Genomic DNA, 57,671 nt, shown 5'->3' with positions numbered 1-57,671 from the left:
GAACACGGAAAAAGAGACCCTGGACCATTTTGTGGAAATGTCCGGAACCCAGACAGAGGAACATGTGGAGGACTATCCCTTTACCGTGGTGACCCCTGCTTTCATGACCAGCGAACTGAAGCGCGGGTTTGTGGCTGGATTCCTTATCTATCTCCCCTTCCTGCTGATTGATATCGTGGTAGCCACCACCCTGATGTCCATGGGTATGGTGATGCTTCCGCCCACCATGGTTTCCCTTCCCTTCAAGCTGCTGCTGTTTGTGACTGTTAATGGCTGGGAACTGCTGTTTTCCAGCATTGTCAGGAGTTTCCGTTAGGAATCCTGAGTCAGGAGGTAATTATGAGTAATTTACAGGTGCTTGACATCATGTACCAGGCATTCCAGCTGGCCCTGAGACTTTCCATGCCTTTCCTGCTGGTGAGCATGGCCGTGGGCGTCCTGATTGCCATATTCCAGGCCGCCACCCAGATTAATGAGCAGACCATGACCTTTGTCCCGAAGCTTCTGGCCATCCTGGCCATGATGGGAATTCTGGGCAGTTCCATGCTTGTGATGCTTCAGGACTTTACCCGACAGGTGTGCGCCATGATAGCGGGAGGTTAACAGGGAATGCTCATCTTATTCTCCCTGATTGTCATGCGCATGAGCGGGGCCATTGCCTTAAATCCCATGTTCGGAAGGACCAATCTGCCCTCCTCTGCAAAGGCAGGCTTTGTGTTTCTTTTGTCCCTGTTACTCTATACCACCGGAGGAGCCGGCCTGTACCGTGAACCTGCCAACCTGCCGGAGTACGGCGTCATGCTGCTGCTGGAGCTGTTTGTTGGCTTCACCCTTGGGTTTGCAATGGAGCTGTCGGTCATGGTGGTGCGTTTCGCGTCGTCCGCAATGGATTATGTGATGGGCCTTAACATGGCTCAGATATATGACCCCCAGTACAATACCCAGATGACAATCACGTCGGGAATGTACTATGCCTTTCTGATGCTGCTGTTTTTTGCAATGGACGGCCATCTCAGGCTTCTTGAGATATTCTACGGCTCAGCCCGTCTCATACCCTTTGGGGCGGTGCGCATAAGCCCGGGGCTGGCAATGGCTGTCCTGGACATGTTCCGGCAGAGCATTGTCATGGGACTTCAGTTCGCCCTGCCCGTGGTGGGCATGGAACTGGTTGCGGAGACCGCGGTGGGCATCCTTATGCGGATCATACCACAGATAAATGTGTTTGTGGTCAACTTCCAGGTAAAGATTATCGTGGGCATGCTGATGCTCCTGTTCCTGTTTTCGCCCATGTCGGACAAATTATATGATGTCCTGGATTACATGTTCCAGTGGCTGGACCATATGGTCAGGCTCATGGCCTGAGGCAGGCGCAGGGAACAACCTTTCCCAGAAGGCCCGTGAAGGGGCGGATGAAGGGAACGGGGGCCGGAGAGGAACGGGGCCCGGAAAGGAACGGAACGCAGGAAGGGAGTGAGGGACAGTGGCCGGGAGCAGCGGACAGGAAAAGACAGAAAAACCAACCAGTAAGCGCCGCAATGACGCCAGGAAGGAAGGCAATGTATTCCAGAGCAAGGACATAACCACGGTCATCCTCCTCTTAGGCGTATTCTGGATGATTCGGTTCATGATGCCCTACATCTATAAGAATGTAAGGTCGTACATGGAATGGATGCTGGAAGGCGTGGGAAGGAATCCGCAGGAGCTTCTGTCTTCCCAGCTGTTTTCAGTGACCGTGGTCACCTTCCTGAAATGTGCGCTGCCCCTGCTTCTGGCCGCCCTGGTTCTGGGCATCCTGGCCCATGGGGCGCAGACCCGTTTCAACGTGTCCTTTCAGGTGGTAAAACCAAAATTCAGCAAGCTGAATCCATTTACAGGCATAAAAAAACTGTTTGCCCTGAAAAATGTCATAGAGCTTGTGAAGAACCTGTTTAAGACCACCCTGCTGTTAATCCTGCTCTATAACCTGATAAAGGGCGACCTTGTGCCGGTGGCCAGGATGATTGACATGCAGCCCCAGGTCTCGGCTGCCTATATGTTAAACATGGCCTTTGACCTGGTGGTCAAGGTCAGCATGGCGTTCGGCGTAGTGGCTTTCTTTGATTTCCTTTACCAGCGCTGGGAGTATGAGCGGGACCTTAAGATGACCAAGCAGGAAGTGAAGGATGAATTCAAGCAGACAGAGGGCAATCCGGAGATTAAGGGACGGATACGTAGGATCCAGCGCCAGATGGCCCTCAGCAGGATGATGCAGAAGGTTCCCCAGGCAGACGTGATTGTCAGGAACCCCACCCATTACGCGGTAGCCCTTAAATACGACCCCAGCCATCATGGCGCGCCGGTGGTGCTGGCCAAGGGCCAGGATGAACTGGCCCTCAGGATTGTCAGGGTGGGGGAGGAAAACGGGGTTTATATCACGGAGAACAAACCTCTTGCAAGGGCATTATACGCCTCCTGTGAGTTGGACCGGGAGATACCTGCCGAGTTCTACGGGGCAGTGGCGGAAATCCTCCTCTATCTCTACCGGACCGGGCGCAGGGAAGATATGTTCAGATAAACGAATCGGATGGAGTTACGGATGAAGAAGATACTGAGTTATTCGGTGGTACTTTTTGTACTGATTATCATACTGCTGTTAATCATACCGCTGCCGGCCGGTCTGGTGGATGTGGCGATTATATTGAATATGTCCCTTTCCATGATGATCCTGGTAACGACCATGACCATACGGGAACCCCTGGAGTTTTCCATTTTCCCGTCCCTGCTGCTGGTGACCACCCTGTTCAGACTGGGAATCAATGTTTCCACAACCAGGAACATCCTGACCAATATGGGCTCATCGGGCCAGGTCATCAGGGCTTTCGGGGACTTTGTGCTCAGGGGAAATGTGGTGGTGGGTTTCATCATCTTCCTCATCATTGTACTGATGCAGTTCATTGTTATCACAAAGGGCGCCGAGCGTGTGGCTGAGGTTGCCGCAAGGTTTAACCTGGATGCCATGCCGGGCAAGCAGATGGCCATTGACGCCGACTTAAGCTCCGGGCTAATAAGCGAGCAGCAGGCCAAGGAGCGCAGGCAGAAAATCCAGCGGGAAGCGGATTTCTACGGCGCCATGGACGGAGCCACCAAAATCGTCAAAGGCGACGCTGTCATGTCCCTGATTACAACGGCTGTAAACCTGATTGGAGGAAGCATCATCGGGATTGTCCAGTCCGGGGAATCCATAGGCGATGTGCTGAACACCTATTCCATCGCAACCGTGGGTGACGGCCTGGTGTCCCAGATACCGGCTCTGCTCATATCCACGGCCACGGGCATGATTGTGACCAGGGCCGTGTCCGAGGGTAGCCTGAATGAGGACATATCAAAGCAGTTCATGGCCCAGCCCTATTCCATCATGATCAGCGGCGTGGCCATGGCTGTCATGACCATGATTCCGGGCATGCCTGTGGTCCAGCTGGGAATGGTTTCCGTGGGGCTTTTAGCCAGCGGATACTACCTTTCCAGGAAAATCCAGGCAGAGCCGGCCCTGTTAGGCGCTGCCGTGTACCAGGAGGCGGAAGGGGAACTGGCGGCCCTGGAGGAAGCGGCTGCCTCCAGGCCCGTGACAGAGGATGAGTATTACAAGGATGTAAACAACGTATATAACCTTTTAAGCGTGGAGCCGGTGGAAATGGAATTCGGATACAGCCTGATTCCCCTGGCGGACGAATCCGTGGGAGGCAGGCTGATTAGCCGCATTGTGATATTCCGCAGGCAGTATGCCCAGGACATGGGATTTGTCATTCCTTCCATCCGTTTAAGGGACAGTTCCGCCTTAAGCACCAACCAGTACTGCATCAGGATAAAAGGCGAGGAGGTGGCCCGCGGGGAAATCCTTATGGATTATTACCTGGCCCTGGAGCCGGAACATCCTGAAAAGGAAGTGGACGGCATAGAGACCGTGGAGCCGGCCTACGGAATCCCCAGCCGGTGGATCCGGCCGGAGGACAGGGAACGGGCCGAGGTATACGGGTACACGGTAATCGACCCTCTGTCGGTCATGGTCACCCACCTGTCGGAGGTCATACGCCAGCATGCATTTGAACTGATTACCAGGCAGGAAGTAATCCATCTGGTGGGGAATGTGAAAAAGACCGCACCGGAGCTGGTGGAGGAGGCATTTCCCGGACTTATCCCATACAGCCTGTTCCAGCGCATACTCACCAGCCTGTTAAAAGAGGGGGTTCCGGTCAAGGACCTGGAAACCATCATTGAAACAATGGTAGAGGTTGTATCTGAGACAGGCCTGCCTGTAAAAGACATTGACACCATCGTGGAGCGCATAAGGACTTCCCTTAAGCGCACCATTACCCGGATGTACTGCGAGGACGGAAGCATGAAGGTGCTTACCCTTGATTCAGAGCTGGAACGCACCATGGTGGGCTCTATCTCAAAAGGAGAGGGAGGGTATTATCTGGCCCTGAACCCGGACATACTTCAGAGCCTCATACGGCAGATGGCGGAACAGCTCAGGAAGTTCAGCGGATTTACCCAGAATCCGGTTATACTGACTTCCCAGATCATGCGGGTGCATTTTTACCGCCTGATTGAGCAGTTTTACCCAAAGGTGCGGGTGCTTTCATTTAATGAAGTGGCAAATAATGTCCAGATACAGTCAATCGGCAGCCTGAAGTTAGAAGGACCGGGGCTGCAGGATGGCTGACAGTGAAGGATGATTTGATATGCAGCAGTTGGATGGATTGAAGGAAAAGACAAATGAAGAGCTGCTGGCCATGTATGACAGGGACAGGCAGCTGGAAGTAAAGCAGGAGCTGACGCTCCGGTATCTCTACATAGCCAAGGCAGTGGCAATCCAGATGCATAACCTGTATGCGGATTTCATGCAGATGGAGGATATCATCAATGAAGGCGCGATTGCCATTATGAAGGGAATTGAGCGGTATGACCCGGAACGGGATAATAAATTCGAGACATTCATCTCCAGGCGCATCAGGGGGATGATTATTGACATTATCCGCAAGAATGACTGGATGCCAAGGAATTACCATAAACAGCACAGGTCCATTGAGGACGCCAGGACAGAACTTTCGGACCGGCTGGGGCGTCCGCCCACGGATGACGAAATCGCAGGCCATCTGAAAATGGACATCAGGAAATGCCAGAGGCTTCAGAGGATGAGCACCATGGTAAACGTGCTTTCGCTGGACATGGTGACAAACAGGGAGGAGGAAGGGCAGTCGGTCCAGATACCCAGCGGCGACATGGACCTGCAGCCTGAAACAGCGTATATGAGGGAGGAAGCGGTCAAGACCCTGACAGAGGCGGTGAACAAACTGAAGGAAAAGGAGCGGATGGTGATTTCACTCTATTATGTGGAGGATTTAAACATGACCCAGATAGCCCAGGTGCTGAATGTCAGTGAACCGCGTATTTCCCAGATCCACAGCAGCGCCATCCGGAAACTCAAGACTTACATGAACACCTATATCTACGAATAGGAACAGGAGGAAATGCCATATGTACCAGGGATTTTACAATCTCACATCCGGAATGCTGACCCAGAGCCGGAATCTGAATGTCATCAGTAATAACATGGTAAATGTCCAGACATCGGGCTATAAGCGGGACACCATGGTCACCAGCACATTCCAGGAAGAAATGCTGTACCGGACCGGGCGGCATAACAAGGGAAACCCCACGCCTCTTTCCGTCACATCCAAGATAAAGACAGCGTCCAGGACCTATGTGGACTATGACCAGGGAAGCTTTGAGCAGACAGACGGAATCTATGATTTCGCCATTGGGGGCAGCGGCTTTTTCTGCATACAGACCCCGGCCGGAGAGCGTTATACCAGGAATGGTTCCTTTGCCGTGGATGAGGAAGGGTACCTTACGCTGCCCGAGGCGGGCCGGGTGCTTTCGGAAGACGGCCAGCCCATACGGATTGACGACGAGAACTTCAGCGTGGACGCCGGCGGCAATATCACGGTGCGTGAAAGACAGACGGATTCAGGAGAGGATTCCCAGGAGGAGCCCCAGCTTAGGCAGTTAGGCACCATAAGGGTAGTTGATTTCGCGGACTATGAGCAGCTGCACAAGGAGGACAACGGACTGTTCTCAACGGCCCAGGCGCCTGCGGCGGCCCAGGAGGAACGGCCCCAGCTTATCTGGAAGAGCGTGGAGAAGTCCAACGTGGATATGGTGGACGAGATGACAGCCATGATGACATCCCAGAGGGCCCTTCAAAGCGCGGCCCAGGTGCTTAAGATGTATGACCAGATTATGAGCAAATCCGTGACAGATATAGGAAGATTGTAGGGAGGATACATATGAACCAGTCATTTTACGTAGGGGCGCTGGGAGCCGGGAACTGCACGGAAAAGCTCAGCGTGATTTCCAATAACCTGGCCAATGCGAACACCAACGGCTTTAAGCCAAAGACAACCGTGTTTTCGCAGTTGCTCAATTATAACCTCAATGACAGTGAGGGCGCGGTGACAGAGCTGCAGGCAGGGGCGGGCATGAAGGTCCAGAGGACCTATACCGGCTTTGACACATCAGGGCTGACCCAGACAGGAGGTTCCATGGATTATGCCATCCTGGAGCCCAATGCCTTCTTCATGGTGCAGGACCCGGCCACAGGGGCTGTCAGTTATACACGGGACGGACAATTCCACAGGGCGGAGCGGGAAGACGGATTCTATCTCATGACAGGCTCGGGCAAGCTGGTGCTGGACCAGAACCGGGAGCCACTTAAGGCGGAGGTCCCGGATGTGGATAAAATCCAGGCGGAAATGGGGGAAGAGGATGAAGACGAGATTGAGGACGAGGAGGATGAGGAAGACGAGGAAGATAAACCCAGGGTCAGCCTCTACACCTTTGCCAATCCAAGCCGTCTGACCAGCGTTGGGAATAACGAATACATTCCCACGGACCAGGGCGCCCAGCCCATCCTTTTAGAGAAGGCCTCCGTCACGTCAGGGGCCCTGGAGGTGTCCGGCACGGACATGGCCAAGGAAATGGTCCGGCTGATTGAGTGCCAGCGCGCATTTACCTATGCCCTGCGCATGGTGACCACCTCGGATGAGATAGAGGGTACCATTAATACCCTGCGCGGCTAACGACAGCGGGGAAACTGAACGGAAGAAAGCGAGGCACACATGAAAATCAGGAATTTTGAGGATCTGAACCTTCAGGAAGTGGACACGATGAGGGAAATCAGCAGCATCGGCACCAGCCATGCGGCCACGGCCCTTTCCAAGTTCCTCCAGAAGGAAATACGTATCACCCTTCCCCAGGTCAGCATCCTGGGATATGAGGACGCGGTGGACCGTATCGGCAACATTGAGGAAGTGGTGGCTGCCACACTGGTAAAGATGGACGGGGATGTGGACGGGTTAATGCTGTTTCTTTTCAACATGGATTTTGCCAATACGGTTTTGGGAAAACTTCTGGAAAAAAACTATACCTCCTTTGAGGAAATGGACGCATTGGCCTATTCGGCGCTGGAGGAAGTGGGAAACATCATCATCTGCTCTTATATCAACGCTTTTTCACAGCTGGTGGACATGAACATCCATCTGTCCGTTCCCAGCTCCACGGTTAACATGCTGGGCGGAATACTGACAGTGCCCATTGCCGAATACGGTTATGAGACCGATAAGCTGATGTATTTCAATGCAGATTTTGTCATGGAAGGAAAACGGCTTTCAGACTGGCTGCTGATGCTTCCTGATATCCGTTCACTGAATGATATTCTGGGGAAGCTGGGTGTTTAGGGATGACAGAAAAGGAACTTAAGGTGGGAATCGGGGACATGAAATTCACCAGGGATGAGGGCAGGATCATCACATATGCCCTGGGCTCCTGCATCGGCATATCATTTTACGACCCGTTTTTGCGGCTGGGCGCCCTGCTCCATATCATGCTGCCGGCCCATAACGGGGTTTCCGACCCCAATATTTATAAATACGCGGATTCCGGTATCCGTGAGACAATCAGGAAGCTTATGGCCTTTGGAATGGTAAAAGCCAGGACAACGGTTAAAATCGCAGGCGGCGCAAAGATGTTTGAAATCAGCGGAAACGCGGATTTCGGCAATATCGGCCAGAGGAACGCCGCCATGGTAAAGAAAATACTGGCAGATGAAAACATGAGGATTGTGGCTGAGGACACAGGCGGTACATATGCCAGGACCATGCTTCTGCAGCTGGAAAGCGGGGATGTCATAATCCGGACATTTGGGAAACCTGAAAAGCATTTATAGAAAGGAGTTTTGGTTATGCAGAAAGAGAAGGAAGGCATCCTGCTGGAATCCGGGACAAATGAAATTGAAATCATGAAATTTACTGTCCTGGGGGAGTTCTATGGAATTAATGTGGCAAAGGTAAGGGAAATCATCATGAGTGAGAAGGTAAAGCCCATGCCTCACGCCCACCCGGCTGTGGAGGGAATCTTCAAACCCAGGGAATCACTGATAACCGTCATCAACCTTGCGTACTATCTGTCCGGGACACGGCCGGAAAACGGGGCCAGGGATTTATTCATCGTGACTAATTTCAACAAAATGACAGTGGCCTTCCGGGTACAGGGAATCGAGGGAATCAGCCGCATCTCCTGGAAGGACATACAGAAGCCGGATAAGACCATTGCCAACGGGGATGAAAGCGTTGCTACCGGCATTGCCCAGTGCGAGGGGCAGCTGGTCACCATCCTGGATTTTGAGAAGATTGTTGCGGAGATAGCGCCTGAGACCAGTATCCAGGTCTCGGAGATTGAGGCCATGGGAGACAGGCCCCTGTGCGAATCCCCCATCCTGATTGCGGAGGACTCCATCCTGCTCAGACGGATGATTGACGATTCCCTGGAGCGGGCAGGATTTACCAACATCATGAATTTCAACAACGGACAGGAGGCATGGGATTACCTTTTATCCATCAGGGATGACAATGACCTGTATGACAAGGTGAACCTGGTCATAACAGACATCGAGATGCCGGAGATGGACGGACACAGGCTGACAAAGCTGATTAAGGATGACCCAAGGCTTAAAAAGCTGCCCGTGGTCATATTCTCATCCCTGATTGACGAGCAGATGCGCAGGAAGGGCAGGGAGCTGGGGGCGGACGAACAGCTGGCAAAGCCGGAAATCGGCCATCTTGTATCCATTCTGGACGAACTGCTTAAGAAGTATGCCCAGGACATGGGAAAATTCCAGGGACAGAAAAACGCGTAGGAGGAAAAGGACATGAGATATGAGATGACAAAAGACCTGGAGACAGGCAACGCCCTGATTGACAGTGAGCACCGGCAGCTTTTCAAGGCAGTGAACGACCTGTTGGACGCCTGTTCCCAGGGAAAAGGACGCAGCCAGGTGGAATCCACCCTGGATTTCCTTGTGTCCTATGTGGCCAAGCATTTTGGGGATGAGGAAAAGCTTCAGGTACAGACCTCCTATCCGGGTTATGCTGCCCACAGGCAGTTCCATGAATGGTATAAAGGCGAACTGGCCGGGGCTGCCCGGGATATCAAGACCCAGGGCGCTTCCATTGCCGCGCTGAACAGTCTGAACCAGATGGTTGGAAAGCTGTTAATGCATATCAGGACAGATGACAGGAAGGTTGCCCAGCATGTAAGGCAGTCCTGACCAGAGGGACGGACAGAGGAACAGCGCATATTGATGGAAAGAAGATGAAAACAGTATGGATATAAGGAAAATCGTGGATTTGAATGAGTTCCAGCGGATACAGGACCTGTTTTCCGATGCAACGGGGCTGGCCGCCATTGCCGTGGATTCCCAGGGGGAGTATATTTCCAGGGGAAGCAATTTTACGGATTTCTGCATGAAATATACAAGGGGAAACGGGGAAGGCCTTAAGCGCTGTGAGAAATGCGACAGGGAGGGAAAGGGTTCCTATTACTGTCATGCAGGACTTATGGATTTTGCCGCGGACCTGGTGATGAACGGGGAGAAGGTGGGGGCTGTGATTGGCGGACAGGTCCTTCCCCAGAAGCCGGACCCTGAAAAATTCCGGAGGATTGCCAGGGAGCTGGGTATTGACGAGGAGGAGTACCTGAAGGCCCTGGGTAAGGTGCCTGTCCGGTCTGAGAAAATGATACGTTCGTCGGCAGAGCTGTTTTCCACGGTCATGAACCAGTGGATTAACCTCAGCTATTACCAGAAGATAAACCAGTCAAAGATGCAGGTGTTTAACCAGGAGTCTCAGAAGGTCCAGGACGCGGTAGGGCAGATTAAGACCAAGACAAGGGAACTGGAACAGACCGCCACCATGGAAAAAATGCTGTCGCTGAACGCGTCCATTGAAGCAGGGCGCGCGGGCCGGGCCGGAGTGGGGTTCAGCGTGGTGGCAGAGGAAATCGGCCGGATGGCCAATGAATCATCTGCTGTGTATGAAGCAATCCATGAGCTGGTGGACAGTGTGGAGGAGTCCATTGAGAAGATGGGAAAAGTTGATTTTGATTAGAGGCAGCGCGGCCCTTATCACGGCGGCCCTTGTCCTTGGGGTTCCTGTCTGCGCGCACGGGGCCCAGGAGGGCACCTGGGACCGGTCGGAGGATGGAAAATACTGGATGTATTTCTATTCCCCCGGCAGTCCGGCAGAGGATGAATGGATTGAGGACCAGGGGAAGGAATACTACGTGGATTCCAAAGGCCGCATGAAGACGGGATGGGTAACGGACAAACGAGATAAAAACAAGTACTACATGGGGGAAGACGGTGCCAAATGCTTTAACATGTTCACACCGGATGACCACTATGTGGGACCGGAGGGTCTTATCCTGGAGTCCTTTGACACCTACCGGAAGGCAGTTAAAAAGCAGCTGGAAAGGCTGATGAAGGATAAGGCATATAAAGAAAGGGACAACGCCCCGCGCCCCGGTTTCATGCTGTGGGACATAAACGGCGACGGATACCGGGATGTGGTGGTGACGGACCAGGTGCAGCCGCCCGGACGGGTGGTCCTGACATCTGTATGGGACCCTGCGGAGGAAGAACTGGTGCCTGCCTCAGAGGCGGACCTGGACGGTCCGGAGAAATCCTTCCTTTCCTATAACCAGGACAGCCAGTCCGTGTGGCTTACCATTGCAAATGGCAGTGGCGAGAGGGACTGCTTCCAGATGGAGGACAATGGTTTCCGGTTTGAAAGCGTATGGCATTTTGAACTGGAGTATGATGATTGGGGAGACCCTGTATATTATGTGAATGGGCTTACGTGTGATTTGGAGGAATGGACCCTCGCCCTTGCCCAGGCTGACCAGGAAGCGGGCTCTCCGGTGACGGAAGGGCTGCTTCCCCTGGACGCGGAAACGGTGAAACAAGCAGTGGACCGCAGTCCCGGGGATGAGCTGCCTTTGTGGCAGCCGTAAAACCAATATCATATATAAAATAAGATTGAATTCGGAGGTAACGCTTTGGCTACTATCATAACAGTTTCCAATCAGAAGGGCGGGGTGGGGAAAACCACCACTTCCGCTGCATTGGCTGCCGGGATTGCGGCAAAAGGACTGAGGGTATTGGGAGTGGACCTGGACCCCCAGGGAAACCTGGGCTTCTGTCTGGGCGTGGAGACGGCCAATGGGCCCACGGTTCTGGACGCGTTAAAGGGCACGCTTCCGGTACAGGAAGCCATCTGCCGGACAGAATACTGCGATATACTGACCGCAGACATCACCCTCAGCAGCGGGATAGAGCGGACATCCTCCGGTCCAGGGGAATGTATACTGAGGGATACGCTGGCACCGGTGATGGAGAAATACGATTACATCATCATCGATACACCGCCGGCCCTTAACCTCCTGACAGTGAACGCCTATGCTGTTTCCGATTACCTGATCATACCACTGGCGTCCGATATCTTAAGCCTTGTGGGGCTAGCCCAGCTTAAGGAGACCATAGAGTCTGTCAGGGAGAGCTTTAACCCAGGCCTTAAGGTCATGGGAATCCTTCTGACCCGCTTTAATAAGCGTACCCTTCTCTCCAGGGATGTGCTGGAGATGGCCCAGCAGCTGGCGTTGCAGATTAACACGGTTGTGTTCCGGACCAAAATCCGCACCGGGGTGGCCATCGCGGAAGCGCCTGCCCACGGCGAAAGTATATTTGACTATAATCCAAGATCGTCAGCCGTAAAGGATTACCAGGATTTAATCCAGGAAGTTGGGGAGGCCATCCACATAAAGGAGGTGATGGAGCGTGCCAAGGAAGACCAATAAGACATCCCATGTACTGAACCTGATTACCAATGGAAGCGCCTCGGAACAAGAGGCTGCTGCAGATGAAAAAAAGGAGGAGGCCCAACAGGAGAAAAAGGATGCGGTGACCGGAGCAGCCCAGGGTGAGTCATCAAAAGAGACGGTCCAGGGTGGGTCGCCCAAAGAGACAGTCCAGGGCGGGTCATCAAAAGAGACGTCCCAGGGCGGGGCGCCCAAAGAGACAGACCAGGGTGAGTCGCCCAAAGAGACGTCCAGGGAAGCGTCGCCAAAAGAGGCGTCACAGGGTGCGGCCAATCCAAAAGAATCCATATCAAGAATCACGGCCAATGGCGATAAGACTGTGATTGTGGTAAATGAGACCAGCCAGAATGACAATATTTCCAATAAAATCCTGGACAGGCTAACGGACCAGCTGGAGGAAGAGATTCAGGGAAAACTGGATCATTACCATATGGTAAATGTGATGGAGCAGATTCTGATGCGGATGAACCTGAAGCAGTACCTGAAACAGTATGACGTATGTATGTGCAGCCGCTGCCAGGCGGATGTGATGGCCCTTATCCTGACCAGGCTGCCTGCAAAGTATGTTGTGGTGGACGAGAGCTCCACGGCTCCCATCATCGGATTCTATGAAAGCAAATTCAAGGTAAGGATCCTCACGGAAATCATCAAGGCATGCATGGATGTAAAAGAAAAACCAAGACACGACCGTTCCGGTCCCTATGACAGGTAAAGAATGAAGGATGAAGCGTTTAAAATAAAAAAGTGCGCGGGTTGATTAAACTTGGGCACTTTTTATTATTTTTCTTTAAAACCCGCCGATAAATAAATTATAGATAGCAGGACTATGCGTTACCGGCAGCAGGATTCCTATACACCGGGCAAACGCAGGAGATGGATAATCATTTAGCAGCGGATGTGAGAGGAGAATACAGATGGCAAGTGTATCAGGAGCAACAAGCAGCCTTGGGAATACCAGTTTAAGAGGGTATGGCGGTCTGGGTTCCGGAATTGACCGGGATTCCATTATCGAGCAGATGACGGCCGGAACCCAGTCTAAGATAACAAACCAAAAAAATAAGATGACAAGCCTTGGCTGGAAGCAGGAGGCATTTCAGGCGGTGAGCGATAAGATGCTGGCTTTGCAGGATAATTATTTTTCCTTTGCGTCAGGCACCAACCTTAAGTATCCCAGCATGTTTGCCAAGAACCAGATTACGGCCATGGGGGATTCGGATATCACCAAGTTCGTGTCGGCCACAGGGTCTTCCAATATGCTGGACTATTTATCAATTTTAGGGGTAAAGCAGCTGGCCAGTTCCTCAACGCTCCAGTCTGCTTCCAAAGGCACTTCCTCCATCCATACAGGCATAACTCAGGACAGCCTTACCAATCCCGTGTATAAAAGCTCCCTGCTGCAGGGAAGACAGCTTAGGTTCGGGACATACAGCGGGGACCAGTACCAGTCGGCAGGTATATTTACCTTTCCTTCTTCCTATAAGGATAAGGATGGGGACGGCAAGGACATAACCGTGCCGATTGACTATACCATAGACCTGGATGCAGCCGTGGAAGTGGACGGGGTGTCCATGACGGGCGGAGAAAAGCTGGCCATGCAGCTGAACAAGGCATTGTCCCAGTCCGGCATCAAATCAGGAGAGGATTCTATCTCAGATGTGATGGAATTCGTATACGCAGATGGCAAGATGAATCTGCAGACCAAGGCAGGAAAGACCACCAATCTGGTGATTAACTCCAGTTCAAGCGCCCTCACCGCCCTGGGATACAATCCCCAGAACGCGGACGGAACAGACAAGACGGTTTCAGACGGAATCAGCCTCAGTGAATTTAATGCAAACCAGAAGCAGTTGAACGACACGTATGTAAACAGGCAGACCATGACGCAGTATCTTACCGGGAAAAAGCTTACAATCAGTTTCGGAGGCCAGACCAAGGAGATAGAATTGGTGAAAAGCGGCGATACGTTTGCGGACCTGGACGATTTAAAGGATATCATACAGGGCAGGCTGAACCAGGCGTTTGGTACGGACAATATTAAAGTGGCCGGAGGCACCCGTTATGGCGCGGATGGCAATCCTGTCATTGGGACTGACGGCAATCCTGTTATTGACCCGCTGTCCTTTGAACTGGGAAGCAATGCCTCGTCCAACCAGACACTTACAGTTACCTCTGACAACGCAGAAATCAGGAATGTCCTGGGAATACAGAAGGGAGCCAGCAATAAGCTGAACCTGGAAGGCAGCATCAGGGATAATATAGAGAAGCTGATACCTGGAGATGGGCCTGGCGCAGAGACGAAGCGGGCGCAGTTCCTTAACTCCCTGGAGACAGACGGCCTGGTGATTAACGGTGTGAAGATTAACGGCGTCACGGCCGATACCAGTATCCAGGGTATGATTGATAAGATTAACGCCAACAAAGATGTGGGGGTCAAGGCTTCCTACCTTAGCAGCACAAACCAGTTTGTACTGATATCATCTGAGACAGGCAGCGGCAGGGAGATTCAGCTGGAAGGGGCCTCCGAGGATATGTTCGGGGCCGTAAAGGATGCAGCCGGCAACTATACAGACGGAAATTTTGAAATGGGAAAAAACGCCCAGGTCCTGGTCAGCTACGGCAACGGAATCAATACAATGATTGAGAGTTCATCCAATACCTTTGACCTTGAGGGACTGAGGGTTACGGTGTCCCAGGAATTCGGCAATGTGACCCAGGATACCGGCGGGGTTTGGAATTCCGACCGGTCCAAGGCCGTCACCTTCAGCGCCAAAGCCGATGTGGACGGCGTGACCGAGACTGTCAAAAAATTCATCGAAGAATACAATGAGATGATTAAGGAAATCAATACCCAGGTCACAACCAGGCCGGATAAATCCTACGGGCCACTGACCGAAGAACAGCAGGAGGAGATGTCGGAAAAATCCATTGAGAACTGGGAGAAGAAGGCCAAACAAGGGCTGCTCTACAATGACGCCACCATGCGTGCCCTGAGCCTGGATATGCAGGGGGTGCTGACAAACCTGATGGCCAGCGGCGCCAACTACAAGGATCTGGAGGAGATGGGGATTACCATTTCCGATGATTACCTGGACGGCGGCACTATCACCTTTGACGAGGCAAAGTTCAAGGCAGCCATGACCAGCGACCCTGAAAAAGTGTCTGACGTATTTACCGGGGGCGGGGACATCAAGAAAGGGCTTGCCAGCATCATAGAGGATACCCTGACGCCTTACGCCACCAAATACGCCAACAGGAACGGAAACTCCTACGGCCGCCTGATTGAGGAGGCTGGTTCTGAAAAGATACCGCTTTCAATCATGAACAACCAGATTTATAAGGATCTGAAGGAAATGCAGAGTGTCCTGGATACGCTGAATGCAAGGCTTGCCAGTGAACAGGACCGTTACATCAGCCAGTTTACCACCATGGAGACATTGATTAACCAGATGAATAGCCAGGCCAGCTATCTGGCCCAGTTCCAGGCGTGATGGAAGGCATGCTGCATCTGTCAGGAAGGGAATGGAATGAACGGTTACCAGAAGTATAAAGAAAACAGCATATACTCCATGAGCGGTCCGGAATTACTGCTGCTGCTGTACGAGGAGGCAATCCGGCGCCTGTCGAAGGCAGAATACGCGCTGGAAGACAAGGAATACGGGATGTTTGAGGATTCCCTTATGCGAACCTCGCGTATTGTCCGGTATCTGATTGATATATTGGACATGCAGCAGCCAATCAGCCGGGACTTAAGGCGTATTTATCAATATTTGATTTACGATATCAGCAGGATTAAGGCCGGCCGGGAGCGGGAGAAGGATGAGATAGGAAGGGTCCGCCGTATCCTTTCCGAACTTAAGGACGCGTTTGACCAGGCCAGCTTAAAGGTCCAGGATACGCATGTGGTCCAGAACAGGGGAATCCTGGGGTAGGAGAGGATATGGCATTGGATTTGGAACAAATCATGCTCCTGTTGCAGAAACGTTTAAACGGGATGCAGGAAATGAAACGTCTTACAGGGGAACTTCTGGAGTCAGCCTCAAGAAATGACCAGGTATCCCTTGGATTGATTCTTCAGATGCGGGCCGACGAGATGGCCAGGGTGGAAGCTGCCGGGGAACAGATATGGCTGATGGCTGAACAGGGGCCGGAGGAAGCCGGGCAGGTCCGCTGGCTGATGTCGCAGGAGTTCTTAAGGACAGGTGAGCCAAAGGGATTTGAGGAGAGAAAGATTTTTGAGATACGGAGTAAGACCGCCTCGCTGTTAAAGGAGGTCCGGGAGGCGGACCAGCGCCTGAACCGGCACATTGGCGGCGGGCGGTCCTACTATGCATCTAATAAATAAGGAAAGGAGGAATTGCCATGACGGTTAACGGCATATCCGGCAGCAGTTACCAGTATCAGAATATGCTCAATCTAATCCGGCTATCAGGTACCGGACGTTCTTCCGGTTATCAGGCCGTAAGTCCCGTTAAGCGGGTGTCCTCAGCCACATCATCATCCAAGGCTGCCTATGAGGATATCCAGAATTTCCTGAAGGACTATCAGTCAAAGCTGACCGGGCTGGAGACAGCGGCTTTAAAGCTTACGGAGAGCAGCAGTAAAAATGTATGGAATGATTATCAGGTAACCACCACGGACAGCTCTGTGGCCGTGGCTTCTGCATCCTACCGGCTGAAAGGGGATACGGATATCACCCTGAATGTCCAGTCCCTTGCCCAGGCCCAGCAGAACGCCAGCGCGTCGCACCATGCCCAGGAACAGGCGGACGTGGGCGCGGATATGGACTTTGAGATTACCGGCCCCGAGGGCGGTAAGATATCTGTGTCCGTGGGAAGTGTCAATGAAAACGGCACGGCCAAGACTTATCAACAGATGTACCAGGAAGCGGCGGGGGCCATCAACGCCCAGTCCGGCGCAGGCGTCAGGGCATCTGTGTCCAATGTGGACGGAAGGATATCCCTGGTGCTTTCATCAGCCAGGGAAGGGGAAGCCGGCGGCTTTACGGTCAGCGGGAACGCCGGAGCTGCGTCCGGTATTGAGGATGCCTCTGCCCGGGCCCAGGACGCTGTGTACACGGTGACCGGGAACGGGATAACCCAGACCCTGCGTTCGGATACCAACAAAATCAGTCTGGATTACGGCAGGATTGGGGCGGAACTGAAGGGAACAGGCGAGGCCAGGGTTTACACCGGCATTGATGAGGACACCGTGGTCTCTGCGGTGGAAGACCTGGTGAAACGCTACAACGAGGTATCCGGTCTTCTGAAAGACAATGGGGACAGGGGAACCGGGGCTGTGTCACACCTGGCGTCCTTTGGGCGTGGGATGGCGGACGCCAAGACCCTGAAGGCGGTAGGGATTACCTACAATAAGGACGGAGAACTGGAATTAGACAAAGATACCTTAAAGAACGCCCTGGAAACAGATCTGGAAGGTACGAAATCCCTTTTGGGCGGGCAGTTTGGAATGGCGGAAAAGGCGGCCAGGCGGGCGGAGTCAGCCCTGTCCGACCCGGTCCAGAGGATTGTGGACAGCGACCTTGCCGCTGTTGCCAGCAGAAGGGAGCAGGAAACATCATCTGCCAACTTCAGGTATTTATCCAATTTTGCCAGAAGCGGGCCGTATAACATGACCAACTTCTATACGGTCGGCCTGCTGCTCAACACCCTGGCATAAGGGATGTGTTAGCAAAGCTGTACATACTTCATGTGCAGCTTTCTTTGGATTATGTCACTGCGATGGGAGGGATATATGGATCGGATAATATTTGAAGGACGTTTTCTTGTGAATCTGGCAGGCGGTATCGTGCGTCAGGATGACCTTAAGGCCATACACAGCAGGATTGACTGGGAGCATATGTACCGGACAGCTGATTACCACAAGATTGCCAATGTGGTGTATCTGGGAATACTTGGAAACGGAGAGAAGGTACCGGAGCGCTGGATGGAACGGTTTTTTGGGCGGTATCAGGAGTCGCTGTCATACAGCGATACATCGGAGGATGCTGAGCGTGAGATACTGACGCTTTTAGATATGATGGAGGTTCCGTGCATCATCCTGAGCACAAGCCGGATACGCCTCCTGTACCAGATACAGGAAATGTCGGCCAATAACCCGCTCAGGCTGAAGCTTGACGAGGAAAGTTATTCCCTGGCCAAAGGATATCTGGTGGATTTGGGATATGAGACGGAACGGATTTACAAGGGATTCGGGGAACGCATGGAGCGTCCTTCCGGTTTCTGCGTGGAGCTGTACCATAAACTGCCCTTTCGCACACGTCCTTTTGGCAAGGGAATGCAGCGCATCATGGAGACTGCCTTCATAAGAAACTCCTCCAATTATGTGAGGACCATTTCCATTGAAAACCGCTATATTTTCATGGCGGCCCAGGCAGCTTACCATTATACGGAGGACGGTCTTTTAATCAGGGAAGTCCTGGACCTGTATTTATACCACAAGGCGTGGCGGGAGGAGATGAACCGGGAATACATCGCCGACCGGCTGAGAGAGTTCCAGATTGACGGACTGGCTGAAAAGATTCTGCACATTTCCTATATGTGGTTTGGCTCAAAGGAGGATATCCTGGAGGACAGCCAGCCTGAGGATATGGGGGTCTATGATGTGCTGGAGAACCGGATCCTAAGCCGGGGCGCAATCAGCCGGGAGACAGACCACCAGGCCCTGCGTCTGGCTTCTTTGATAAAGCAGGATATAGAGAAGGAGAGACGCAGGGACAGCCAGGCCATATTCATGGAGCGGCTGGAGGGGTACAGGGCAGCCTTCATGAGAAAGCTTCGCTGGCTTTTCCCAGAATTCCGATATATGTGCGCCATATATCCTTTCCTGGAAAAATTGCCTGTATTGCTGCCGGTTTACTGGGTCCGGCGGGGAGTACGGCTTATGGCAGGCCTGCTGGCAGGGAACGTGAAGGATAAGGATACCTATGAATGAAAGCTGTGCCCAGTCCTGTTTTCCTCCAGTTCCAATGTCCCGATTGCGTTCTGAATCCGTCCTGAGTCCCGGAGCGTGAAAACGGAAAGACGGGCATTGACACGGGCACCGTCTGCAAGGCGTATGGCCAGCCTGCAGGAGATGTCCTGTTTTTTGATGTAAACCGACAGGAAGAACCTGCAGAATTCGGCTTTATGATCTTCACATATGATTCCCTGTTCCAGAAACCCTTCAGGCGCGTGCAGCGGCCTGGATGTCAGGCCCAGAAGCCTGCAGGCAAGGGCGGAACACGTGGCAATGTGGGATTTGATATCCAGTTCAAAGAACGGCAGCCCGGGGGAATCCATGACAACCTGAAGCCCCTGCCTGCAAAGGCGGGCGTTATTCAGGCTGTGGTATAATTCAGATGCATCGGAAATCTTTGCATAGAGGATGGCTGAGTCCGGTTTCACGGACAGACAGTAAAGCTCTGCTTTGTAGAGGCGCGGATTCTTTCCTGCCTGGATGTATGTGGTCCGGCCGTCGGATGGGTTCAGCCTTGCCGTACGGCGGCATACGGCAAGAAAAACATCCGGATGCCTGAGCTTTAAAAGGGATAGCAGGTCATCGCCTGGGCAGGGTACGTCCTGGCTTCGTAACAGGGCGCAGAAGGCTTTATTTACATTTAATATGCTCAGACTGGATTCCTTCAGGGAAAATACCACCACAGCGCCTAACAGCAGTTCCGTTATCTGTTCGTTAATCATATTCTGGGAGAACAGGTCAAGGGTGGACACAAGCCCGTTGAGTTTCCCCTTCTGCGCACCCATATCCGTGACATCCAAAAAATTGCCTGGCAGCAGCTTCTCATATTCACAGGAGGGAATCGGCTTGCAGAACAGGAATCCCTGGGCGTAGAAACAGCCGATTTTAAGGAGGGTGTCCGCCTGTTTCTGGTTTTCCACACCCTCGGCAATGATGCGCAGGTTCAGCCAATAGCTGATGCGTATAACAGAGGAAAGGATGTAGTTGCTTTTTGGTGTGTCACAATTCAGAAAACGCATATCCAGCTTAATCACATCCACATTTGTGTCGGCAAGAAAGCTGAGGGAGGAGTATCCGCTTCCAAAGTCATCCATCAGGACAACAAACCCGGCCTGATGCAGTTTGTCAATGGTATTCTTGATGGAATCCGGATGCTCCGCATAAACGCTTTCCGTTATCTCCACTTCCAGCTGGGATGGGGAGAGATGGTACTTTTTCACCAGGCCTTCCAGGATTGCGGCCACATCCAGGCTGCCGATACTGATCCTGGAAGCGTTAACCGAGACAGGGATGGGAGGATATCCCTTTTTGTTCCACTGATGAAGATGGCGGCACAGGGACTCCCATATATAGCAGTCCAGTTCCTGAATCAGGTTATATTGCTCCAGTACAGGTATGAACTTGCCCGGGGAGATGAATCCGGCCGTGGGATGGTCCCATCGGACCAGGGCTTCGGCGCCGATTATTTTGCCTGAGGCAATGTTATATTTTGGCTGGAAATAAAGCTGGAAATCATGGTGTTCCAGGGCTGTTTTAAAGTCGGATAATATAATCTGTTCCAGCACGAAATTATTGTACATGGAATCACCGTATACCACCACATGCCGGTCATCTATGTCATAAATGGAGGACGCGGCCATATAGGCCTGGTTTAACAGGGAATGGGCGGCTGTTTCAGTCCCCTTTACATGACGTATCCCGATGGAGGGCGGCGCCATGGTCCTGGAGAAATCAGAATATGCCAGGAAAATCTGCGTTGTCATGGATTTTTCTTCTGAACTTGGAAGAAATACAGAGAATGCATCGGCGTACACGCGTGATACCAGAATGGGCACATCTTTTTCCTGCGGTAGCCGCAGGTAGCTGGCTATATGGCAGAGAAAACGGTCCCCGTAGTGGGTTCCCTGCTGGACATTCATAAGCTTTAAGTTCTTGATGCTGAAGTAAATCAGTGAGAATTCCCAGTCAGGATGTTCAGCCAGAAGCGCGTCTACTTTTTTCAGATAGACCGTATTATGCATCAGTCCCGTGAGCTTGTCATTCTGTTCCAGAAGCAGGATGCGCTCCTGCAGGCGATGGATTTCATTTTTCATGGTTTTATCATCTGTGTCCATAAATCCCCCTTCGGTATAGCATATCAGGTATCATGCTTCTTGGTGGAGAAGATGCCTTTGCAGGGCGGCCTGAAGGGACCGGACCGAACTGGTCTCAGGAGCAAGGGAGGCCTTGTTCATCTTCTCTGCTTCAAACAGTTCCTCACGGACAACGGGAATCTGTTTTGGCGCCTCAATGGCAAGACGCACCCCGCTGGAAGCGCATTCCGTGATTGTGACCCGTATGTTATCACCAATGAGGATACTCTCATTCTTTTTTCTCCGCAGTATCAGCATATCCATCACTCCTGTCATCTGTATTTGGCGGCTCCAGCATGCCTGGAAAGGAACTTATCTCATGGCGGTACCCGTATTCGGGATTCTCAAGGATGACCTGTTTTCCCTTCCGGGTCAAGGGGTTAATGGCAAGGGGGCATTTCATATTGACCGTGTTCTCAAGGTAATTGTTCCGGATGACGCATAGCGCATAGTAAGAGAGCTCCCCACTGTCTGACACATCCAGACAGGCGAGCTCTTCCTGGGAAAGTATGGGGGAATAGTCCGGTGACAGGAAGGCGGGGTTGATGACCACAAAGGCAATATCCGGCTGCTCCGTGGACTGCATCAGAAGCAGGGAACCCTCGTCTTCACTGAGACAGATCGGAAGATAGCTAGTCAAATTGGAAAAGCCGAAAAAGCCTCCGTTTATGGTAACCAGGTCTTCCTGGTCATATTCCACCTCTCCATAATAATCAGTCTGTATTTTCATAAGTTTCATGACTCCTATATCGATACGTTTATATTGGTTCCCGAAGAATCCTCTCGGGGAGGAATGTAGTTAAAACCACCGGTATACTCAAACTGTATACCAGGGTATTGTGTGACAATGGTCATGACAAGGGGCGGTACATAGGAAAGCTCGCCTTTTGCCACCCGCAGTTCAAAAGAACCGCGCTGGATTGTGTAAGCGGCAGCTGCTTCTGAGGGAACCTGGACAGAAGGGGCATGGACCGGCTGATCTGTATGACTGGATACGGCTGCTTTAAAGGAAGCAGGGGAGGCAGGATTCCCGCTGGGAACAGGCTGCGGGCATAAAGGGAATGACTGGTTTCCGGTGGCTGACTGGGAAACCGCACCGGACGCGTCCCTGCCTGTTGCAGGCGCACCTGTCCGGGGCAATCCTGCAAAGGACGCCTGGGGCTGGCTGGCCTTGGTTTCTTTTGAGAAAGCAGCGTTCACCTGATTAAGGAAATCATAGTCCAAACAGCCAGCGGCGGCCCGGAACCGAGACAGGAAGGCATGATGGCGCACCAAAGCTTTATGGCGCTCCAATGCCATATTGTCTGTCGGAACCAGGCGTGCGTTCTGGGTGAACCGAATGGCCTGGAAGGGAACGGAAGAGACTTTTATAAGCTGTTCCATCATGGACACCTCCTCCCCGGGTATGGAACATAGTCAGGAAATCAGCTGTACCTTGCAATGTTTTTAAAATTATTCACAAAAGATTATTTCACAAAATCAAATAAGGACGACGACATCATATTAGAACCCACCCGAAGCGCCGCGTTATAGGACTGCTGGTAAGAAAACATCTCGGTTATGGCCTCATAGGGGTCTGCTCCCAGTTTCTCCTTATACTGTTCTGTCAGGGCGAGCTTGATGGTGGTCAGCTTTTCTTCAGTTGACTCAAGAAGGGAATACTTATTGCCCAGGTCGCTGTATACGGTGCTGACCGAATGCTCTGTTTCGGTCATTGTATCCATGACCGAACCAAGGGCAGAGGAGAAATCCTCCCTGCTGCCCCCGCCAATATAGTTATCGGAAGCAATGACAGCCTTGCCCACCAGTGCAACAGGACTGTTGTTCAGCCTGCTTATGACCTCATCCCTTGCCTGGCTGTCCGACATTGCATTCATAGCGCCGGCGGAAAGTCCGGTGATGAGGTTAAGCCCGCCTGTATTGGTGTCCAGAAGGGTATCAGGTTCCGAGATGTTGCCATACCCCACATCCATATAACCGGTTTCACGCATGGCTTTGACGATATTGTCCATGGTCTCATCACTGTCCATATTAGCAGGCGGGTTGCCTTTTGTGCCGCTGAATTCATATTGGTAGGTCCCGTCCGGCTGCTGGGTCAGGGTCATCACCATTTTGGTGGCAGCATTATCCCCTGCAAAGGTATGGGAAAATGTTAACTCCCTGCCATCCGCGCTTAGGGTAAAGGGCGGGGTGGTGGTGTCACTGCCGCCAAATATGTAATTGTTCTGATACTGGGCGTTTAAATCATTGACCATGGACTGCTGCTTCTGGAGCAGGTCATCCCGGACTGTCTGCACAATCTGCATATCGCTGTTATTGCTGTCGGAGCGGACATACTCAATCTTTTTCTTGGCCTCGGACAACCGGTTCTGAATGGAACGGGCCCCCAGCTCCTGCTGATAGAGCCGGTTTTTCACATTGGTGATAAGCCCAAGCTTGCTCAGGGTGTCCTGATACTGGTTGTCTATTTTCTTGCCCTCGTAGTAGGCCAGGGGATTGTCAGACGCTTTTTCGTAAGCTTTCCCGCTGGATACCTTATTCATGCTTTTATTCAGCCTGCCGTGTACATCATTGATGGAATTAGTGAAATTCCGGTAGTATGATGAGTTAGTGACGCGCATATTGTTTTATACCTCCATCATTAGGTTCTGTTTATCTTCCCACAAGGCCGGTGCCGCTGATCAGGGTGTTAAGTGCTTCGTCCAAAGCCGTCATAAGACGTGAAGCAGCATTATAAGCTGAAAGATAGGTCATCATATTGGACGCCTCCTCATCCAGGCTGACTCCTGATATGGAATCCCTGGAATCCTGTATGCTGTTTAATACCGTTACGTTGGTCTTAAGGGCGTTGATGTTGCTGCTGGAATCATTGGCCAGTATGGTGGATACATTATTCATATAATCCGCAAAGGACTTATTCCCCAATTCGGGATGGTCCTTTTTCATGTTATTCAGCATGGACAGGACCGTGTCCTTGGAACTGCCGTCTTTTTTTCCCAGATGTACGGTTCCATTGATCCATTCTTTGCTGATGCCGATGGTCAGGGCAGTGATATCAGCAGCCGGGTCGGTCCTGTTGGCGAGCAGTTTTCCCTGACCGCCTTCCGCATTGGCATCGTTCATGATTTTGGCGAAATGGGAGGCCAGCTCATCCAGGCGTTTCATATAGTACTGATAACCCCTCACGTTATCCTGGACAGAAGAACCAGGGGCAACCGGGTCCCCGGTGCCCTTCTTGCCAAGCATATCCAGGCTGGCCTGTATGGAGCCTGATGCCAGCTGGATGCCGGTGGCAGAGGCTGATTTGGCAGTCTGGCCGCTGGAAGAGGCAGGGGTGAACTGGATGGAAACAGCCGTGGGGTCTGACGGGTCGCTGTCCACAGGGGTAAGCTTGCCATAGTTGCTGCCCAGGGTGCCTTCGGTGCCGTTGATAAGGGTCAGCCTGCGGGTAGTGCCCTCCGGGTCCGTGGTATCCCTGTATACAAGCTCTACCTTAAGGTCATCCGGCCACTCCTTCCTGCTGATGATATTGCCCTTGGAATCATAATTATATAATTCTTTGGGGGCATCGATGATATGAGCCGGCGCGTCCGGATCATCCGGGTCCGCCACCGTCATCTTGCCATCGTGCTCCGCGTCTTTAAAATAAGTCACCTCAATGGGGATGTAGCTGGCCAGCTCATCCAACAGGCTGTTCCGCTCATCCAACAGTTCCAGGCTCTGCTGCCCAAGGACCTGATTCTGTTTGATCTGGTGGTTCAGATTCCCAATCTGGCGCAGGATGTCATTGACCTTATCCACGGAGCCCTGTTCGCTGGTGCCTGTTCCGTCCAGCTTGCTCAGCTCTGCCTTTTCGGCTTCTTCTATCTGGCGCGCCGCATCGTTGAGCAGGTTGGTAAGGGACTGCATACGGGAACGGAGTTCGCTTTCATACACAGAGTCATTGCCTTTATCCTGTAAGTTGGTAAGGGTGGACTGGACGTCGTCAAATGCGGTGCGGATTCCCTCAATGCTGCTCTCGTCCAGGGCTTTGGACAGGGTGTCCAGGGCTGTCTGGAGGGTGTCGGAATAACCGGATTTGTTAATCTGGGCCCTGTACTGGGCATCCAGATAGGGGTCCCGGATCTGGCTTACTTTATCCATGCTTACACCAAAGCCCACGGCAATCTGTGAACCGTTCATATAACGGGAAATGGGATTGCAGTAATTCAGGCTGGAGGTTTCAAGCTGCTGCCGGGTATAACCCTGCGTGTTCATATTGGAAAGATTCTGTCCGACTATGTCCAAACGCTTCTGGCTGGCCTGCAGGGCCGAGAAAGCAGTGGAAAAGCCGGAAAATGTGGCTCGTATCATATGGTATCATCCTCCGGATTGTTGTTGGAAGCGGCAGGTATCCGCTTATACGTATCGGTCATGGAAAAAGGAAGAAGGTCCTTTGGCCGGATTGCCGTTTTCATCATAGCCCTCCCCGGTTGCGGCGGAGAGAATCTGGTTAAATTCCCTGAGCCTGACCTGAATCATCCGCTCCGCGGTTTCCTTAACCTCACGAAGATGCTTAATCTGGCTGTCCAGCCGGGTGAACAGGGGAGAGAGGCGGCCGGCCTGTTCCGCGGTGGACTGGCTGAGGATCTGGCGGAAGGTAAGCCCTTTCCAGCCCATGGCTTCAGCCAGCCGCAGACGTTTCTGTTCCAGTCCCCGGAGCTTTAATATATATACCTGCTCACGCTTAAGGATTCCGTCCATCCTGTCATGATGGCCCAGGGAAGCGGTTTCCGCCTTTTCCTCCTCAAGCCTGGCAATACCCTCAATGGTATGGGCCAGCTGTTTAATGGAGCCGGCAAATTCCTCCAGCAGATCCTTTGTGTTGTTCTGATAATCCATGGTTCATTCTCCTTCATTAACGGTAGCCCAGTAATTTCTCGGCTATGCGCCTGGCGTCGGGACGATAGGCTCCTGACTCCACCTGCTGTTTTAAACTCAGCACCCGTTCGCTGCTTACACCGGCCTCCAGCCTGGCCGCAGCCTCCCTGGCAAGTACACGGGCAAAGGACATATCATCCTCGGGATAAGGGGACTTGTTAAGTGATATCTTATCATAATCGCCGGCTTCCCTGCCGGCAGACGTCTTTTGTGTGTTGGTGGTGGAGGTAATGGACCGGTAATCCGGAAAATCCGTGCTGCCGGTTAAAAATTTGATGTTCATGACACCCTCCTTTCATTCAGTGCTCTGATGGATTCCCTTTGCTGCTATACGTAATTTATCGGCGCTTTTTGACCGGGGATAAGGCAGTTTCGAAAAAAAAGAGATAAAATTTTTAGAAATAACCCTAATGGTTAGGGAGGACTGCGCCGATATATATAAAGATATAGACTCATTTTCTAAGTATAGTTCAGTACGGAGGTATTATGGCTAATATCTTACAGGTAACCGGTCCTTCCCTGAATCCGGACAACAGGAACATATCAGACAGCCAGAGGATTGCGGAGCAGGGGAACAGCCAGAAAATCCAGAATCCCGTGGACCCGTCCCGTGTTGTCAGGGCGGACGGGCAGGAGGAAGGAAAAAGCGGGGATGCCACAGGGGAAAGAAGCTATAGCATAATTGACTATGAAAGCAATTACGGGGCTTTCATAAAAAAGCTGGGGGAGGGCATGGGACTTCCAAGGCTTTTGGAACAGCTCTTTTCCAGGGAAACGGCCGCACTGCTGTTCGGGGACCAGGCAGAGGTTGGGGAGCTGGTAGAGAGGCTGCTTTCCTCGGTCAGGGTGGATTCCCCGGAAGAACTGCTTTCCTTTCTTAAGGGGCAGCAGCTTTCCCAGGCCAAATTCTCAGGTCCTTTTTTTGACGGGCTGAGGAACATCCTGTATCAGGATGCCCCGGGGAGCATGAAGGAAGCGGTCCTGGCCTTTTTAAAGACATATAACGATTACTCGTCCGGCGGCCATTTCCTTCAGCAGATGCGTACCCTGACAGATGATATAAGCCATCTCCTGATGAGACCCTTCCGGGATGATTTCCAGCAGCTTATGGGAGGCATGGACTGGAAGGCGGCCAATGGGGACACGGCGGCCAACACAAGCTTCCTTAACAGCAGGCTGATTCCTTTCCTGTCCAATTATATATCCAGGACCCATGATTACGGGGCTGTGCGGGACGCTGTCATGCATCTGATATTCCATGCGGTGCGCTATGAGAACGGAAGCATGGACCGGCTGCAGCAGCTGTTTGACCGTTTGGCGGGAAGCCGCGGCGTGGAAGCTTATTTTAAGGACAATGCAATGCCTTCTATGGACAGCATACTGAGCGCCCATGGACAGTCAAAAGAGAACGGTTTTGCAGATACATTTTCCTCCCTTCTGTTAAAGGGTGCCAACGGGGAGGCGGGACTGGAGAATATCCAGCAGTTTTATCAGATCATGAACGGAATGCTTCTGAATGAAAGCGTATACCTTCCCCTTCTCCATATCCTGTTCCCGTTCCAGTACCAGGGAAAGAACGTGATGTCGGAAATCTGGGCGGACCCGGACGCGGGCGGGGAAGGTGAAGATGTGGGCAGGAAGATAAAGATGCTGCTCCACTTTGATGTCCAGGGTTTAGGCAGGTTTGAGATGCTCATGATATTTAAGGACAGGTTGGTGGACATGCAGCTAGGGGTGCCGCCTGCCCTTGCAGGCCAATCCGGGGACATAGAGGAACAGGTGGCCGGAATCATGAAGAAGAACGGCCTGGGCCTGGGCCGCATGCTGGTAAGGGAAAAAACAGGCAGCCTGAGGATTGAGGATGTGTTTCCGGAAATAAGGGAAAAGGAGAGGACCATCAATGTCAGGATTTGAGGAACTGATGAAAAAGAAAGCCGTTGCCCTTAAATACGACGCCCAGAAAAACGGGGCGCCTGTCATTGTGGCTTCGGGTATGGGGTATATGGCTGAGAAAATCACGGAAGCAGCCATGGAGGCAGGGGTCCCTGTATATGAGGATGACTCCCTTGCCACGCTCTTGAGCCAGATGAAGCTGGGGGCGGCCATTCCCCAGGAATTATATCAGGCTGTGGTAGACATATACATATATTTCCTGGGATTTGTACCGGAGGGGATTCCGGAGGAACAGGAAAGAACCGCTATCCCGGAACAGGATGATAGCAGGGAAACGATATAAGGAGGAACAGCGGATGCCAAACAGGTGGATTAAGGGCGCAGCGGCCGTCATACTGGCCTGCTGCCTTGCGCAGGGGGGCCTCATCACAGCTATGGCAGCCACCAAGCCCATCAAATCAGTGAGCGTGCGGGTGAATTCCAAGCTGGAGGCCGGAAGCACCCTGCCCGGCATAGACATCGGGACAGGAACACCGGAAAAAGGCAAGGTGATGGTGTCGGGAGGCAACAGCAAGTATCATGTATCCAGGGCGGAATGGGTGGATAAGGCCGGGGAGGAGCTTAAGTCGGCGGACGAGCCCAGGATGAAGGTCACATTGGAGCCGGAGGATGTGGGGGAGGATTATTTCCTTGCAAGCTATAAGTCATCGGAGGTCAAAATCAGCGGAGGCACCTTTGTGTCCGCAAGGCGGGACGGGGACAACCTGGTGGTGACCCTCAGGGTAAACGGGGTAAAGGGAGAATACAATCCTCCTAAGGATGCCTTCTGGAATGAGAAAAACCTGGGCGAGGCCAAATGGGACAAGCCGGAGAATACCTCCGGATATTATGAGCTTCAACTGTTCCGGGACGGGAAGTCCGTCCACAAGGTGTCCAAAACATCAGCGGTCAGGTACAATTTTTACCCGTACATGACAAAGGAAGGGGATTATACCTTCAAGGTAAGGACCATACCGTCAACGGATGTACAGGTAAAATACGGGAAGAAAAGCGAGTGGATTGAATCCGGGGAGCTGCAGATTACGGACCGGTATGTATCGGATGGAAAGGGGCAGCAGAAAAAGGACGGCTCCTTGATCCGGGGAACCGCGGATACGGTTGGCTGGGTAAAGGAAGAAGACGGCTGGCATTACCGTTATCCGGACGGCAGCCTGGGCAGGGGCGGCTGGGAGCTGATTGATGGCTTATGGTACTATTTTAACATGGACGGCCTTATGCTTAACGGCTGGCAGAATGTGGACGGGCGGTATTATTATCTCCAGCCCGACGGGCAGATGGCGGTGGGATGGGCCAGGGTCAATGGGAAATGGTATTATTTCCGCCCGGAGGAAGAGGCCGGGGAACCCGTAGGTTCCATGGCCGGGCCGGGCTGGAAGGTAATTGGGCCTTATTATTACTATTTTAATGATGACGGCTCCCTTTATACGGGCTGGCTTTCACTCAACGGAAAACGGTATTATCTGAACACGGTGGACAACAGCCTTCAGGGCGCCATGTTCACGGGATGGATCATAAGGGACGGCCAGACCTTTTATGCGGATTCCAATGGGGAGCTGGTGGAAGGCTGGTGCCAGATAGACGGGAACTGGTATTATTTTCATCCGGGTTCATACGAGATGGCAAGGGATACCCGGATCAGCGGATTTTATGTGAACCAGGATGGAATATGGACACAGTAGCAGGAGGTGCTTTAATTGAGGAAAAACAGAACACTGAGGGCGGCCCTGGGGCTGGGGGCGGCCATGTCGCTTTGGATGGGACTGTATGCATACGGCGCTCAGTCCAGTGTGATTGAAAGCGTGAACGTCAGCTTTAAGACAATCTATGGGGAGCCGGAGGAGATATCTGAACCGGAGGTTACGGTCAGCGGCAAAAGCTGCTCCCTTGGGGATGTGCAGTACCGCACGGATTATGACAACTGGAAACCGGGGCGCAAGGTCCGGGTGGAGGTTACGGTGGTGGCAGAGGACGGAAAATACTTTCCCGCCACCCTGAACCGCTCCAAATGCAAGGTCACGGGCGCTGACTTTGTGTCAGCCAAGGCCCTGGATGATTCCAGCCTTCAGGTGAAGGCGGATTACCGGCCGGTCACGGTGCTGGGCGATACACAGAAAGCAGGCTGGAGCAGTACGTCCAAGAAAAAGGCCGTATGGAAGTCCGTGGAATATGCACCGGGTTATACCCTTACCCTGTACGGTGATAATAAGGTGGTTAAAAGGATGACCGTGGAAAGCAACAGCGCTAATCTGGCCGACTATATGACGGACATGGACAAAACCTATTATTATGAAGTGAAGGCAGTGCCTGTTACCTCGGATGAGAAGAAGTATCTGAAGGAAGGCCAGTATGTGACCTCCACGGACCAGGAGTTTGACTGGGAGGATTACGAGAAGGAAGAAAAGCGCGGCCAGGGACCTGGGGACGGCGGTTCCTTTAAAGGGGATAATTATGTGATGCCGGACGGTTCAAAGGCAGTTGACACATGGAAGCTTGTTTCCGGCAAATGGTACTACTTTGACGGCAGCGGCAGCCGGGTAAAGGGCTGGTTCCAAACAGGAGGCAGATGGTACTACATGGACCAGAACGGTGCCATGTGCATGGGCTGGCTCAGTCCCGGGGACGGATTCTGGTATTATCTGGGAGAAAATGGGGACATGCTTACGGGCTGGATACAGCCAAGCCCTGGAACGTGGTATTATCTGGAGCCGGACGGGCGCATGAAGACAGGATGGCTCAATGACAACGGAAGCTGGTATTATCTGGACAGCGATGGAAGCATGGCTGTGAACCGTATTGTTGACGGCTGGAACATAGGCCAGGACGGAAAGGCTTCAAGATAAGGAGTACAGGGGGGCGGGAATAAATATTGAAAACCGCCCCGGGATGAAAGGAGCAGGATAAAATGGGTTTAATCACATCGGCTGCCCAGGCTCAGGCCGTCAGGCAGCAGGAGGAAGGAGCTGTGGGCCGTGTATTTTCGCAGGACAGCGCCTTCCGGAATATGCTGAAAAACGGGATTTCCGGCGCTGCCCAGGACATGGATGCCATGTTTGAGGAAGCGGCGGCCAGATACAACCTGCCTTCCGGGCTGATACGGGCAGTGGCAAAGGCGGAATCTGATTTTAACCCCAGGGCCGTATCACATGCGGGAGCCATTGGGGTGATGCAGTTAATGCCTGGAACAGCCAGGAGCCTGGGGGTATCGGACCCCTATGACGCCAGGCAGAACATCATGGGCGGGGCCAGGTATCTGAAGGAAAACCTGGACCGGTTCGGGGATGTGAGCCTGGCCCTGGCCGCGTACAACGCAGGGCCGGGAAGCGTCCAGAAATACGGAGGTATCCCTCCCTATAAAGAGACCCAGAATTATGTCAGGAAGGTAATGGCGTATATGGGTGAGCCCGGCCTGAAGGCGGGGAGGACCGTTACGGCTTCCAGTGGCAGCAGCCAGTACCCTGCCATGCTTTATGCCATGAATATGGGGACAGGCAGCCGTATCCTGTCATCAGGGTCCGGCGGCAGTTCCCTTGGCGGGGGAGGAGGCCTGGCCCTCAGTTCCCTTGGCAGTGGAGGAAACCTGGCCCTCAGTTCCCTGTATGGAGGAAATATCACCGGCAGCAGCCCTCTGGCCTCATCTGCATGGATGGACAACCTGTCCATCCGCCAGGAAGGGGACAATATAGTCATGGACAAGGAAAGCTTTGCCAGCCTGGTGCAGATGATGCGGATTCAGATGATGATGAATGCGGACCGGGAAGTGGGAGCGCTGGTATAAGGGCAGGAGGAGTAACAGGAACATGGTATTAAAAGATTGCAGCAGGTGTATGGTTTACACCCCAACAGGACAGCGCCTGTCAGAAGCAAGGGTCGTTCATGCAAAGGACAGTGTCACACTGTTCTTTTCTGATTATAAGTTTCAGGATTCCCGGTTTCAGTCCAGGGTGGATTTTTATGACGACCAATGCGGCCTGATAGTGGCCAAGTGCGAGGTCACCATACGGAGGAATCCGGCATATCTGGAAACAGGGGAGCCGTGGGCGGCTGACTGCCGTATCCTGGATGTGAAGAATGTGGTCCAGCGCCAGCGGGATATACGGGCCAAGGTCTATCTGGAGGTGGAGTTTGAGCTGAGCAATGGCAGACATTTTTACGGCACCATCCGCAATCTCAGTGCTGGAGGGCTGTATATCACCACGGTCCAGCCCCTTAAGAGGGGGGATGTCATATCCTTCTCCTATTGTTTCCGAACCCTGGAACGCAGGTTCAATGTGGTTATCCTGTGGGCGAAACGCGCAGAGGGCGGAAGATACGGATACGGCTGTAAATTTTTAAGGCTGACGGACGGGGCCGAGGCAGCCATCCGCTCCTTTGTATACAAAAGGCTTCTTGATAAGAGAAAGGGCATTACATGAAGATAAACCTGGTGATGATTGTCAGGAACGAGGAACGTTTCCTGGAACGCTGCCTGAAAAGCGCAAAACATCTTGTGGATGATATAATCATAACCGACACCGGTTCCGCGGACAGGACAAAGGAAATTGCACGAAACGCAGGGGCCCTGGTTCTGGAATATGGGTGGACCGATGATTTTTCCGCTGCCCGCAACTTTGCCCTGGACCATTCGGACGGGGACTGGAACCTGGTCCTGGACGCGGATGAGACCCTGCGCCCTTATTCCAGGGAAAGGCTGGAAGAACGGATATCCAGGCTGTGGGCTGCATACGGACAGGCGTGGATGGGAGCCATTACCAGATACGATTCCTACCATGACGTTGACGGAATCAGTGTCAGCACCTCCCTGATTCCAAGGCTTCTTCCCCGCGGTATAAGATATGCGGGAATCATCCATGAACAGCCAAACACCGGGATTGGGTGTTATCCCCTGTTGCTGGAGGCGGACCACGACGGTTATCTCAGTGGTGATAAAGGGGAGAGGAACCTGCCCTATCTTGAGAAAGCGGCCCGTATGTATCCCCAGGACGCATATTACAGATTCCAGATGGCGGCCACCCTGCGGAATATGGAACGGCTGAAGGACAGCCTTGACTGGTTTTGCAGCTTTTATGAAAACGTACCCGGACAGGCAGGATACCGGACCGAGGGCATCCTTTTATACCTTTATACCCTGTTGGACCTGGGCGGGCCCGCCTGTCTTCATGAGGCGGGGGATATCATCGGGCGGGAGAAGCCCGTGCTTGGAAAACGGGCTGATTTCTGTTTTTTATGCGGGCTTTTTTATATGAAGCTGGTGTTGTTGGATGTGAGACAATACCAGCATCTGCTGCCTGAGATAGAAAAAAATTATCTGGAGTGCCTGAGGATAGGGGAACACCCGGAACAGGGGGGAGTGGTTGGCACGGGATCCTTTAAGGCGGCCTATAATCTGGGGCTTTGGTATGAAGTGTCGGGCAATGGGGAAAAGGCGGCGGGGTATTACAGACAGTCAGCCCTTGCAGGATTTGGACCGGCTGCAAAGCGGCTTAAGGAAATGTCTGTGAAAATGGGCCTGTGATGCATCCGGTATGATTTTTTGTCCAAACCATCAATTTTTTCTTATGAACCGGGAAGAAACGCCGATAAACATAGTAATGGAAATGATGAAGCATATCGGTGATTCTCTATAGATATAAGATATATGCCGAAATAGATACGGAAAGGTGGAATGGACAGGTGCAGATACAGAACAACATAGCATCCGTGAATTCATCCAGAAATCAGAAAATCATAAAAGGCAAACTGGATAAATCCTTAGAAAAGCTATCCTCCGGATTCCGGATTAACCGGGCCGGGGACGACGCGGCCGGATTGGCCATCTCTGAACTGATGCGCAGCCAGATAAGGGGTCTTGACCAGGCCATGCGCAATGTAAATGACGGTGTAAGCATGACCAATACAGGGGAAGGCGCCCTGACGGAAATACACTCCATGCTCCAGAGGATGAAGACCCTGGCCGTGCAGTCCGCCAACGGGACCTATAGCTCCGTGGCCAGGGAAAATATTGAGTCGGAGCGGCTGCAGCTGCTGGATGAGATTGACCGGATCAGCCAGACCACGGATTTTGACGGTATTCCTTTGTTTAAGGAACATCCCGGAAATCTTCCTCCTGGATATGTACCCCCTAAAAAGGAAGGCGATATCAGACTCCAGATTGGGCACTCGGAAGCCGAGACCCTGGATGTGGAGCGGTATTACATGGGAAGCAAGGAGCTTCTTTTAAAGGATATGGATTTTACCACGGTGGACAATGCCAACCAGGCAGTGGATACCATTGAGGACGCCATTGAGGCGGTGGCGGATGTGAGGGCATCCTTTGGCGCGTCCTTAAACCATCTGGAGCATACCAACAGCAACCTTGGGGTGACAAAGGAAAACATGACAGTGGCTGAGAGCCGTATCCGGGACACCGACATGGCGGAGCAGATTACAGCCTATACCACGGAGAATATCATACTCCAGTCCTCCAATTCCATGATGGTCCACGCTAACAGCCTGCCGGACCTGGTGATTCGGCTGCTGCAGGGATAAATCAGGTTACAGGGATAAATCAGTCGCAGGGATTAACCAGGATTTACATGGAAGTTTTTTAAAGAAAAATCATACAAACCCTTATATATATTTTGAATTTGACGATATTCAGAATGTAAGGCAGCTTAATATAAACAGAGCTTTGCAGATACGTTTCATAAAGGGCCCTTATGGACGTATGGGCGGGGACAGGGAGGTTCCTGCCGGATATATTTAAAAATCAAGGAGGAAATATTTATGGTAATTCAGCATAATATAGCGGCAATCAACTCTTACAGAAACTTAGGCACCAACCAGAGCGCATTGAACAAGAACCTGGAGAAACTGTCATCCGGTTATAAGATTAACCGTGCAGGCGACAACGCTGCAGGACTTGCTATTTCTGAGAGCATGAGATCCCAGATTAACGGCTTAAACCAGGCAGCAGCCAATGCCAACGATGCCATCGGTCTGATTCAGACAGCAGAAGGCGCCCTGACAGAGGTTCACTCCATGCTTCAGCGTATGACCACCCTGGCTACCCAGGCTGCAAACGGTACATACAACTCTGTTGCCCGCGGCAACATCCAGTCCGAGATGAACGAGCTGATAGCAGAGATTGACCGTGTTGCCAACAACACGGACTTCAACGGTATTAAGCCGTTACAGAACGCCAATGGTTATGACGCCGCAACCCGTCCTGGCGATAAGAGTCATAAGATGACATTCCAGATTGGCCCGACAGCTGGTGAGACCATCCTGGTTAGCGGACAGTCTATGACAGTTTCAGGTATATTCTCTATAGCCGGTGGTGGTGCCTATGCGGGTAAGGTTGATCCCAGTAAGGTGGGGACAAAGGATCATATCCTGTATGTTGGTGAAAAGACAACAACCTATGCCAACCAGGCCATTACAGCCATTAAAGACGCCATTGATACTGTATCTTCCTACCGTGCTAAGCTGGGTGCTGCGCAGAACCGTCTGGAGCACACCATCAGCAACCTGGAGGTTACGTCTGAGAACATCACAGCAGCTGAGAGCCGTATCCGTGATACAGACATGGCTGATGAGATTACAAACTACACCAAGAACAATATTCTTCTGCAGGCTGCCCAGTCCATGCTTTCTCAGGCAAACGCGGCTCCTCAGGGCGTATTGAGCCTGTTACAGTAATTTTTGAACAGTGATTGATACTGGTTCCACTCCGTGTGGCGGAACCAACTTAAGAGAAAGCCATTTCAAAAGCCGGAAGCTGCGAAATGGCTTTCTCTTTTACAGACATAAGGTATGGAGGCGTTATGTTGGAGAGACAGAGCGGTGTGCGCATTTCCCAGTGCATGATTGTAAAGGATGAGGAAAATAACATAAAGAAGGCGCTGTCGTGGGGAAAAGGGATTGTCTGCGAACAGATTGTGGTGGACACGGGAAGCAGGGACCGGACCGTCCAGATTGCAGAATCTATGGGGGCCAGGGTATATCATTATACCTGGACAGATGACTTTGCCGCGGCTAAGAACTATGCCATCAGTAAGGCAAAGGGAGAGTGGATTGCCTTTTTGGACGCGGATGAGACATGGGCGCCGGGAGATGAGAAGAAGCTTCTTAAGATATTAGAGCAGCTGGAGCCTACCAGGGCTGAAGGGATAACAACGGGATTGATGCTGTTGGATGATGATGGGAAAGCCGCCGCCGCGGGAACCCAGATCCGTGTCTTCCGCAACCGGGCCAATCTGGGCTACCGGAGAAGAATCCATGAACAACTTGGATGGTTGGACGGGACTCCTATGCATATCGCCGACGCCACAGGGGAGCTTTCCATTCTTCACAGCGGTTACAGCGGATCTGTCTGGGAGGATAAGAAGGTAAATGGAAGAAATCTGAAGCTGATCCTTAAGGAGCTGGAGGACCATCCCGGCGATCATGAGATGATGGGGTATTTGGGAGATGAGTACTACGCGGCCGGAGATTTGAACAAAGCGGAGTCCTGGTACCGGGAATCCATTGCACGCATGCCGTCTCTGCTGGATGAAAGGGACCAGAGGAGCGCGTCCACTTTTACAAGCCTTCTGCAAATTATGGAAGAGAATGGAGGCGGAATTGATGAGATGAAGCTGATTTATGAGAAGGCTGTGAAGCTGCTTCCAAAGGAGGCTGACTTTGACTATATCATAGGTAATTTTATTATTGCGGACCAGGACTTCGGGAGGGGAATGTTTTACCTGGAACAGGCTCTGAACAAGCTTCAATGTTATGGCAGGAATAACCGGTCCATGCTCACAGGCAGCCACCTGGAGGAAATCTATGAAAAATTGGCTTTCTGCTGCCTGAAGACGGGAAAGGGGGAACGGGCGGTGAGCCTTAGCATTGCCGTTCTCAAGTCCGCGCCCTATTCCATGAAGTCTCTGTATGTCCTGCTGGAGGCATTCCGGGGGGATGGGGGCTGCTCTCCTGTGGATGCACGGAAAGTGATGGGTATACTGGAAAAACTCTATTGTCTTGATTCCATGAAAGACAGGCTGTTTGTCCTGAAGGCATGCTCTGAGCTGGAGTGGCCGGAGCTGGAGGCATATATAAATAAGCGGTTTACAGCGGAGGAGCTGTCATACATCCGTGCGGCATGGTCCGGCGCAAAACCTGCCTGTCCTGATGAGAAGAACATATAGAGAGGGAGGAACGTAAGATGAGATGCGAAGATGTGCGGCTTTCACAATGCATGATTGTCAAGAATGAGGAAAAAAACATTGAGCGGGCACTGTCCTGGGGAAAGGACATTGTGTATGAGCAGATTGTGGTGGACACGGGAAGCACGGACCGGACCGTTGAGCTTGCCCGGGCCATGGGGGCAAAGGTGTATGATTTTGAGTGGATTGATGACTTTGCGGCTGCTAAGAATTATGCAATCAGCAAGGCGTCCGGGGAATGGATAGCCTTTTTGGACGCAGATGAGTATTTTCCTCCGGAAGAAGCTGAAAAGCTGATGCCGTTGTTAAACAAACTGGCAAGGACACGGTATTATGTCATGCTTACATCCTGGATGCATGTGAACCGGGACGAGAAAATCTTTGCAGGCGGCGTACAGACCCGTATCTTTAAACGGATGGAGGGTCTGTGGTATAAAAAAAGGATTCATGAGGAACTGGCACTGAACGGAGGCAGTATTGTTGACTGCACGGTGGATGCCAGCAATGAGTTAGCCATCTTCCACAGCGGGTATGATCTTAATTCCAGTGAGGATAAGCAGAAAGGGGAGCGCAATGCCAGGCTGATTCTTATGGAGTTAGAAGAACACCCGGACGATTTTGATATGATGGGGTATTTGGGAGATGCCTATTATTCAATCAGGGATAATAACGAGAGGGCGGAGGAATGGTACAGGAAATCCATTGACCGGATGCCGGCGCATATCGATGAGTACGATGTAAGAAGCGCGGTTACCTTCTGGAAACTCATGACAATATTATATAAAAAGAATGATGAGCAGGCCATGATGGAAATTTATGACAAGGCAGTCCAGCTGATTCCGAAAGAATGTGATTATGATTATGTGGCAGGTAAATTCTATGTGGCAAAGCAGGATTTCAAAAAAGGCGCATACCACCTGGCCAGGGCGCTGCAGATTCTTGATGAGCATGGAAGCGTTAACCGGGGGGAACTTCTCACCGGCAACCTACAGGGAACCTGGGAACTTCTTGCCATGTGTCATTATCAGAATGGGGACCTGGATCAATGCGTGAAATGCTGTACCGCCCTATTGAAGGCAGACCGTTACCTTATGTCCACCCTGGTGATGATGCTTTGCGCCTTTAAATGGGATGAAGAAAGGAATGCAGCCAAGGACGCTGTGGTCACCAAGGCCGCTAAGGCCGCCGATGCCGCGGACGTGGCCATGTTCCTTGGAACCCTCTATGACATGAACCTGTTAAAGGACCGGGTATTCATACTGCGGGCCGCCATGAAGGCGGATTACGGAAACCTGGTGAAGGTGGTCAGGGGCACATGTTCCCGGGAGGAACTGCAGTGCTTTGACCAATCCATGGAACAGAGAGGCCGGCAGCCCTAGAAGGGAACCGGCCTCTCTGTTTTCAATATCATTGCCAAAACACATGAAATCATCCATTATCCTCTGCCCCTTCCTTCCCCCGCCCAACTGCCCACAGCGGCGCCCCATTGTCATGGCTCTGTTTCAGCTCCGCCATAAGCTGGCCCAGTTCCCATTCTTTTGTGCTGTTCTCATAGCTGTTGGGGTCTGCAATATGGACATTCCCATTGTCCAGGTACTCTGTAATCAGGATAAAATGCCCGTTATCCGTGAGGGCGCCCTTTCCCATAAGGGCAATCAGGATATGTCCGCTGTCCAGCAGTCCGGCCGCATTTCCGGCCGTCCTTTGTTTCACGCTCTCCACATGAATCCCATGGGCTGATAAGGAATCCTGTATCAGGTTATGGTAGGAACCTCCCTGAGGAGCGTAACAGCCATTGTCTGCAGCCCAGTCCGCGGCCGACACAGGGGTGGCGGGTGTGGTTGAAAAGCTGTTGATTATCATGGCAACGGCAGTGGGGCCGCATCCGTATTTCTTCATTGGGTCCTGTCCTCCGTACAGATAATCGCCCCATCTTTGGTCAGCCTGATTGTAATAAAGCATGGGCCCCATGGCAGTGTTGAGCATGACGGCGTAGGAGGCGCCTTCCTGTTCCGGCTCCTTATCAAGGGTCAGGTCATCCAGGCGTCCAAGTTCCCGGGACACCTCCAGGTAGGGAACGGACGGGGAGTCCGGCCCTGTCTGGCCTTGTTCCGGTTCCTGTCCCGGTTCCGGCCCCGGTCCGCCGGCTCCGGCTTCCCGGATGGGACCGGCGGTGTCGGAGATAAGGTTATCAGGAACAGGCTCAGATGTCTGGCCGGATATTCTGCGGTATAAACGGTCTGCCTTTTCCAGGACAGAGGGGCCCATGTAAAAGGAAAGGCTGGACGTCATAATCAGGGCGGATATCAGAATCCCCCCTCTGATTAAAGCCGGATAAGAAGGGGGCTGCTTTCTTTTTTTTACATCTTTCTTTTTTCTCATATCTTTTTTCCGGTCCGTCTCAGGACTTGGAGAGCCGGTTCACAACTGCCTGCGGGATGGACTGCAGGGGGGACTGGACACAGACCGCCCCGATTTTATAGGCCTCCATGGGCATTCCGTATACAACACAGGTCTCCCGGTCCTGGCCGATGGTATAGGCCCCGTTTTTGCGCATGCGCAGAAGCCCGGCCGCTCCATCGGCCCCCATGCCGGTCAGAAGGATGCCGATGGCCTTGTCCCTGACCGTGTGGGCCACGGAATCAAACAGCACGTCCACGGAAGGACAGTGGCCGTTGACTTTTTCGCCGGGACTGCACTGGACCGCATAACCAGCCCCCATACGTACCAGGCGCATCTGCTGGCCCCCTGGAGCCAGAAGGGCAAGGCCGGGGCGGAGCCGGTCCCCGCCCTTGGCCTCCCGGACCTCCAGTTTACACAGCCGGTTCAGCCGCTCCGCGTACATGGCTGTGAAGCCGGCAGGCATGTGCTGGGTTATGACAATGCCTGGCATATTGACAGGAAACTGCTTTAAAATCTCAAGTATTGCCTCGGTGCCTCCCGTTGACGCGCCTATGGCTATGACGGTCCCGTTATCTGATTCCGGTTTAAACTGTGATATCACCTTACCGGATATACGGCGGCTGGAGGTGACCGGCACTGCCTGGGATGCGGGGACGCGGATTTTGGACTGGGAAGCCACAATCAGCTTGGAAATAAGCATGGATAGGAATGCATCCTTGCTCATATGGCTGTTCATATCCGGTTTCCTCACAAAGTCCACCGCCCCGGCAGCCAGGGCGTCAAACACTTTGATGTTGAGGGAGGATACCAATATGACCGGAAGAGGATGCCTGGGCAGCAGCTCCTTTAAAAAATCAAGACCTGACATCCCCGGCATTTCAATATCCAAGGTCAGGACGTCAGGCTTAAGGGGGGGTATTTTCTTCCTTGCATCAAAGGCATCTATTGCATATCCTATGATTTCAAGATGTTCATCCTTTGAGAGCTGGGTTATCAGCCAATTTCTGTATACTGCTGAATCGTCAATAATCATCAGCCGGATTTTACGTTCCATATCATATCCTTCTTTCTGGTAGTTCAGTATAAATAACCGTTACCGCACCTTACGGTAAATGGCAGGCATCAGGTAATGGTATGGGCATTCTGTCTTGTTAAGGCTCTCTGAGTGGCCTATAAAAAGATAACCGCCCGATACGGTTGCGTTATAAAAACGCCGTACCAAATCCACCTTTGTGGGCTGGTCAAAATATATCATCACATTCCGGCAGAAAATCAGGTCAAAGGGCCTCCTGAAACGGATGGGGTCCATCAGGTTAAAGGTCCTGAATATGACGTTCTGTTTGATGGCAGGTGCAATGCAGTAGGAGCCTTCGCCGGATTTCACAAAATACTTCTGTTTCCAGGATTCCGGCACACGGCCCAGGCTTTCCTCCTGGTAGGTGGGATTCTGGGCCGTGTTCAGTATCTGCTGGGATATGTCGGTGGCCAGTACGCGGGTATCCCAGCATGAGGCCTGGGAACCGAAAAATTCCTTGAGATACATGGAAATCGTGTAAGGTTCCTCGCCCGAGGAGCAGCCCGCGCTCCAGATGGAGAGGATCCGGTCCCGCTCATGGGCCCTGGCCAGGTTGGGAAGGACCGTATCCCTCAGATAATTAAAATGAGCCTCTTCCCGCATGAAGTATGTATAATTGGTGGTCAGCTTATTAAGCATGCTGGTCACCATATCCCGGTTCTGTCCGGAAATAATCTCGTCCACATAAGGTTTGAAGCTGGTATAGCCATTGGCCGTAAGCATGTTTGAGAGGCGGCTCACAATGAGCTGCCTCTTTTTTCCAAGGTCAATGCCGTAATTTTTTTTGATATAAGTGTAAAGCCTGTGAAAATCTTCATCCGTTAAAGTTAGCATATTGGGACTCCTGTGGGATATCTTGGCAGTTAATACTGGTAGTTGGCAAGGGCGTGGCAGTCAAAGGACATCAGCACACCGCCGTCTTCTATGTTTACCATGCCGTCCAGTAATTTCTGCTGACGCTTAACAGGAATGGGCCGTACGTCCTGGAAATTGATGTCCATGACCTGGCGGACCGAATCCACTACAATACCCAGGGATATGGAATCAACGTTGAGGACAACAATACATGTCTTATTGGTGTATTCCACCTCCGGCTTGCCCATGCACAGGCGGATGTCCACCACCGGAAGAATCTGTCCCCTGAGGTTTATGATTCCCTTGATAAAGGATGGGACCAATGGAAGGGGGGTGATAGCATAGGCGTTTATGATTTCAATTACGTATTTTGTGCTGAGGAACAGGACAAGCCCTCCTGACTCAAAGGTAAGGCAGCGCTCCACTGAATTGTTCATATCCTCGTTTTCCGGTTCCTGTCCATTCTGGATTTCGATTTGTTCTGACATAATTCATCCCTCCGCGTGTTATATATTTTCAATGGCAGCAGCATGCAGGCTGAGTATATCAAGTATAATGCTGATATTTCCGTCACCCAGGATGGTGCATCCGGTTATGCCGTAATTTTTAAGTTCAAAGCTGTTTAAGTAGGTTGGGAGAGGTTTGACGACCACCTGCTGTTCGCCGATCAGGTCATCTACGAACAGGCAGTAGGAGCGGTCGCTGGCCTCCACCCAGAGAAGGATGCCGTCTTCCGCGGAAGTGACCTGGGTATCCAGCCGGTAGAAGTTATGGAGCCGGATAATGGGGTAAAAGCTGCCCATGCGTTCCACCATCTCATTGCCGTATTCGTCAAGGATGATCTGATTGTCCCTGACCTTGAAGGACTGGCGGATATTGGATATGGGAATGGTGAAAATGGAATTCCCTACCGTTACCTTCATCCCGTCCACAATGGCAAGGGTGAGAGGAATCTTCATGGTCATTGTGGTGCCTGCCCCGTCCTCGCTGGAGATAGAGACAGTGCCGCCCACGGATTCCACATTTTTCTTGACCACGTCCATGCCCACGCCGCGGCCCGAGTATTCCGTCACGGCCTGGTTGGTGGAAAAGCCGGGAACCATGATAAGGCTTAAGGCTTCCTTCCTGGTATATTCGCTTTCCGGTTTGGTCAGCAGTCCCTTTTCCTTGGCCTTGGCCAGGAGCTTGTGGGGGTCCATGCCGTATCCGTCGTCTGACACGGAGATGACCACCTCGCTGCTGGTATGGGAAGCGGACAGGATGATTTCACCCTGGGGGTCCTTGCCCGCGGCAATACGTTCTTCTTTTGTTTCTTCTATGCCGTGGTCCATGCTGTTGCGTACAATATGCATGATGGGGTCCTGGATACTGTCCACAATGGTTTTATCCACTTCCGTGTCCTCGCCGATGATTTTAAGGCGCACATCCTTGCCCAGCTTCTGGTTCATGTCCCGGACAATCCGGTTCATTTTCTGGAACACGCCTGATATGGGGACCATGCGCAGGGACATGGCAATATCCTGCAGATCGTCCGTAAGCTTGCGCAGCTGCCGGCCGGACTTCATGAAGTTGTCAAAGCTGTCCCTGGGAAGGAGCTTCAGTTCAGGGGAGGAGGTGACCATGGACTCGGTTATGACAATCTCCCCCACAATATCCATCAGGCTGTCCAGCTTCATCAGGTTCACACTGATTAGGTTCTGCTTCACAGGCGCGTAGTTTGGCTGCGGTGAGCTGCCCTGAGTAAAGGAACCCTGGGCCTGGGCCTGAGTGGACGGGGACGCAGCCTTTTTGTTATCCTGTCCCTGGTCCGCGGCCTCCTGTTTTGCTTCCGTATCAGGGGAAACGGACATATCCAACTGTTCATAGGACCGGATATGGTTCTGTGACTTGATGATATCCTCGGCCTGGGCAGCAGTCTCCCTGTTGCTGAAGGTCAGGAAGAAACCGTTCTCAACAATGGTCTGGCAGGTATCAGGGTTGCTTTCCATATCTGTGGGATAATAGTTAAAATCCAGTTCACATTCCTTTAAGGAATTGGCAATCATATAGGCGCGGAGGTTTTCCATGCCAACCCCCTCTTCCAGGAAGATGTGAAGACAGCACACTGCCTCAGGGTCCGGGGGAAGGGAGCTGTTATCTGCCTTATCCGTCCCGTTTTTAGGGCTGCCAGGGATTGGCGTACTGTTTTCAGGATTGCTGATTTTCTTTAAAAAGCCATTAATTTCCAGGGCAAAGGAATCAAGGTTATCTGACAGGGGAGCGCCCTGCTCCACCTTTTCCACTTCACTTCTCAAAAAGTCCTCTGACCGGAACATAAGGTTAAACAGATCCTTTTTATGTTCCTGGTTCAGGGATTCTATCCCTTTGTCACGGATATAGAAGAATAAATCCTCGATATGATGTGCAATTATAGAAAGGGAACCGAATTCCATCATGGCAGATGACCCTTTGATGGTATGCATAATCCGGAAAATTTCATTTACATCATCCGATGAAAACTCCCCGCTTTTTTCGTCTGCAACAAGCATCTCGTCTAACTGGTCTAAAAGGGAATTGGTTTCATACAGATACGTATCAAGCATACTTTCCATACCATTATCCATTGTGCTTACACCGCCTTCTTTAAAATTTTAATCATAATAAAACCATAATTATTTTATCGGCACAAAAAATAAAAGCATAAGGGAAAACTGAGGGCAGCTTGGAATATATTAAAATTTTGTTATATTATGTCGTAAAATGCCGATATACATATTATGGAATTATGAGAAAGGCGGAAATAAACCATGCGGGAATACATGAAACAGCAGATAAGGGAAATGCTGGCTACCCTGGGAAGGGCGGAAGCAATCCTGGACTCCAGGACAAAGAAGCGGGATACAGAGGAGATGGCCCGGCTGCTTGAGGATATGCAGGCATCGGCCATGGCAATCGGAACAGCCATAGAACAGGTGGAAGGGGACGGCACACAGACAGTGGGACTTCTGGAAGATTACTGTGAACTGCTCTGGCAGTACATGGTGGAGGAGGACTTAAAGGAACGTTTCAGCAAGGGCAGGCAGCTGGCAGGCAAGCGGGGGGAGATTGGTTCCAGCCTGGAGACTGAGTTTGAAGCGCGGCTGGAAATCGCATTCCTTGTGTGCAGGAGCCGGATCTGGAAGCAGATGGAACGTTTCTACCATCTCATGAAGGATAAAGCAGACTGCTATGTGCTTACCGCATCTTATAAGGAAGAAAATGCATCAGGGGAAGGAACCGTGACACATGATGAATCAGGACTCATGCCAGGGTCGGTAAAGCCCTTTGGGTTCGGACAGTATGACATCCGGGAAAGGAAGCCGGATATGGTATTTATAGACGGCCCTTATGCGCAGCCGGGACAGGCGGGAATCCAGCCTGATTATGATTTCATGGAAATCAGGGAGAACGCGGGGATGGTGTTTTACATGCCCTTTTATGAAGAGGAAGGACTGGCAGATAAGGAATACTGCTATACACCGCAGGCACTATATTCCGATATCATCCTGGTCCCGTCCGGGAAAATCAATGAATTATATGTGAATGCCATGAGCCGCCTGGATAACGGAAGGGAGATGATAAAGAAGATTTATGCATTGGATGGGCCGGATGGGTACGGGGCGCTGGCGGATGCATGGAAGAAAAAGAGATAATAGGGGTAATTAAGTAAACAGTTTTATAGATGAGCAGAATTTTAAAGAATCAGAAAGGGGATATAGGAGTATGGATTTATTGACAGGAATCGCGTCAGCCAGTATTGACATTAAAGGCGCGCGTCTCATGACAGATATGAATGTGGCAATGCTGGGCAAGACCCTGGATACGGCCCGGGAACAGGGGCAGGCGCTGCAGCAGATGATGGAATCAGCAGTACCAGCTGCGGGAAACACGCATCTGCTGGATGTATATGCTTAGCAGTTCCAAGGCATCTGCTGGATGTGTATGTTTAGCAGTCCCATGGCATCTGGGCAGGCGGAAATCTTAACAAGATTTTAACATATTTCCGGAATAAAGAAGTTAGGGAAATAAAAAGGGTGTCGATATATTAAGATATAGGGAAGAAAAAGGAAAGGACACGAATAAATATGAAAGATTTTAAAATTGCTAAAAAGCTGACAGCTGTATTCGCAATTATCATCGCATGCTTCTGTATTGCCGTGATTGCCACTATTCTGGGAATGAATAATGTGGGAAACAGTTATGAAAGCTTTTATGAAAACAGCCATGAAGCCATTGTGCGTTCCTCCAACATCCGGATTCAGCTTCAGACAGCCATTAAGAACGTATCCCTGGCCACGGTGGATTCCAATTCAACTAATACCAATGCTTATGTGGCGGAAACAGAAGAGGCCATGAACACGGTAAAAACAGAGCTGGAATGGTTCCGGAACAATTATGACGGGGATTTAAGCCTTCTTAACCAGTTTGAGTCCAAGATGAACGCGGTCCAGGATTTACGGAACAAGATATCATCCCTGGCCCTGGAGAACACGGCAGCGTCCAATGCATCGGCCCAGCAGCTTTTAACAGGCGAATATAACCCAAAGGTGAATGACGCAATTGAAGACATCAGGAGTTTCGCGGATTCCGTGGATGTCCTGGGACAAAAGGATTATGAAACCTCCATCCGTGTCCGGAACATGCTTTTGATTGTGGCTATCCTCTTATCCGTGGCAGCCATTGTGATTGCGGTAATCCTGGCCCTTATGCTGATTCGTGCCATCGTGCCGCCGATTAGGGAAATACAAAAGGGTATGGAGGAGATAGAAGCAGGAAACCTGGAGGTCCAGCTTCAATATGAATCCAGGGATGAACTTGGACAGCTTTCAGACAGTGTCCGGGGCATGGTGGATTCCCTGAAAGCCATTATCCATGATGAGGATTACCTGTTTGCAGAGATGGGAAATGGGAATTTTGACGTCCAGACCCGTATTGCGGATAAATATGTGGGTGATTTTACCTCCATACTTACCTCCATTGTGAAGCTGAGAGATAATCTCAACAGCACACTCATGCAGATTAACCAGTCCGCGGACCAGGTGTCAGCCGGTTCCGACCAGGTCTCATCCGGCGCCCAGGCCCTGTCACAGGGAGCCACGGAACAGGCTTCTTCTGTGGAGGAGCTGGCAGCCACCATTAATGAAATATCCGGTAATGTAAAGGCCAATGCGGAAAATGCCAGGGAGGCCAGCCGTAAAGCGGCCCAGGTCAAGGACCAGGCAGGGGAAAGCAGCCGGCGCATGCAGGAGATGCTTTCTGCCATGACAGATATCAGCAGCAGTTCGGGTGAAATCGGGAAAATCATCAAAACCATTGAGGATATTGCATTCCAGACCAATATATTGGCGTTAAACGCAGCAGTGGAAGCTGCCAGGGCAGGGGCGGCAGGAAAAGGTTTTGCCGTGGTTGCTGATGAGGTGCGCAACCTTGCCGGCAAGTCTGCGGACGCTTCTAAGAATACATCTGCATTGATTGAAGGCTCCCTTCATGCAGTGGACCGGGGCACCAGAATCGCCAATGAGACAGCGGAGGCCCTGAACCAGGTGGTGGACGGGGTCCAGAGCGTAACCGTGACCATCGATAATATTTCCAGCGCCAGCGATGACCAGGCCGCGTCCATTGGTCAGGTTACTCAGGGCATTGACCAGATATCCAGCGTGGTCCAGACGAATTCAGCCACGGCTGAGGAGAGTGCTGCTGCCAGTGAGGAGCTTTCCGGCCAGGCCCAGATCCTTAAGAACCTGGTTGGGCAGTTCCGGTTAAAAACAGATGGCACGGGAGCGCGTGCATCCCGGCCAGCACCCGCACCAGTACACGCCAGTCAGGATATGTCCGGTATGGGATATGAAAGCGGGGAAAAATACTAAAAGGGTGCTGCCTTTTAACCGGTGACAATGGGAAGGTCAGGATGAACATATTATTTGTAAAATATTTTCTTATTGGGGCGGTGGTTATCGCGGTATTTACATATATGAATGACCGCCGGTAAATGGAACTGGTATATAAAAAGCTGTAAAACCAGCATCAACAAGTTGGTTTTACAGCTTTTTTTCCATACAGGCGTAAAGATTCTGTTAAGATTTTCTTATGCGGGCCCAAATAATGCCGATATATGATGTAAAGGAGGTTACAACAAATGAAGAATTTAAAGATTCGTTCAAAATTATTTATTCTTGTGGGGATGCTGATGGTGGGGCTGATAGGGTTGGGGATTGCTTCCCTCAGCTTTATGTCTAAGATTAACAGCAGCAGTACCATACTGGCAGAGAACTGGATGCCGTCCATCATAGCAGCGGAAGAGTTAAACACCTTGACATCGGATTACCGTATTAATGAATTTGCCCATATCGTGGCCCAGGACCAGGAAAGCATGGCGTCCTATGAAACGGAGATGGAGCGCATTAAGGGGGAAATTGATGCGGTATTTAATAATTATACGTCCAATCTGGCGACAAATGACACAGACAGGGGCATGATGGAGGATACCAGGACTGCCTGGCTGGAATATCTTTCCATCCATGACAGGATGATTACACTTAGCCGTGAGAACCAGACCCAGGAAGCCATGAGAATGGTAAATGGAGAGGCCAAGACCCTCTTTGACCAGGCGTCGGCCACCCTGCTTAAGGTGGTGAACTTTAACACGGAGGGCGGGACCCAGGCCAGTATGGATGGAGACGCGTTATATTCCGGGGCACGGCTCATCATGACAGCAGTCATTATACTGCTTGTTGCGGCAGGACTTCTGTGTTCCGTTTATGTGGTCAGGAGCATCACCTCCCCGGTTAAGGAGATAGACCAGGTGGCAAAGAATATAGCGGCCGGGAACCTGGACGAGGAAATCCATTACAGGTCCAGGGATGAACTGGGAACCCTTGCGGTCAACTTTAATTCAACGGTGAGCAGGCTGCGGGATTATGTGAATTATATTGATGAGATTTCCAAGGTCCTGGACCAGGTGGCGGAGGGCAATCTGGTGTTCCAGCTGACCTATGATTACGCAGGTGAATTTGCCAAGGTAAAAACAGCCTTAACCAATATATCGGATTCCCTTAACAATACCATGTCCCAGATCAGCCAGTCTTCCGACCAGGTGGCAAGCGGCAGCGAGCAGGTATCCGACGGAGCCCAAGCCTTGTCCCAGGGAGCCACGGAACAGGCTTCCTCCATTGAAGAGCTGGCAGCCACTGTCAACGAGATATCTTCCCAGGTAAAGCAGAATGCGGATAATGCGCAGAATGCCAGCAGCCGGGTCAATGAAGTGGGAAGCGAGGCAGCAGAGAGCAACCGCAGGATGCAGGATATGCTGGCTGCCATGGGGGAAATCAGCGACCGTTCCAGCGAGATTGGAAAAATCATCAAAACCATTGAGGACATTGCATTCCAGACCAATATCCTGGCACTGAACGCGGCTGTGGAGGCCGCCAGGGCAGGCGAGGCCGGAAAGGGATTCGCGGTTGTGGCGGATGAGGTCAGGAACCTGGCCAGCAAAAGCGCGGAAGCATCCAAGAATACGGCTGCCCTGATTGAAAGTTCCCTTAAGGCAGTGGAGAATGGAACAAAGATTGCGGACGACACGGCCATGTCCTTAAATGAGGTGGTGACCGGTGTGCAGGATGTGACGGGAACCATCAATGAGATATCAAACGCATCGGAGGCACAGGCCAGATCCATCTCCCAGGTAACCCAGGGGATTGACCAGATATCCAGCGTGATTCAGACCAATTCCGCAACGGCAGAGGAAAGCGCTGCCGCCAGTGAGGAATTATCAGGCCAGGCCCAAATCCTTAAGAATCTGGTCAGTCAGTTCCGTCTTAAGTCTTCCGGAGGAAGCAGCTTCGGGACACAGGCTCAGGCGCATGAATCTGTCAGCAGGCCATCCTCTCCTGTATCTGCAGGCGTCGATAAGTATTAAAGTATGAAAATAGGAACGTTATAAGACCCCCTATGCGGATTCGGTGTAAGGAATCAGCGTGGGGGTTCTTTGCTGGTGCGCCCGGCGGCGCACGTTTCTAACCGGTGCGAATCCGGAATCCGTCCGGTAGTGGGAAGGATATAGCCGAAGGCAAGGGTGTCCATCGTGAGGTGGAATCTGAAGGAAGCTGGATGTTGGGAACATACGAACCAACGGGCAAACCTCTGGTCTGACGAACAGAAATCACATAAGAGGCTATGCATGAGGGTAAGGCTGCCAGTCAAGCCGAAGCCCAATAACTACACGGAATCATGCATGGTAGATGTGGCAGATGGATGGAGGGAAAGAAACGTGTGGTACCCGGGGAGGTCTGTGCGAAATGTCCTGAAAGGGATAACCATTATCGTGAGGTAGTGCTGAACACACAGAAGTTAGCCGAGGTCATAGTAGTCGAAAGATGAAGGGCCGAATCAATAGGAGTCTTAAGTACAACCGGGAAAGGAGGAAAGAGCATTGGGGACAGAAAACAGAGACAGCTGCCCGCAGATAGATAGCGCGGAACGTGAAGGGTATGTGGGAGCGCACCGTTCTTTCCGCCGGATATGGAAGGAAAGAGACAGTGCACAGCCGGAACTCTTGGAGAAGATACTGCATAAAGACAACCTGAACAGAGCTTTTAAGAGGGTAAAGGCAAACAAGGGAGCGCCGGGAATCGACGGAATGACCGTAGAGGAAGCAGGCGATTACCTCAGGAAAAATCAAAAGGAGCTTATAGAGCGGATTAGAAGGGGAAAATACACCCCGGATCCAGTAAGACGGGTAGGGATTCCCAAGCCGGAGGGCGGAGTGCGAAAGCTTGGCATCCCAACCGTGAAAGACCGTATGTTCCAGCAAGCCATAGGGCAGCAGCTCATGCCAATCTATGAGCCGCTATTCTAGGAAAATAGCTATGGCTACCGTCCAGGAAGAAGTGCAAAGGATGCCATCCTAAAGGTAAAAGAGTATGCAGGACAGGGATACACCCATGCAGTAGCATTGGACCTGTCCAAATACTTTGATACACTGAACCATGAAATGCTTTTGAATATCCTGCACAGGGAAGTAAAGGATGAAATGGGCAACCAATGGATAAAGAGATACCTAAAAAGTGGAGTCATGGAAAACGGTGTAGTCATGGAGACAGAGGATGGTTCGCCGCAGGGAGGAAATATTTCACCATTGCTGGAAAATGTCTATCTGAATGAGTTCGACCAGGAGTATGAGAAACGAGGAGTGGCTTTTGTACGATATGCGGATGATATAGTAATGTTAGCCAAAAGTGCCAGAGCCGCAAAGAGACTGCTGGAGACAAGCACGAAGTATCTGGAAGGGACACTGAAACTGCAAGTGAACCAGAAGAAAAGTGTGTAGTAAGTGTATTTGCAATCCGAAATTTTAAGTTCCTAGGCTTTACATTGGGAAAGAACGGAAAGGGCATCCATATCCGGGTACATGGAAAGTCATGGGAGAAAATGAAGACAAAACTGAAAGACCTTAGTTCCCGAAGGTCTGTTCAGAGCATACGTCCTTCGTTAGAGAAGATAAAGGAGTACATGCGGGGCTGGCTGAATTATTATGGAATTGCAGAGATGAAGAAGCGAATAGAGGAACCCAATAAATGGCTATATCACAGAATCCGAATGTGTATATGGAAACAATGGAAGAAGCCGAAAACGAAGGTGAAGAACCTGCTGAAACCGCCGTGTACCGAACGGTACGCACGGTGGTGGTGTGCCATGCAAGGCACACGGAAGATGAAGGTAGGCCCTTCGGCAGGAATTGAACAGGTAAGCCTGTCAAATCACTCTAATGCTGCTATGATTCAGGTCATGGTAGTGAGCGATTAGAGAAAAGGTTGTACAAACAATCAGATATGATACATGAAGATGAATGAAAATGAACCATTGAAGAAGTGTCGAAAGCGTAAGATTTCTGCAAAACTTACTTTTCACCACTGAGTAAGGATGAGGATGGAGGAAACCTGTAAAGCCGACTATCTGTGGAACGGCATTAAGATGGCATGAGCATGTATCAGGCTTCTGTGTGAAACATGGGAACCTGTAGAATAATGAAAATCGAAAAGATTCAAGTCACAGAAAGATGAGGTCGAAAGTAGAAATGTATTCTACAGGGGCGGAGTTACTCGTAGTAGTGTTGAAGTTGTTGTAATGACGATGGAGCAAAGGGGTAACATCATTCTGCTTGATACTGATAACAACTAGGAAACTAGGAGGATTTGATGAGCGAGAGCAAACAATACGAAATACCGAAGAAAGTGGTTATTGAGGCATATAAAAGAGTAAAAGCAAACAAAGGCAGTGCAGGAATTGACGGTATAGATTTTGAACGGTTTGAAAAGAAACTAAACAATAACCTATATAAGATATGGAATCGAATGAGTTCAGGAAGTTACTTTCCATCACCAGTATTATCGGTAGAGATACCAAAGAAAGCTGGTGGAACAAGGAGGTTAGGTATACCAACCATTACGGACAGAATTGCACAAATGGTTGCAAGAATGTATGTAGAACCTGTGGTAGAGCCGATGTTCTGTGATGACTCGTACGGCTATAGACCAAACAAGTCGGCAATCGATGCAATAGCAACAGCAAGGAAACGGTGTTGGAGATATGATTATGTCATTGAATTAGATGTTAAAGGATTGTTTGACAACATCAACCATGAACTTCTAATGAGGGTTGTGTTAAAGCATGTAAAAGAAGAATGGATTTGTCTGTATATAAAAAGATGGTTAGAAACTCCATTTATAACCAGAGAGGGACAAGTAATTGAAAGACTGTCTGGAACACCACAAGGTGGAGTGATAAGTCCAGTCTTAGCAAACATGTATTTACACTATGTTTTCGATATGTGGATGAAAAGAAATTTTCCACAAGCACCGTTTGAAAGATATGCGGATGATGGTGTAATACATTGTCGTACAAAAGAAGAAGCCTTTGTCATCAAAAAGAAGTTGGCAGCCAGATTTGCGGAATGCAAGCTCGAACTACATCCTGTTAAAACAAGAGTAGTGTATTGCAAGGATAAGGACAGGACAAGGAATGAAGAACTTACAGAGTTTGATTTTCTTGGTTACACATTCAAAGCAGTATATATTATGTGCAAAGATGGGAAAGTTAGATACAACTTCATTGCATCGGTGAGCAAGACTTCGTCTAAAAGCTTCCGGGATAAAATTAAAGCTATGGAAGTTCATAAGAGGACAGGGTGTAAAATAGACATCATAGCGGAGATTCTTAATCCCTTAATTCGCGGATGGATGAACTATTTTGGTAAGTTCAATCCATCCGCAATGAAAGGAACGCTACAATGTATTGATAGAAGACTGGTGAAATGGGCTATGTGTAAGTATAAGAACTTTCGAGGTAAACGGGGTAGAGCAGAGAAATGGCTCTGCACTGTAAGACAGCGAGAGCCAAAACTGTTTGCCCATTGGAGTAACTTGTATTCGTATTGTTGAATGATAAGAGCCGTATGAAAGGAGACTTTCACGTACGGTTCCGTGAGAAGTTTGAGGTGAAAGTCCTCTTACTTACTCGACTGAGAGGACGGCGGCTAATCACCGCCTCCTACTCGATCAATATCAGTACTTGTCCATGCTTGACATGTCCAATCCCCGCCATATGATATTTCCGTTGTTTGTAGATGTCTCTGTTATGCCCTGCGGCCCGGTTTGATGAGAACTGCATCAATATGTACACTGACATTATTCGGACCTTTTTGTACATGCAAGGTTTGTATTTCCAGTTGTTACCGCCGTGTTCTGAATTTTTAGGACTGCTTGCCGTTGCCTACGGATTCAAAGAGGCTGCGTATTGTTGACATGCTTTCCTGCGGAGAGCTTTGCGCCTACAAAATCTCAGAGGATTATGAAAGAGGGTAATTTTATGAAATCCATGAAAATCTTTGAACCTGCTATGTGCTGTCCGACTGGACTTTGCGGCGTAGGTGTTGACCCGGAGCTGCTGCGAATCTCCACCGTACTTGAGTGGCCTGTGCCACTGCCGTTTCCTTGCGGACACCGGGAAGGAGTGCTGTTAATCAGCACCGAACCAGTTTCCAATTGCCCCGGTAGAGGCCGCTGCTGAATATTGTGAAAGCGTAATTGTGCCTTATCGCGGTAAACTGCCGGAGACAATCATTGCGAATATGGAGAAACAGCTTTCCGGCTCATGTACCGTGGAAATCGCGGCGTTCAATGAGTTTTACAGGCTAAATACAACCATATTATTTTCGATACCGCTCCTATCGGCCATACTCTGCGTATGCTCCAGCTTAAGTCCGCATGGAGTAACTTTATCAGCGAAAGCACTCATGGCACATCCTGTTTAGGGCAACTCTCCGGGCTGAGCTGATAGTGAACGGCGTATTTTCCAGATTTGACGATGATGTGTCACGGAACCTATATAACAAACAGCAAGCGGCACTTGCTACCCTGCCGGACAGCCTACGCCCATTACCTATCCATATGGTACCGCTGCGGGCTTACAACGTCACTGGCATAGAAAACGTCCGCGCGCTGTTGACAGGCGAGTTTGATTTTACGATATAATCACTCATATTGCCCAGAATCCCCAGCAAAAAGCCATGGTAAAAAGCCTCCTTTGCATCCATATAGCTGATACACTCCTTTAGCAGCCTGGACAGTTCATTCTCGAAGACTTGTGCATTCCCATCCTGCATGGCCCGGTACATAGAAGATAAATCCCTCGATTATATCTTCTCGGTAAACTAGTTTTCTATCATATTCGTGTAAATATATTTGACCTCCAGGTTCGGAATTCCCATTGTAATATACCGATTCTCCCCTTCCAGCCTTCGGGATATTAATTTTAAATAGCCGGTTAAAAAAAGAAAATTCCACAGGTTATCCTCTGAGTTGTACACACTGTCATATGTGATCTCTTCATGGACTGGCTTTTCAATGGTTCCTCCTGCTAATAAGACCTCCAATTCACCTTTGACCGAAGGATCTGCGTTCTCAATCAGGCTGCGTACAATGCTGTTTGAACTGGTATTTGCCCAATAGGGAGATGGAAGCTTCCAACATTCTGTCTGCAGCTTCGCAAAGAAATGGATGCGCTTGTCGCTACACTGCCGGAATACGGTACTGTTATGGGCATATATGGCGTGGGTAAAACTTACGGTCCCCAGCTCATCGCCGAAATCGGTGACGTATCAAGGTTTACCCACAGGGAAGCTTTGACTGCATTCGCAGGTGCTGATCCGGGCGTTGACGAATCTGGCAGCTAAGATTTAAGAGCAACAAGGCTTCAAAGGTTGGCTCTTCAAGACTTCGTAAAACGCTGTTTCAGGTCATCCCCCCTTTGCTTCAAAACGCTCCAACTGGCTGCCCAGCTCCCTGCTGGTTGCAGCACTTTCCCATAAAGCGCAGCAGGGACAGTTTGCCTAAGAAAGCTGTCACTGCTGCTTTTTAAATCCATTTTTTAATATTTCCCAGCTTCCAAGGGAAGAGACATTGATTTCGCCACTTTCAAATGGGTAAGTGCTACCGGTTGCGCGGCTACGGAGTCAGTATCCTTTAGCTTGAATTTCCCAACCAGTTGTTTTAGCATACTTGCCTGACCGGAAAGTTCCTCGCTGGCCGCCGCGCTTTCTTCGGCGGTAGCGGAATTTGTCTGTACCACGGCAGAAATCTGGTCGATGCCTGTGGTTACTTGATTCAGGGAAGCCGATTGTTCATCTGTAGCCTCAGAAATACGCGCTACCGTGGTTTCAATCACTTTGGCGCTTTCCACTATCATTTTCAGGCTTTCCGCTGTGCCTTCTGTCAGTTTTGTCCCGTTTTCAACCGCATGGATGGAACTTTCGATTAGCGCCGTCGTATCCTTCGCAGCCTCGGCAGACTTGCTGGCGAGACTGCGTACCTCATCGGCCACTACCGCGAAGCCCTTACCTGCCGCGCCTGCGCGGGCCGCTTCCACTGCCGCATTGAGTGCAAGAATATTTGTCTGAAACGCAATGTCCTCAATCGTCTTAATAATCTTCTTGATTTGACCAGACGTTTGGCTGATCTCATCCATCGCAACGCTTAACTCCTGCATCTGCCGATTACAATCCAGCACTTTCATCCCGGTGCTGTCCACAAGACTACTTGTTTGTCGAGCGTTATCGGCTGTTTCCTTGACCTGACCACTGATTTCGTTGATGGTTGCCGCAAGCTCCTCCACAGAGCTTGCCTGTTCCGTCGCACCTTGGGAAAGCGCCTGCGCGCCGGCGGAAACCTGATCAGAACCGGCGGAAACCTGATCCGCGGCCATATTGATTTGCCCCAACGTATCGCTAAGAGATATTATAATTTGATTAGCCGATTCCTCAATTTCCTTAAAATTCCCCTTATAGTCCTCTTCAGGGGAAACATTGAAATTTCTGGCGGCGATTTCGGAAAATACGCGGGATAGGTCGCTGATATACATGCGGATTTTGGTTGCAGCTGCTGTGAAAGAATTCGCCATTTGCCCGATTTCATCTTTTATATCGGTATGTACGTCGATTTTCAAATCTCCCTGCTCCAATTGTCCAGCAGCTTTTTGCACCGCGATGATTGGTTTGGAAATGCTCTTTGCCATCAGAATTGCAAACAAAATGGAAATCAGGGCAGATGCGGCCACAATGATAATAATCACAAGCATCGTGATGGTGGTGCTGTTGGACAGATTTTCAGAAACCTCATTGCCCATCTTGACGTTCAGCGTCATCAACTGGTCCCCAGCCGCCGCCACCCCCACCATGAATGGCCGCGTTTCGGAGTAGAAAATCTCCATAGCCTCGTCATTTTTGTTTTGCAGCCCGAGCGCAATAACCCTATCGCGCGATGCACGATATTTTGTCAAATTCTCGTCTAAAGTGCTGATAAGCGAAAGTTCCTCGGGTGTCTGGCAATTGGGCCTTAACCGCGCAAACGCGTCGTTTGCCATTGTGGTGGCGTTTTCCAGCTCCTGCTGGGAGGCTTTAATATCGTCCAAATCGGTTTGCAGGACAATATCAAGGGTGAGCGCGGCGCCTTTATTCAAATAGGTATTGAACTGACCGATGTCCCCCTGAGCAAAGCCGTTGATGACGAGCGCATCACTATATTTCGTGTCGGTGTTTTTGAGCATGAATAGCCCGAGGATGCCGGCAATGCTGGATATAATGGTAACAATAATAAAACTCACAATGAGTTTCGTGCTGATTTTTTTCATATTCTTAAACATATTCTTTTCCTCCGTTTTCGCTTAGGCTGTCCATAATTTCGGCTGACAGTATTTTGGCCGCGTCTACTAGCAGCACAATCTTTCCCTCCTGCTTGGCAACGCCGGTGAGATAAGTGTTGTTCGGGCAATCGTCCGACACTTTAGGCGGCGGGGCAATCTGTTCCTCGCTGATAGCGGCCACCTCGTTTACTGCATCTACGATAAAGCCGATTTCTTTTTTACATATGGAAGTAACGATGACGCAAGTGCGCTCGGTATAGTTCATCTCCGGCTTGCCAAACCGAAGCCGCACATCAATCAGCGGGATAATGCTCCCTCGCAGATTGATAATCCCTTTCACATAAGTGGGAAAATCGGGGCGCTCGGTGATTTCTTGCATCCCTACGATTTGTACCACGTCCCGGATTGGGATGCCGAAAAGCTGCCTGTCCGTCCAGAAAGTTAGGTACTTTCCATTCATTTCCGAAACGGCGGCAAGAGCCTGATTGACAGATTCGGTTTGTGTGCTCTCTTGTGTTCCCATATCCAATTTCTCCTTCACTTTTATTTATTCTAAAGGGCAGATAATGCCTGAAGGTTCGTCCTGCCATTGTTCTTATTAAAATGCCCTTTAAGGCAAAAACTTATTTAATCTCTCCCGTCCTCCTTAAATTCCAGCAATAAAGTGGGTTCCTAAAAAACGCATAAAACATTCATTGTTTCTTCCTATAA

Annotated in this window: 56 protein-coding genes and 2 pseudogenes (1 of these 58 cut by a window edge); 42 read left to right on the top strand and 16 right to left on the bottom strand. The window is 51.0% G+C overall.

Annotated elements, in window-relative coordinates:
- The 21 genes from fliP to DWX59_RS07915 all read left to right on the top strand — a co-directional run.
- On the top strand, positions 1 to 316 hold the final stretch of the coding sequence (fliP, locus tag DWX59_RS08015; protein WP_117557851.1) for a flagellar type III secretion system pore protein FliP. Its footprint begins 341 nt before the window's first position; only the last 316 of its 657 coding nucleotides appear in the window; its start codon lies beyond the left edge, outside the window; its stop codon occupies positions 314 to 316.
- 23 nt (positions 317 to 339) lie between these two features.
- On the top strand, positions 340 to 603 hold the full coding sequence (locus tag DWX59_RS08010; protein WP_002577861.1) for a flagellar biosynthetic protein FliQ: 264 nt from the start codon (positions 340 to 342) through the stop codon (positions 601 to 603).
- Positions 604 to 609: 6 nt separating this feature from the next.
- On the top strand, positions 610 to 1,362 hold the full coding sequence (locus tag DWX59_RS08005) for a flagellar biosynthetic protein FliR (protein ID WP_117557849.1): 753 nt from the start codon (positions 610 to 612) through the stop codon (positions 1,360 to 1,362).
- A gap of 118 nt (positions 1,363 to 1,480) precedes the next feature.
- Positions 1,481 to 2,554: a flagellar biosynthesis protein FlhB gene (gene flhB / locus DWX59_RS08000; RefSeq protein ID WP_117557847.1), complete on the top strand. Its 1,074-nt coding sequence runs from the start codon at positions 1,481 to 1,483 to the stop codon at positions 2,552 to 2,554.
- Positions 2,555 to 2,575: 21 nt separating this feature from the next.
- Complete coding sequence (flhA, locus tag DWX59_RS07995; protein ID WP_117557845.1) at positions 2,576 to 4,702, top strand: flagellar biosynthesis protein FlhA; 2,127 nt, start codon at positions 2,576 to 2,578, stop codon at positions 4,700 to 4,702.
- A gap of 19 nt (positions 4,703 to 4,721) precedes the next feature.
- Positions 4,722 to 5,498, top strand: coding sequence for a sigma-70 family RNA polymerase sigma factor (locus DWX59_RS07990; protein ID WP_117557843.1), 777 nt, complete (start codon positions 4,722 to 4,724; stop codon positions 5,496 to 5,498).
- Positions 5,499 to 5,517: 19 nt separating this feature from the next.
- Entirely contained in the window at positions 5,518 to 6,318 is an 801-nt protein-coding gene (locus DWX59_RS07985; RefSeq protein WP_117557841.1) for a flagellar hook-basal body protein, read from the top strand.
- Between the two features lie 11 nt (positions 6,319 to 6,329).
- Positions 6,330 to 7,121, top strand: coding sequence for a flagellar hook-basal body protein (locus tag DWX59_RS07980; protein ID WP_117557839.1), 792 nt, complete (start codon positions 6,330 to 6,332; stop codon positions 7,119 to 7,121).
- A gap of 39 nt (positions 7,122 to 7,160) precedes the next feature.
- Complete coding sequence (locus DWX59_RS07975) at positions 7,161 to 7,778, top strand: chemotaxis protein CheC (RefSeq protein ID WP_117557837.1); 618 nt, start codon at positions 7,161 to 7,163, stop codon at positions 7,776 to 7,778.
- Between the two features lie 2 nt (positions 7,779 to 7,780).
- Entirely contained in the window at positions 7,781 to 8,266 is a 486-nt protein-coding gene (locus DWX59_RS07970) for a chemotaxis protein CheD (RefSeq protein WP_117557835.1), read from the top strand.
- Between the two features lie 15 nt (positions 8,267 to 8,281).
- On the top strand, positions 8,282 to 9,235 hold the full coding sequence (locus tag DWX59_RS07965) for a chemotaxis protein (protein ID WP_117557833.1): 954 nt from the start codon (positions 8,282 to 8,284) through the stop codon (positions 9,233 to 9,235).
- A 12-nt stretch (positions 9,236 to 9,247) separates the two neighbouring features.
- Positions 9,248 to 9,646: a bacteriohemerythrin gene (locus DWX59_RS07960; RefSeq protein WP_117557831.1), complete on the top strand. Its 399-nt coding sequence runs from the start codon at positions 9,248 to 9,250 to the stop codon at positions 9,644 to 9,646.
- 55 nt (positions 9,647 to 9,701) lie between these two features.
- Positions 9,702 to 10,484 carry a PocR ligand-binding domain-containing protein gene (locus DWX59_RS29900; RefSeq protein WP_117557828.1) on the top strand — a complete coding sequence of 261 codons (783 nt, stop codon included), beginning with the start codon at positions 9,702 to 9,704 and terminating at the stop codon, positions 10,482 to 10,484.
- Entirely contained in the window at positions 10,453 to 11,388 is a 936-nt protein-coding gene (locus DWX59_RS07950) for a hypothetical protein (RefSeq protein ID WP_117557827.1), read from the top strand. Before DWX59_RS29900 ends, DWX59_RS07950 begins: the two co-directional genes overlap by 32 nt.
- A 45-nt stretch (positions 11,389 to 11,433) precedes the next feature.
- Positions 11,434 to 12,231: a ParA family protein gene (locus tag DWX59_RS07945; RefSeq protein ID WP_117557826.1), complete on the top strand. Its 798-nt coding sequence runs from the start codon at positions 11,434 to 11,436 to the stop codon at positions 12,229 to 12,231.
- Positions 12,212 to 12,964 carry a late competence development ComFB family protein gene (locus tag DWX59_RS07940; protein WP_117557825.1) on the top strand — a complete coding sequence of 251 codons (753 nt, stop codon included), beginning with the start codon at positions 12,212 to 12,214 and terminating at the stop codon, positions 12,962 to 12,964. Before DWX59_RS07945 ends, DWX59_RS07940 begins: the two co-directional genes overlap by 20 nt.
- A gap of 202 nt (positions 12,965 to 13,166) precedes the next feature.
- Complete coding sequence (gene fliD / locus DWX59_RS07935) at positions 13,167 to 15,740, top strand: flagellar filament capping protein FliD (protein ID WP_117557824.1); 2,574 nt, start codon at positions 13,167 to 13,169, stop codon at positions 15,738 to 15,740.
- A gap of 36 nt (positions 15,741 to 15,776) precedes the next feature.
- Positions 15,777 to 16,181, top strand: coding sequence for a flagellar export chaperone FliS (locus tag DWX59_RS07930; RefSeq protein ID WP_117557823.1), 405 nt, complete (start codon positions 15,777 to 15,779; stop codon positions 16,179 to 16,181).
- An 8-nt stretch (positions 16,182 to 16,189) separates the two neighbouring features.
- Positions 16,190 to 16,594 carry a hypothetical protein gene (locus DWX59_RS07925; protein ID WP_117557822.1) on the top strand — a complete coding sequence of 135 codons (405 nt, stop codon included), beginning with the start codon at positions 16,190 to 16,192 and terminating at the stop codon, positions 16,592 to 16,594.
- A gap of 17 nt (positions 16,595 to 16,611) precedes the next feature.
- Positions 16,612 to 17,928, top strand: coding sequence for a flagellar filament capping protein FliD (gene fliD, locus DWX59_RS07920; RefSeq protein WP_117557821.1), 1,317 nt, complete (start codon positions 16,612 to 16,614; stop codon positions 17,926 to 17,928).
- 75 nt (positions 17,929 to 18,003) lie between these two features.
- Positions 18,004 to 19,203 carry a nucleotidyltransferase family protein gene (locus DWX59_RS07915; RefSeq protein WP_117557820.1) on the top strand — a complete coding sequence of 400 codons (1,200 nt, stop codon included), beginning with the start codon at positions 18,004 to 18,006 and terminating at the stop codon, positions 19,201 to 19,203.
- Here DWX59_RS07915 and DWX59_RS07910 read toward each other — a convergent pair.
- From DWX59_RS07910 to DWX59_RS07875, 8 genes are all read right to left on the bottom strand, one after another.
- Positions 19,194 to 21,341, bottom strand: coding sequence for a GGDEF domain-containing phosphodiesterase (locus DWX59_RS07910; RefSeq protein ID WP_117557819.1), 2,148 nt, complete (start codon positions 21,339 to 21,341; stop codon positions 19,194 to 19,196). The genes DWX59_RS07915 and DWX59_RS07910 overlap by 10 nt on opposite strands.
- A 30-nt stretch (positions 21,342 to 21,371) precedes the next feature.
- Complete coding sequence (locus DWX59_RS07905; protein WP_117557818.1) at positions 21,372 to 21,617, bottom strand: carbon storage regulator; 246 nt, start codon at positions 21,615 to 21,617, stop codon at positions 21,372 to 21,374.
- Entirely contained in the window at positions 21,589 to 22,089 is a 501-nt protein-coding gene (gene fliW, locus DWX59_RS07900) for a flagellar assembly protein FliW (protein ID WP_117557817.1), read from the bottom strand. Before fliW ends, DWX59_RS07905 begins: the two co-directional genes overlap by 29 nt.
- Before the next feature lie 14 nt (positions 22,090 to 22,103).
- Positions 22,104 to 22,745 carry a hypothetical protein gene (locus DWX59_RS07895; RefSeq protein WP_117557816.1) on the bottom strand — a complete coding sequence of 214 codons (642 nt, stop codon included), beginning with the start codon at positions 22,743 to 22,745 and terminating at the stop codon, positions 22,104 to 22,106.
- A gap of 80 nt (positions 22,746 to 22,825) precedes the next feature.
- On the bottom strand, positions 22,826 to 23,902 hold the full coding sequence (locus DWX59_RS07890; RefSeq protein WP_235844958.1) for a flagellin family protein: 1,077 nt from the start codon (positions 23,900 to 23,902) through the stop codon (positions 22,826 to 22,828).
- A 109-nt stretch (positions 23,903 to 24,011) separates the two neighbouring features.
- Positions 24,012 to 25,712, bottom strand: a complete 1,701-nt coding sequence (locus DWX59_RS07885) for a flagellar hook-associated protein FlgK (protein WP_117557814.1) — start codon at positions 25,710 to 25,712, stop codon at positions 24,012 to 24,014.
- Positions 25,713 to 25,757: 45 nt separating this feature from the next.
- Positions 25,758 to 26,240 (bottom strand): flagellar protein FlgN, encoded by a 483-nt coding sequence (locus DWX59_RS07880; protein ID WP_117557813.1) that lies wholly within the window; start codon positions 26,238 to 26,240, stop codon positions 25,758 to 25,760.
- Between the two features lie 16 nt (positions 26,241 to 26,256).
- Complete coding sequence (locus tag DWX59_RS07875; RefSeq protein WP_117557812.1) at positions 26,257 to 26,562, bottom strand: flagellar biosynthesis anti-sigma factor FlgM; 306 nt, start codon at positions 26,560 to 26,562, stop codon at positions 26,257 to 26,259.
- Positions 26,563 to 26,765: 203 nt separating this feature from the next.
- On the opposite strand from DWX59_RS07875, the gene DWX59_RS07870 reads away from it, so the two are divergent.
- The 11 genes from DWX59_RS07870 to DWX59_RS07820 all read left to right on the top strand — a co-directional run bounded on the left by DWX59_RS07870 (position 26,766) and on the right by DWX59_RS07820 (position 38,796).
- Entirely contained in the window at positions 26,766 to 28,193 is a 1,428-nt protein-coding gene (locus DWX59_RS07870; RefSeq protein ID WP_117557810.1) for a hypothetical protein, read from the top strand.
- A complete protein-coding gene (locus tag DWX59_RS07865) occupies positions 28,180 to 28,515 on the top strand; it encodes an EscU/YscU/HrcU family type III secretion system export apparatus switch protein (RefSeq protein WP_117557808.1) in 336 nt (111 codons plus the stop codon). The genes DWX59_RS07870 and DWX59_RS07865 overlap by 14 nt, the downstream gene beginning before the upstream one ends.
- Before the next feature lie 13 nt (positions 28,516 to 28,528).
- On the top strand, positions 28,529 to 29,911 hold the full coding sequence (locus DWX59_RS07860) for an N-acetylmuramoyl-L-alanine amidase family protein (protein ID WP_117557806.1): 1,383 nt from the start codon (positions 28,529 to 28,531) through the stop codon (positions 29,909 to 29,911).
- A 15-nt stretch (positions 29,912 to 29,926) separates the two neighbouring features.
- On the top strand, positions 29,927 to 31,072 hold the full coding sequence (locus DWX59_RS07855; RefSeq protein ID WP_117557804.1) for an N-acetylmuramoyl-L-alanine amidase family protein: 1,146 nt from the start codon (positions 29,927 to 29,929) through the stop codon (positions 31,070 to 31,072).
- Positions 31,073 to 31,134: 62 nt separating this feature from the next.
- Positions 31,135 to 32,007, top strand: a complete 873-nt coding sequence (locus DWX59_RS07850) for a lytic transglycosylase domain-containing protein (RefSeq protein ID WP_117557802.1) — start codon at positions 31,135 to 31,137, stop codon at positions 32,005 to 32,007.
- A gap of 22 nt (positions 32,008 to 32,029) precedes the next feature.
- A complete protein-coding gene (locus DWX59_RS07845; RefSeq protein WP_117557800.1) occupies positions 32,030 to 32,644 on the top strand; it encodes a PilZ domain-containing protein in 615 nt (204 codons plus the stop codon).
- Positions 32,641 to 33,744 (top strand): glycosyltransferase family 2 protein, encoded by a 1,104-nt coding sequence (locus tag DWX59_RS07840; protein WP_117557798.1) that lies wholly within the window; start codon positions 32,641 to 32,643, stop codon positions 33,742 to 33,744. The genes DWX59_RS07845 and DWX59_RS07840 overlap by 4 nt, the downstream gene beginning before the upstream one ends.
- Before the next feature lie 158 nt (positions 33,745 to 33,902).
- Entirely contained in the window at positions 33,903 to 34,757 is an 855-nt protein-coding gene (locus DWX59_RS07835) for a flagellin N-terminal helical domain-containing protein (RefSeq protein ID WP_117558018.1), read from the top strand.
- Between the two features lie 237 nt (positions 34,758 to 34,994).
- A complete protein-coding gene (locus tag DWX59_RS07830) occupies positions 34,995 to 35,909 on the top strand; it encodes a flagellin N-terminal helical domain-containing protein (RefSeq protein ID WP_117557796.1) in 915 nt (304 codons plus the stop codon).
- A 125-nt stretch (positions 35,910 to 36,034) separates the two neighbouring features.
- Complete coding sequence (locus tag DWX59_RS07825; protein ID WP_235844957.1) at positions 36,035 to 37,399, top strand: glycosyltransferase; 1,365 nt, start codon at positions 36,035 to 36,037, stop codon at positions 37,397 to 37,399.
- A 17-nt stretch (positions 37,400 to 37,416) separates the two neighbouring features.
- Positions 37,417 to 38,796 carry a glycosyltransferase family 2 protein gene (locus DWX59_RS07820; protein WP_117557794.1) on the top strand — a complete coding sequence of 460 codons (1,380 nt, stop codon included), beginning with the start codon at positions 37,417 to 37,419 and terminating at the stop codon, positions 38,794 to 38,796.
- 49 nt (positions 38,797 to 38,845) lie between these two features.
- Here the strand turns inward: DWX59_RS07820 and DWX59_RS07815 are convergent, their stop codons facing one another.
- From DWX59_RS07815 to DWX59_RS07795, 5 genes are read right to left on the bottom strand one after another with little or no spacing between them, the layout of a single operon-like run.
- Entirely contained in the window at positions 38,846 to 39,799 is a 954-nt protein-coding gene (locus tag DWX59_RS07815) for a C39 family peptidase (RefSeq protein ID WP_117557792.1), read from the bottom strand.
- A 19-nt stretch (positions 39,800 to 39,818) separates the two neighbouring features.
- Positions 39,819 to 40,874, bottom strand: coding sequence for a protein-glutamate methylesterase/protein-glutamine glutaminase (locus DWX59_RS07810; RefSeq protein WP_117557790.1), 1,056 nt, complete (start codon positions 40,872 to 40,874; stop codon positions 39,819 to 39,821).
- Between the two features lie 39 nt (positions 40,875 to 40,913).
- Positions 40,914 to 41,729 (bottom strand): CheR family methyltransferase, encoded by an 816-nt coding sequence (locus tag DWX59_RS07805; RefSeq protein ID WP_117557788.1) that lies wholly within the window; start codon positions 41,727 to 41,729, stop codon positions 40,914 to 40,916.
- 29 nt (positions 41,730 to 41,758) lie between these two features.
- Positions 41,759 to 42,238: a chemotaxis protein CheW gene (locus DWX59_RS07800; RefSeq protein ID WP_024725857.1), complete on the bottom strand. Its 480-nt coding sequence runs from the start codon at positions 42,236 to 42,238 to the stop codon at positions 41,759 to 41,761.
- Between the two features lie 18 nt (positions 42,239 to 42,256).
- On the bottom strand, positions 42,257 to 44,353 hold the full coding sequence (locus DWX59_RS07795) for a chemotaxis protein CheA (RefSeq protein WP_117557786.1): 2,097 nt from the start codon (positions 44,351 to 44,353) through the stop codon (positions 42,257 to 42,259).
- Positions 44,354 to 44,548: 195 nt separating this feature from the next.
- On the opposite strand from DWX59_RS07795, the gene DWX59_RS07790 reads away from it, so the two are divergent.
- The 9 genes and pseudogenes from DWX59_RS07790 to DWX59_RS30345 all read left to right on the top strand — a co-directional run bounded on the left by DWX59_RS07790 (position 44,549) and on the right by DWX59_RS30345 (position 54,098).
- A complete protein-coding gene (locus DWX59_RS07790; RefSeq protein WP_235844956.1) occupies positions 44,549 to 45,421 on the top strand; it encodes a hypothetical protein in 873 nt (290 codons plus the stop codon).
- A gap of 70 nt (positions 45,422 to 45,491) precedes the next feature.
- Positions 45,492 to 45,683: a YjfB family protein gene (locus DWX59_RS07785; RefSeq protein ID WP_117557782.1), complete on the top strand. Its 192-nt coding sequence runs from the start codon at positions 45,492 to 45,494 to the stop codon at positions 45,681 to 45,683.
- Between the two features lie 170 nt (positions 45,684 to 45,853).
- Positions 45,854 to 47,635, top strand: a complete 1,782-nt coding sequence (locus tag DWX59_RS07780; RefSeq protein ID WP_117557779.1) for a methyl-accepting chemotaxis protein — start codon at positions 45,854 to 45,856, stop codon at positions 47,633 to 47,635.
- Positions 47,636 to 47,904: 269 nt separating this feature from the next.
- The gene (locus DWX59_RS07775) at positions 47,905 to 49,683 is read left to right on the top strand and encodes a methyl-accepting chemotaxis protein (RefSeq protein ID WP_117557777.1); all 1,779 of its coding nucleotides are present in this window, start codon (positions 47,905 to 47,907) and stop codon (positions 49,681 to 49,683) included.
- A gap of 513 nt (positions 49,684 to 50,196) precedes the next feature.
- Positions 50,197 to 51,419 (top strand): annotated as a pseudogene (gene ltrA / locus DWX59_RS07765) (group II intron reverse transcriptase/maturase); the annotation flags it as partial.
- Positions 51,341 to 51,505: a hypothetical protein gene (locus tag DWX59_RS30260; RefSeq protein WP_409337929.1), complete on the top strand. Its 165-nt coding sequence runs from the start codon at positions 51,341 to 51,343 to the stop codon at positions 51,503 to 51,505. The pseudogene ltrA (DWX59_RS07765) and the gene DWX59_RS30260, both read left to right, overlap by 79 nt.
- Positions 51,506 to 51,961: 456 nt before the next feature.
- On the top strand, positions 51,962 to 53,203 hold the full coding sequence (gene ltrA / locus DWX59_RS07760; protein WP_117557773.1) for a group II intron reverse transcriptase/maturase: 1,242 nt from the start codon (positions 51,962 to 51,964) through the stop codon (positions 53,201 to 53,203).
- 409 nt (positions 53,204 to 53,612) lie between these two features.
- Positions 53,613 to 53,831 carry an arsenic metallochaperone ArsD family protein gene (locus DWX59_RS29895; protein WP_353626756.1) on the top strand — a complete coding sequence of 73 codons (219 nt, stop codon included), beginning with the start codon at positions 53,613 to 53,615 and terminating at the stop codon, positions 53,829 to 53,831.
- Between the two features lie 177 nt (positions 53,832 to 54,008).
- Positions 54,009 to 54,098, top strand: coding sequence for a hypothetical protein (locus tag DWX59_RS30345; protein WP_459208980.1), 90 nt, complete (start codon positions 54,009 to 54,011; stop codon positions 54,096 to 54,098).
- A gap of 130 nt (positions 54,099 to 54,228) precedes the next feature.
- Here DWX59_RS30345 and DWX59_RS29010 read toward each other — a convergent pair whose 3' ends face one another.
- Positions 54,229 to 54,438, bottom strand: a complete 210-nt coding sequence (locus DWX59_RS29010; RefSeq protein ID WP_207660416.1) for a hypothetical protein — start codon at positions 54,436 to 54,438, stop codon at positions 54,229 to 54,231.
- 363 nt (positions 54,439 to 54,801) lie between these two features.
- On the opposite strand from DWX59_RS29010, the pseudogene DWX59_RS07740 reads away from it, so the two are divergent.
- Positions 54,802 to 55,091, top strand: a pseudogene (locus DWX59_RS07740) (IS110 family transposase); the annotation flags it as partial.
- A 99-nt stretch (positions 55,092 to 55,190) separates the two neighbouring features.
- Here the strand turns inward: DWX59_RS07740 and DWX59_RS07735 are convergent.
- Entirely contained in the window at positions 55,191 to 56,960 is a 1,770-nt protein-coding gene (locus tag DWX59_RS07735; protein ID WP_117557771.1) for a methyl-accepting chemotaxis protein, read from the bottom strand.
- Complete coding sequence (locus DWX59_RS07730) at positions 56,953 to 57,483, bottom strand: chemotaxis protein CheW (RefSeq protein WP_117557769.1); 531 nt, start codon at positions 57,481 to 57,483, stop codon at positions 56,953 to 56,955. Before DWX59_RS07730 ends, DWX59_RS07735 begins: the two co-directional genes overlap by 8 nt.
- Positions 57,484 to 57,671 lie beyond the last annotated feature (188 nt).

Source organism: Enterocloster aldenensis (assembly GCF_003434055.1).
GTDB lineage: Bacteria > Bacillota > Clostridia > Lachnospirales > Lachnospiraceae > Enterocloster > Enterocloster aldenensis.
Note: the sequence above shows the minus strand (reverse complement) of the source record. Positions and strands in the feature narration are given on the sequence as shown.

Excerpts from the sequence above, each read along its gene's own strand:
- DWX59_RS07820 (WP_117557794.1), top strand. The coding sequence starts at position 37,417 with ATGAGATGCGAAGATGTGCGGCTTTCACAATGCATGATTGTCAAGAAT.
- DWX59_RS07990 (WP_117557843.1), top strand. The coding sequence starts at position 4,722 with ATGCAGCAGTTGGATGGATTGAAGGAAAAGACAAATGAAGAGCTGCTG.
- DWX59_RS07960 (WP_117557831.1), top strand. The coding sequence starts at position 9,248 with ATGAGATATGAGATGACAAAAGACCTGGAGACAGGCAACGCCCTGATT.
- DWX59_RS30260 (WP_409337929.1), top strand. The coding sequence starts at position 51,341 with ATGGCTATATCACAGAATCCGAATGTGTATATGGAAACAATGGAAGAA.
- DWX59_RS07795 (WP_117557786.1), bottom strand. The coding sequence starts at position 44,353 with ATGGATAATGGTATGGAAAGTATGCTTGATACGTATCTGTATGAAACC.
- DWX59_RS07970 (WP_117557835.1), top strand. The coding sequence starts at position 7,781 with ATGACAGAAAAGGAACTTAAGGTGGGAATCGGGGACATGAAATTCACC.
- DWX59_RS07810 (WP_117557790.1), bottom strand. The coding sequence starts at position 40,874 with ATGGAACGTAAAATCCGGCTGATGATTATTGACGATTCAGCAGTATAC.
- DWX59_RS07865 (WP_117557808.1), top strand. The coding sequence starts at position 28,180 with ATGTCAGGATTTGAGGAACTGATGAAAAAGAAAGCCGTTGCCCTTAAA.
- DWX59_RS08010 (WP_002577861.1), top strand. The coding sequence starts at position 340 with ATGAGTAATTTACAGGTGCTTGACATCATGTACCAGGCATTCCAGCTG.
- DWX59_RS07845 (WP_117557800.1), top strand. The coding sequence starts at position 32,030 with ATGGTATTAAAAGATTGCAGCAGGTGTATGGTTTACACCCCAACAGGA.
- DWX59_RS07830 (WP_117557796.1), top strand. The coding sequence starts at position 34,995 with ATGGTAATTCAGCATAATATAGCGGCAATCAACTCTTACAGAAACTTA.
- fliD (WP_117557824.1), top strand. The coding sequence starts at position 13,167 with ATGGCAAGTGTATCAGGAGCAACAAGCAGCCTTGGGAATACCAGTTTA.
- DWX59_RS07775 (WP_117557777.1), top strand. The coding sequence starts at position 47,905 with ATGAAGAATTTAAAGATTCGTTCAAAATTATTTATTCTTGTGGGGATG.
- DWX59_RS07730 (WP_117557769.1), bottom strand. The coding sequence starts at position 57,483 with ATGGGAACACAAGAGAGCACACAAACCGAATCTGTCAATCAGGCTCTT.
- DWX59_RS07875 (WP_117557812.1), bottom strand. The coding sequence starts at position 26,562 with ATGAACATCAAATTTTTAACCGGCAGCACGGATTTTCCGGATTACCGG.
- DWX59_RS07930 (WP_117557823.1), top strand. The coding sequence starts at position 15,777 with ATGAACGGTTACCAGAAGTATAAAGAAAACAGCATATACTCCATGAGC.
- DWX59_RS07805 (WP_117557788.1), bottom strand. The coding sequence starts at position 41,729 with ATGCTAACTTTAACGGATGAAGATTTTCACAGGCTTTACACTTATATC.
- DWX59_RS07915 (WP_117557820.1), top strand. The coding sequence starts at position 18,004 with ATGGATCGGATAATATTTGAAGGACGTTTTCTTGTGAATCTGGCAGGC.
- DWX59_RS07975 (WP_117557837.1), top strand. The coding sequence starts at position 7,161 with ATGAAAATCAGGAATTTTGAGGATCTGAACCTTCAGGAAGTGGACACG.
- DWX59_RS07850 (WP_117557802.1), top strand. The coding sequence starts at position 31,135 with ATGGGTTTAATCACATCGGCTGCCCAGGCTCAGGCCGTCAGGCAGCAG.
- DWX59_RS07840 (WP_117557798.1), top strand. The coding sequence starts at position 32,641 with ATGAAGATAAACCTGGTGATGATTGTCAGGAACGAGGAACGTTTCCTG.
- fliD (WP_117557821.1), top strand. The coding sequence starts at position 16,612 with ATGACGGTTAACGGCATATCCGGCAGCAGTTACCAGTATCAGAATATG.
- DWX59_RS08005 (WP_117557849.1), top strand. The coding sequence starts at position 610 with ATGCTCATCTTATTCTCCCTGATTGTCATGCGCATGAGCGGGGCCATT.
- ltrA (WP_117557773.1), top strand. The coding sequence starts at position 51,962 with ATGAGCGAGAGCAAACAATACGAAATACCGAAGAAAGTGGTTATTGAG.
- DWX59_RS07870 (WP_117557810.1), top strand. The coding sequence starts at position 26,766 with ATGGCTAATATCTTACAGGTAACCGGTCCTTCCCTGAATCCGGACAAC.
- DWX59_RS07825 (WP_235844957.1), top strand. The coding sequence starts at position 36,035 with ATGTTGGAGAGACAGAGCGGTGTGCGCATTTCCCAGTGCATGATTGTA.
- DWX59_RS07905 (WP_117557818.1), bottom strand. The coding sequence starts at position 21,617 with ATGCTGATACTGCGGAGAAAAAAGAATGAGAGTATCCTCATTGGTGAT.
- DWX59_RS30345 (WP_459208980.1), top strand. The coding sequence starts at position 54,009 with ATGCTCCAGCTTAAGTCCGCATGGAGTAACTTTATCAGCGAAAGCACT.
- DWX59_RS07925 (WP_117557822.1), top strand. The coding sequence starts at position 16,190 with ATGGCATTGGATTTGGAACAAATCATGCTCCTGTTGCAGAAACGTTTA.
- DWX59_RS29010 (WP_207660416.1), bottom strand. The coding sequence starts at position 54,438 with ATGTACCGGGCCATGCAGGATGGGAATGCACAAGTCTTCGAGAATGAA.
- flhA (WP_117557845.1), top strand. The coding sequence starts at position 2,576 with ATGAAGAAGATACTGAGTTATTCGGTGGTACTTTTTGTACTGATTATC.
- DWX59_RS07980 (WP_117557839.1), top strand. The coding sequence starts at position 6,330 with ATGAACCAGTCATTTTACGTAGGGGCGCTGGGAGCCGGGAACTGCACG.
- DWX59_RS07780 (WP_117557779.1), top strand. The coding sequence starts at position 45,854 with ATGAAAGATTTTAAAATTGCTAAAAAGCTGACAGCTGTATTCGCAATT.
- fliW (WP_117557817.1), bottom strand. The coding sequence starts at position 22,089 with ATGAAAATACAGACTGATTATTATGGAGAGGTGGAATATGACCAGGAA.
- DWX59_RS07800 (WP_024725857.1), bottom strand. The coding sequence starts at position 42,238 with ATGTCAGAACAAATCGAAATCCAGAATGGACAGGAACCGGAAAACGAG.
- DWX59_RS07880 (WP_117557813.1), bottom strand. The coding sequence starts at position 26,240 with ATGGATTATCAGAACAACACAAAGGATCTGCTGGAGGAATTTGCCGGC.
- DWX59_RS07785 (WP_117557782.1), top strand. The coding sequence starts at position 45,492 with ATGGATTTATTGACAGGAATCGCGTCAGCCAGTATTGACATTAAAGGC.
- DWX59_RS07860 (WP_117557806.1), top strand. The coding sequence starts at position 28,529 with ATGCCAAACAGGTGGATTAAGGGCGCAGCGGCCGTCATACTGGCCTGC.
- DWX59_RS29900 (WP_117557828.1), top strand. The coding sequence starts at position 9,702 with ATGGATATAAGGAAAATCGTGGATTTGAATGAGTTCCAGCGGATACAG.
- DWX59_RS07910 (WP_117557819.1), bottom strand. The coding sequence starts at position 21,341 with ATGGACACAGATGATAAAACCATGAAAAATGAAATCCATCGCCTGCAG.
- DWX59_RS29895 (WP_353626756.1), top strand. The coding sequence starts at position 53,613 with ATGAAAGAGGGTAATTTTATGAAATCCATGAAAATCTTTGAACCTGCT.
- DWX59_RS07895 (WP_117557816.1), bottom strand. The coding sequence starts at position 22,745 with ATGATGGAACAGCTTATAAAAGTCTCTTCCGTTCCCTTCCAGGCCATT.
- DWX59_RS07885 (WP_117557814.1), bottom strand. The coding sequence starts at position 25,712 with ATGATACGAGCCACATTTTCCGGCTTTTCCACTGCTTTCTCGGCCCTG.
- DWX59_RS07965 (WP_117557833.1), top strand. The coding sequence starts at position 8,282 with ATGCAGAAAGAGAAGGAAGGCATCCTGCTGGAATCCGGGACAAATGAA.
- DWX59_RS07735 (WP_117557771.1), bottom strand. The coding sequence starts at position 56,960 with ATGTTTAAGAATATGAAAAAAATCAGCACGAAACTCATTGTGAGTTTT.
- DWX59_RS07815 (WP_117557792.1), bottom strand. The coding sequence starts at position 39,799 with ATGAGAAAAAAGAAAGATGTAAAAAAAAGAAAGCAGCCCCCTTCTTAT.
- DWX59_RS07890 (WP_235844958.1), bottom strand. The coding sequence starts at position 23,902 with ATGAATAAGGTATCCAGCGGGAAAGCTTACGAAAAAGCGTCTGACAAT.
- DWX59_RS07985 (WP_117557841.1), top strand. The coding sequence starts at position 5,518 with ATGTACCAGGGATTTTACAATCTCACATCCGGAATGCTGACCCAGAGC.
- DWX59_RS07790 (WP_235844956.1), top strand. The coding sequence starts at position 44,549 with ATGAAACAGCAGATAAGGGAAATGCTGGCTACCCTGGGAAGGGCGGAA.